This is a genomic window from Spirosoma humi, from assembly GCF_054776575.1.
In genome coordinates this window covers 1-57,671 of sequence record NZ_BAAHBR010000001.1, presented here as the reverse complement: position 1 = coordinate 57,671, position 57,671 = coordinate 1, and the positions used below count along the sequence as shown (strand labels likewise).

Annotated in this window: 37 protein-coding genes, 1 tRNA gene and 1 pseudogene (1 of these 39 running past the window's edge); 13 read left to right on the top strand and 26 right to left on the bottom strand. The window is 50.0% G+C overall.

From position 1 onward, the window contains the following. Nucleotides 1-708: the 3' portion of a bacillithiol biosynthesis deacetylase BshB1 gene (bshB1, locus tag ACYU8Y_RS00195; protein WP_460932975.1), read on the top strand. 12 nt of this gene lie to the left of the window's left edge; 708 of the gene's 720 nt are visible here — the last part of the coding sequence; the start codon falls outside the window, past its left edge; the stop codon is at nucleotides 706-708. 403 nt (nucleotides 709-1,111) lie between these two features. Here the strand turns inward: bshB1 and porG are convergent, their stop codons facing one another. The 6 genes from porG to ACYU8Y_RS00165 all read right to left on the bottom strand — a co-directional run bounded on the left by porG (nucleotide 1,112) and on the right by ACYU8Y_RS00165 (nucleotide 6,179). After that, nucleotides 1,112-1,783 carry a type IX secretion system protein PorG gene (porG, locus tag ACYU8Y_RS00190; RefSeq protein ID WP_460932973.1) on the bottom strand — a complete coding sequence of 224 codons (672 nt, stop codon included), beginning with the start codon at nucleotides 1,781-1,783 and terminating at the stop codon, nucleotides 1,112-1,114. 104 nt (nucleotides 1,784-1,887) lie between these two features. After that, complete coding sequence (locus ACYU8Y_RS00185) at nucleotides 1,888-2,901, bottom strand: DUF6089 family protein (protein WP_460932971.1); 1,014 nt, start codon at nucleotides 2,899-2,901, stop codon at nucleotides 1,888-1,890. Between the two features lie 147 nt (nucleotides 2,902-3,048). Further along, nucleotides 3,049-3,924: an NAD kinase gene (locus ACYU8Y_RS00180; RefSeq protein WP_460932969.1), complete on the bottom strand. Its 876-nt coding sequence runs from the start codon at nucleotides 3,922-3,924 to the stop codon at nucleotides 3,049-3,051. A gap of 76 nt (nucleotides 3,925-4,000) precedes the next feature. After that, nucleotides 4,001-4,669, bottom strand: coding sequence for a CBS domain-containing protein (locus ACYU8Y_RS00175; RefSeq protein ID WP_460932967.1), 669 nt, complete (start codon nucleotides 4,667-4,669; stop codon nucleotides 4,001-4,003). A 119-nt stretch (nucleotides 4,670-4,788) separates the two neighbouring features. Beyond that, a complete protein-coding gene (locus tag ACYU8Y_RS00170; RefSeq protein ID WP_460932965.1) occupies nucleotides 4,789-5,565 on the bottom strand; it encodes an alpha/beta fold hydrolase in 777 nt (258 codons plus the stop codon). Continuing rightward, nucleotides 5,562-6,179 carry an anthranilate synthase component II gene (locus ACYU8Y_RS00165; protein ID WP_460932963.1) on the bottom strand — a complete coding sequence of 206 codons (618 nt, stop codon included), beginning with the start codon at nucleotides 6,177-6,179 and terminating at the stop codon, nucleotides 5,562-5,564. Before ACYU8Y_RS00165 ends, ACYU8Y_RS00170 begins: the two co-directional genes overlap by 4 nt. A gap of 217 nt (nucleotides 6,180-6,396) precedes the next feature. Between ACYU8Y_RS00165 and ACYU8Y_RS00160 the strand changes: the two genes are divergently transcribed. Then, nucleotides 6,397-7,707 (top strand): NAD(P)/FAD-dependent oxidoreductase, encoded by a 1,311-nt coding sequence (locus tag ACYU8Y_RS00160; protein WP_460932961.1) that lies wholly within the window; start codon nucleotides 6,397-6,399, stop codon nucleotides 7,705-7,707. 61 nt (nucleotides 7,708-7,768) lie between these two features. Here ACYU8Y_RS00160 and ACYU8Y_RS00155 read toward each other — a convergent pair whose 3' ends face one another. After that, complete coding sequence (locus tag ACYU8Y_RS00155; RefSeq protein WP_460932959.1) at nucleotides 7,769-9,409, bottom strand: carboxylesterase/lipase family protein; 1,641 nt, start codon at nucleotides 9,407-9,409, stop codon at nucleotides 7,769-7,771. Between the two features lie 163 nt (nucleotides 9,410-9,572). Here ACYU8Y_RS00155 and ACYU8Y_RS00150 point away from each other — a divergent pair, with 163 nt between their 5' ends. Then, entirely contained in the window at nucleotides 9,573-10,328 is a 756-nt protein-coding gene (locus ACYU8Y_RS00150; RefSeq protein WP_460932957.1) for an NUDIX hydrolase, read from the top strand. A 36-nt stretch (nucleotides 10,329-10,364) separates the two neighbouring features. Continuing rightward, nucleotides 10,365-11,210: a hypothetical protein gene (locus ACYU8Y_RS00145; RefSeq protein ID WP_460932955.1), complete on the top strand. Its 846-nt coding sequence runs from the start codon at nucleotides 10,365-10,367 to the stop codon at nucleotides 11,208-11,210. 22 nt (nucleotides 11,211-11,232) lie between these two features. On the opposite strand, the gene ACYU8Y_RS00140 is transcribed toward ACYU8Y_RS00145, so the two are convergent. Continuing rightward, nucleotides 11,233-12,174, bottom strand: coding sequence for a LysR substrate-binding domain-containing protein (locus ACYU8Y_RS00140; protein WP_460932953.1), 942 nt, complete (start codon nucleotides 12,172-12,174; stop codon nucleotides 11,233-11,235). Between the two features lie 217 nt (nucleotides 12,175-12,391). Between ACYU8Y_RS00140 and hemH the strand changes: the two genes are divergently transcribed. Further along, nucleotides 12,392-13,453 carry a ferrochelatase gene (gene hemH / locus ACYU8Y_RS00135; RefSeq protein WP_460932951.1) on the top strand — a complete coding sequence of 354 codons (1,062 nt, stop codon included), beginning with the start codon at nucleotides 12,392-12,394 and terminating at the stop codon, nucleotides 13,451-13,453. 403 nt (nucleotides 13,454-13,856) lie between these two features. Here the strand turns inward: hemH and ACYU8Y_RS00130 are convergent, their stop codons facing one another. The 3 genes from ACYU8Y_RS00130 to ACYU8Y_RS00120 all read right to left on the bottom strand — a co-directional run bounded on the left by ACYU8Y_RS00130 (nucleotide 13,857) and on the right by ACYU8Y_RS00120 (nucleotide 16,457). After that, complete coding sequence (locus ACYU8Y_RS00130; RefSeq protein ID WP_460932949.1) at nucleotides 13,857-14,444, bottom strand: carboxymuconolactone decarboxylase family protein; 588 nt, start codon at nucleotides 14,442-14,444, stop codon at nucleotides 13,857-13,859. 69 nt (nucleotides 14,445-14,513) lie between these two features. Continuing rightward, the gene (locus tag ACYU8Y_RS00125) at nucleotides 14,514-15,068 is read right to left on the bottom strand and encodes a peroxiredoxin (RefSeq protein WP_460932947.1); all 555 of its coding nucleotides are present in this window, start codon (nucleotides 15,066-15,068) and stop codon (nucleotides 14,514-14,516) included. A gap of 306 nt (nucleotides 15,069-15,374) precedes the next feature. After that, nucleotides 15,375-16,457, bottom strand: a complete 1,083-nt coding sequence (locus ACYU8Y_RS00120; RefSeq protein WP_460932945.1) for a hypothetical protein — start codon at nucleotides 16,455-16,457, stop codon at nucleotides 15,375-15,377. 204 nt (nucleotides 16,458-16,661) lie between these two features. On the opposite strand from ACYU8Y_RS00120, the gene ACYU8Y_RS00115 reads away from it, so the two are divergent. Further along, nucleotides 16,662-17,588 (top strand): OmpA family protein, encoded by a 927-nt coding sequence (locus ACYU8Y_RS00115; RefSeq protein ID WP_460932943.1) that lies wholly within the window; start codon nucleotides 16,662-16,664, stop codon nucleotides 17,586-17,588. A 6-nt stretch (nucleotides 17,589-17,594) separates the two neighbouring features. Here ACYU8Y_RS00115 and ACYU8Y_RS00110 read toward each other — a convergent pair whose 3' ends face one another. The 9 genes from ACYU8Y_RS00110 to ACYU8Y_RS00070 all read right to left on the bottom strand — a co-directional run bounded on the left by ACYU8Y_RS00110 (nucleotide 17,595) and on the right by ACYU8Y_RS00070 (nucleotide 31,029). Then, the gene (locus tag ACYU8Y_RS00110; RefSeq protein WP_460932941.1) at nucleotides 17,595-18,464 is read right to left on the bottom strand and encodes a DMT family transporter; all 870 of its coding nucleotides are present in this window, start codon (nucleotides 18,462-18,464) and stop codon (nucleotides 17,595-17,597) included. 2 nt (nucleotides 18,465-18,466) lie between these two features. Further along, complete coding sequence (locus tag ACYU8Y_RS00105) at nucleotides 18,467-18,820, bottom strand: DUF5615 family PIN-like protein (protein WP_460932939.1); 354 nt, start codon at nucleotides 18,818-18,820, stop codon at nucleotides 18,467-18,469. Further along, nucleotides 18,817-19,113 (bottom strand): DUF433 domain-containing protein, encoded by a 297-nt coding sequence (locus ACYU8Y_RS00100; RefSeq protein WP_460932937.1) that lies wholly within the window; start codon nucleotides 19,111-19,113, stop codon nucleotides 18,817-18,819. Before ACYU8Y_RS00100 ends, ACYU8Y_RS00105 begins: the two co-directional genes overlap by 4 nt. Further along, nucleotides 19,085-21,169, bottom strand: coding sequence for an NAD(+) synthase (gene nadE, locus ACYU8Y_RS00095; RefSeq protein WP_460932935.1), 2,085 nt, complete (start codon nucleotides 21,167-21,169; stop codon nucleotides 19,085-19,087). Before nadE ends, ACYU8Y_RS00100 begins: the two co-directional genes overlap by 29 nt. 253 nt (nucleotides 21,170-21,422) lie before the next feature. Then, a complete protein-coding gene (locus ACYU8Y_RS00090; protein WP_460932933.1) occupies nucleotides 21,423-22,286 on the bottom strand; it encodes a glycerophosphodiester phosphodiesterase in 864 nt (287 codons plus the stop codon). A gap of 25 nt (nucleotides 22,287-22,311) precedes the next feature. Next, nucleotides 22,312-25,533, bottom strand: a complete 3,222-nt coding sequence (locus tag ACYU8Y_RS00085; RefSeq protein ID WP_460932931.1) for a TonB-dependent receptor — start codon at nucleotides 25,531-25,533, stop codon at nucleotides 22,312-22,314. A gap of 305 nt (nucleotides 25,534-25,838) precedes the next feature. Continuing rightward, a complete protein-coding gene (locus tag ACYU8Y_RS00080; RefSeq protein WP_460932929.1) occupies nucleotides 25,839-28,334 on the bottom strand; it encodes a S9 family peptidase in 2,496 nt (831 codons plus the stop codon). A 224-nt stretch (nucleotides 28,335-28,558) separates the two neighbouring features. Further along, complete coding sequence (locus ACYU8Y_RS00075) at nucleotides 28,559-29,515, bottom strand: phosphatase domain-containing protein (protein ID WP_460932927.1); 957 nt, start codon at nucleotides 29,513-29,515, stop codon at nucleotides 28,559-28,561. Nucleotides 29,516-29,517: 2 nt separating this feature from the next. Further along, nucleotides 29,518-31,029, bottom strand: coding sequence for a nicotinate phosphoribosyltransferase (locus ACYU8Y_RS00070; protein WP_460932925.1), 1,512 nt, complete (start codon nucleotides 31,027-31,029; stop codon nucleotides 29,518-29,520). A 151-nt stretch (nucleotides 31,030-31,180) separates the two neighbouring features. Here ACYU8Y_RS00070 and rpoN point away from each other — a divergent pair, with 151 nt between their 5' ends. From rpoN to ACYU8Y_RS00035, 7 genes are all read left to right on the top strand, one after another. Next, complete coding sequence (gene rpoN, locus ACYU8Y_RS00065) at nucleotides 31,181-32,626, top strand: RNA polymerase factor sigma-54 (protein ID WP_460932923.1); 1,446 nt, start codon at nucleotides 31,181-31,183, stop codon at nucleotides 32,624-32,626. Between the two features lie 110 nt (nucleotides 32,627-32,736). Next, nucleotides 32,737-33,375 (top strand): hypothetical protein, encoded by a 639-nt coding sequence (locus tag ACYU8Y_RS00060; RefSeq protein WP_460932921.1) that lies wholly within the window; start codon nucleotides 32,737-32,739, stop codon nucleotides 33,373-33,375. Between the two features lie 43 nt (nucleotides 33,376-33,418). Further along, nucleotides 33,419-34,216, top strand: coding sequence for an enoyl-CoA hydratase/isomerase family protein (locus tag ACYU8Y_RS00055; protein ID WP_460932919.1), 798 nt, complete (start codon nucleotides 33,419-33,421; stop codon nucleotides 34,214-34,216). Nucleotides 34,217-34,345: 129 nt separating this feature from the next. Further along, nucleotides 34,346-34,419 (top strand) — tRNA-Arg (locus ACYU8Y_RS00050). Between the two features lie 213 nt (nucleotides 34,420-34,632). Beyond that, entirely contained in the window at nucleotides 34,633-35,514 is an 882-nt protein-coding gene (locus ACYU8Y_RS00045) for an SDR family NAD(P)-dependent oxidoreductase (protein ID WP_460932917.1), read from the top strand. A gap of 91 nt (nucleotides 35,515-35,605) precedes the next feature. Further along, a complete protein-coding gene (locus ACYU8Y_RS00040; RefSeq protein ID WP_460932915.1) occupies nucleotides 35,606-36,526 on the top strand; it encodes a helix-turn-helix domain-containing protein in 921 nt (306 codons plus the stop codon). A 520-nt stretch (nucleotides 36,527-37,046) separates the two neighbouring features. After that, nucleotides 37,047-40,238, top strand: a complete 3,192-nt coding sequence (locus ACYU8Y_RS00035) for a ligand-binding sensor domain-containing protein (RefSeq protein WP_460932913.1) — start codon at nucleotides 37,047-37,049, stop codon at nucleotides 40,236-40,238. A 108-nt stretch (nucleotides 40,239-40,346) separates the two neighbouring features. On the opposite strand, the gene ACYU8Y_RS00030 is transcribed toward ACYU8Y_RS00035, so the two are convergent. From ACYU8Y_RS00030 to ACYU8Y_RS00005, 6 genes and pseudogenes are all read right to left on the bottom strand, one after another. Next, complete coding sequence (locus tag ACYU8Y_RS00030; RefSeq protein ID WP_460932911.1) at nucleotides 40,347-41,231, bottom strand: hypothetical protein; 885 nt, start codon at nucleotides 41,229-41,231, stop codon at nucleotides 40,347-40,349. Nucleotides 41,232-42,256: 1,025 nt separating this feature from the next. Further along, a complete protein-coding gene (locus tag ACYU8Y_RS00025; RefSeq protein ID WP_460932909.1) occupies nucleotides 42,257-42,766 on the bottom strand; it encodes a hypothetical protein in 510 nt (169 codons plus the stop codon). Nucleotides 42,767-42,799: 33 nt separating this feature from the next. Then, nucleotides 42,800-43,726: an OmpA family protein gene (locus ACYU8Y_RS00020; RefSeq protein WP_460932907.1), complete on the bottom strand. Its 927-nt coding sequence runs from the start codon at nucleotides 43,724-43,726 to the stop codon at nucleotides 42,800-42,802. 459 nt (nucleotides 43,727-44,185) lie between these two features. Continuing rightward, complete coding sequence (locus tag ACYU8Y_RS00015; protein WP_460932905.1) at nucleotides 44,186-45,166, bottom strand: PorP/SprF family type IX secretion system membrane protein; 981 nt, start codon at nucleotides 45,164-45,166, stop codon at nucleotides 44,186-44,188. 5 nt (nucleotides 45,167-45,171) lie between these two features. Beyond that, entirely contained in the window at nucleotides 45,172-53,880 is an 8,709-nt protein-coding gene (locus ACYU8Y_RS00010; protein WP_460932903.1) for a T9SS type B sorting domain-containing protein, read from the bottom strand. Nucleotides 53,881-53,954: 74 nt separating this feature from the next. Next, nucleotides 53,955-57,671 (bottom strand): annotated as a pseudogene (locus ACYU8Y_RS00005) (hypothetical protein); the annotation flags it as partial.

Sequence of the window (57,671 nt, the reverse complement as noted above, 5' to 3'; positions counted from 1 at the left end):
GTACTGGCCATTGCGGCCCATCCCGATGATATTGAAATGACCTGTGCCGGCACCATTCTTTCGTTGGTGGCACAGGGTAAAACTGTAGCTGGCGTCGACCTGACCCGAGGAGAACTGGGAACGCGCGGAACACCCGAAATCCGTCTGCAGGAAGCCGCAGAAGGTGCCCGAATAATGAACCTGGTTGCTAGAGAAAATATGGGCTTTCGGGATGCTTTTTTCCGAAATGATGAAGAACACCAACTGGCACTCATTCCGATTATCCGCCAGTTTCGGCCCGAAATTGTTTTAACAAATACCCCTGATGACCGCCATCCCGACCACGGCCGTGCGGCCGAGCTTGTGGCAGACGCCTGCTTCTACGCTGGCTTACGACAGATCAAAACTGTGGGAAAAGATGGTCAGCCACAGGAGGCCCACCGGCCGAAGTTTGTTTATAACTTCATTCAGGACCGCTCTCTGAAACCCGATTTTGTGGTTGATATAACGCCGTACTGGGCGGGTAAAATAGCTGCCATCAAAGCGTACAAAAGTCAGTTTTTCAATCCCGAAAGTCTGGAGCCCCAAAGTTATATTTCGGGCGAACCGTTCATGAAATTTCTGGAGTCGCGCACCCGCGAACACGGGCATATGATTGGGGCAGAATTTGGCGAGGGATTTATCAGTCGCCGGATGCTGGGCGTTCAGGATTTGTTCGCGCTGGTCTAGTTCTTTTATAGTTCACTAATCCAGAAGCTCAGCGAATACGCGAATGGCAAACGTGTATTCGCCGGGCTTTTGGATTAACCCGGAAAAGGTTTTTATACACACTGATGACTACTGAGTATGATGACTGGCAATCGGGTATAGTGAGTTCGTATATTTTTCAGAAGTTGCCATCCCAAGGTTAGGATCGGGTAAATAAAGATCCAGCAACACCAATTGAGGACAGTCATCCTGCTTGTCGAACGTTATTTTCAGGTGAGTAAATGCCTCGTTTACACTGGATGCAAAAATATTCTCCAAGTCTTATTGGCAACTATCTATGTGTGTTCTATAATTTTTAAGGCTAGCTTTAGTAAATACACTTCGTACTTCTACATAAAAGTTTCCGTATCAGAATTTTCTCACATTAAGGACAAACGATTTTGTAGAATGTATAACTCAATGTGAGAGCCGTATAGGTATAACTATCTTTGAGGGCTGGATTACTCTGCGTTACTTTTGTGACTGCCTTGCCAAAGGTATTTTCGCCTAAACCATCCAGATAATCATTATTTGTAAAGCGGGTGCCAAATTCTACACCAACGCTCCAGGGCCGCTTAATTTCATACTTGATACCCACTCCCAGCGGATACGTGACAACCCCACCCACTCGGACCACTGCATTGTTAAACCTACATAGACCAACTCCTCCGAACACATAGGGCGTCCAGTTTTTTACGCGGGGTGACGATACATAGTTCAGAAAATTATACTCAAAATCAATTTCTGCGGCTGTAATGTTTGTGCGGAATGAATAGTCACGAGCCTTCTGCAATGGGTCACTACTGACCTCATCTTCACCCCGAAGGCCACCGATCGATCCAGTGCCCCGAATAGAGAAGGAACGGGTCGCATTATACCGAAAGAAAAGGCTTCCCGCGGGTCTATAAAATCTGGGATTGAGCGAAGGCGATACATCACCTTTATAGAGCATACCGCCCAACCCGCCCCCGATTTCAATTTTTTGCGCCTGTACACTCAGGCTGATAAAAAGCCCGGCTACGATAAGCCGGGCCTTCCTGATTTCATTTTGATACATAAAGTAGATTACAGACCTCAACCAGAAGCACAGAGCCCGTTAACGCCCATTATTGACATACCGTGTAGTTTATGACGCCAAACAAATAGCCAGACAATAGCTCGTTATTTAATTGGCGGACATTTAATTTTGCTCGGAATAATGTAATGAATCGAGAAATTAGTCAATAAATAGCCATCATTTAATTTCCCGTCCGTTGAACGAACTGGCGTAGTCAGAGCATCAGTAATAGCTGCCTGCAATTCAGGACTCCCATTGTTGAATAGAGTTTGTAGTGGTGTATAGCGGTCAGGAGCGTTTTTATAACGAGCGGCAAATTGTTCAAAGCGCCGATTCGACATGACCGTGGCCACACCTTGCTGCGTAGCAGGATCAGCATAAGGACCGCTTCCTACGTCGTCGAGGTAGTCGGTAAAGGTATACCGGAAGCCAATTTCGGCCCCGATGTTAAAGCTTTCATTTAACTTGTAACGCACGCCAAAACCGACCGGAATGGCTAACGTTACCAGCGAATAAGGCTTGGCAAGCCCCGGCTGACCTTGCCCTTCTGTGTGCAAAGGCTGGAGTTTCACCCACTCCTGACCTGCATACACATCGGACCCGGTACCGCTTGCTACCGGTGTTCGGGCTTCAGGACTATGAGCGACCAATGCTAACCCCCCAAAGATGTAGGGTGTAATTTTCGCCCGTGATTCCGAATTTCGGCCGTCCTCGATAAAGTTGTAGATACCTGTTACGGCAAACTCTTTCAAGTCATTCCGAAAGTGAGCGTTTCGGGCATATTGAGGTAGGTATTCTTCTATATTACTCTTGGCAAATGTGTAATCATCGCCTGTAATCCGCGCCCAGGTAAACGTGGCACGAGCGGCAAAATGAGGAGTAAACTGACGAGTGTAACCCAGGCCAACATTCCAGCGGGGTAAGGTAAATAATGACTTAAATGGCTTGCGATAGCCGGCTAAATCGCCAAAGTACGTGGATGTACCTGCACCAAACGTAATTGACGAATACGGAGCGAAATGCGCATTCTGTCGGCGCTGTGCCGAACTTTCTGTAACTGAACCTGCCAGCAAACAGATTGTCGCAGCGCCTATTACTACCTGTCTATATTTATTCATATTCATTAAATACGTGAATCAACCACCGATGGCCCCAAAGCCAGCCATTTCCGAAACGGCAGGGGCCTTGTTTTTATTGGCAATGCGCCATAAAAATTATGCCAGGGCTAAAAAACAAGAAATGGCAACAGAATCATTTTAGCTTGCCTAATTGCGAATGTCCCAACCCCAGTTGAGTTTGCTACGAAGCGTATTCAGGAAATTATCGTCGCTGAGCTTCACCAGCCGTGCCTTGAACGCTTCCTTTTGCACAGTGATCCTGACCGATGTATCGACCGTGTAGGAACGGGAGTCCAGGGCGGCCAAAAAGTTGCCACTCCTGCTTTCGACCTCAAAGGCTAGCTGGCAAGTGTCCATAACGATCATTGGCCGAACATTGAGGTTGTGCGGGCTGATGGGCGTAATGATAAAACTTTCTGTTTGGGGTAGCAGGACCGGGCCGCCACAGCTAAGGGAATAGCCCGTTGATCCCGAAGGAGTCGAGATAATCAATCCATCGGCCCAGTACGAATTCAGGAATTCGCCATCGAGATACGAATGCACGGTAATCATGGATGAGGTCTGGGTGCGGGTAATTGTGAAATCGTTGAGCCCGAACGGCAGATCGCCAAAAATATCCTGAGTAGACCGCACACTCACTAGCGTACGCTCATCGATGGTGTACTGTCCATTGAAAATGGCATCAATCATAAGCCGTACCGATGCCGGCGCTACGGTAGCTAGAAACCCCAGGCGACCTATATTGATACCGATGATAGGAATTTGTCGGGAGCCAACATGGGTAACAGCGTCGAGTAACGTGCCATCGCCCCCCAGGCTGAAAATAAAGTCGGCATCAGCGACGCCTTCCTCAACGGTATACGTTGCCTGACTATAATGCGCTACGGCCGCGTTGTCCAGATACTCGCGGTATCCCAGCGAAATGATTACTTCCGTTTGCCGCCTGGCCAGTTCCTCAAACATTGACTGAATGTAGGGCCGTGCCGATTCGGGAAAGTTGCGCCCGTGAATGGCGATTTTCATAGATAAACGTTTACAGTCTGCGGTTTAAGGTTGATGGCGATCCGCCCCGATGAAACTTAATCCGAAAACGTCAAAACTAGGTATTGAGGTAACGCAGTAGTAAATCGAGCCGCTCCTGATCAATGCTTTCGACAGGCGCGTTGGCAAAAGCCGCTTCTATTCGATAACCAAACCGTTCGAGAGTCGAGATGACGGGCGTAATATCACGGCGGTTCAATTTGAGTGTCAGCCGCGAGCGATCCGGCATGCCATAGGCAGCACTGGAAAAATAGCTGCTGATAATTTTGACATTGTTGGATTCAATCAGCCGACTAACCTCCGCCATCGAGTAGTCCCGCTCATTCATATTCAGGATCAGAATGGCTCCTACTTCCTGAACACCCAGATCCTGGGCAAACTTCTTAAGCAATTCGTTCACGGAAATCGTACCGCTAAACTCACGGCCTTCTCCAATAACCGCAATGACCTGCATCTGATGTTGAATAGCCAGCCCCAATACTTCGAGCATATGCTGATTCTCATTGACAAAAATCTGCTCGAACAGGCACATCACATCCCGCAAAGGCCGCTCGTCATCAGCAACATCCATAAGCAATTCTTCGCTTACGATACCCCGATAATCGCCCTGATCAGTCAGTATAAGTTGACCAACGCGGTGCTCTTCCATCCATCCCAACGCCTGCCCAACCAGGTCGGTTGGCTTCAGGGCCGGAAGCATGGGATCTATTAGTTCGGCAGCCAGCATAGTTACTAGAGAGTCGTTTGATAAACAGTACCTGTTCGCCGAAAACTACGGAAATTCTCGCATAGTTTTCAATTTTAGTGTCGGAACAAAATTTTATGTTCCTGATGCACCCCTTAAACTTACACAACTAACTCGGTTACGGGATTTTTGGCCAGCCAATTATCCAATAATTCGTTGAATTGGTTGGGGCATTCCATCATGGGCGCATGGCAGCACTTATCAATAAAATGCAATTCCGAATGAGCAATCAATCGATTAAATTCATGGCCTACTTCGGCTGGTGTAATCGTATCGTTGAGCCCCCAGACGAGTAGCGTAGGAACCTGAATCTGGTACAGATCTTTGGCAACATTGTTACGCTGCGCCGATTTGGCAATGGCAACAATACTCATGCACTTGGGAATACTGCTGGTGATTTCGAAGACTTCGTCGATCAGTTCTTTCGATGCCACCGCCGGGTCATAAAAGGTATAAGCCACCCGCTCGGCAATGTAATCATAGCTACCACGCTTGGGAAACGAACCACCCATGCCATTCTCAAATAGCCCTGAGCTGCCCGTTAGTACCAGACGCCGAACCTGTTCCGGATTTTTGAACGTGTACAGAATAGACAGATGACCACCCAGCGAATTGCCCAATAAGGTCATTTCGTCCAGTGATTTCTGGCTGACAAATTTTTCGATATACGCCACCAGCCCTTCCAGGCTTGCCTGCCGGATAGGCATTTCGTAAATGGGCAGTAAGGGAATCACAACCCTGTAGCGATCCGAAAATGTTTTAATGACGCTGTCCCAGTTGCTAAGTGCCCCAAACAGGCCATGCAAGAGAAGCAACACTTCGCCCTGGCCTTCATCTACATAACGGAAACCGGCTTCCTCCCGAATCTGATAGTTCATGCGTATTGCGGAGTTAAGGTTGTGGTGGAGTTCGTGTTTGTAATAGTAAACAATATAAAATCAATCCAGTTTTCGATGAGTGCCAGTCCATGCTCCGTCAGGGCCGCTTCTGGATGAAACTGCACCCCCCACAAAGGCAATGTTCGGTGGCGCAGGGCCATTACCTCATTCTGCCCGGTAAAAGCAGTACGAACCAGTTGCGGAGGCAGGTCCGTCAGCACAAGTGAATGATAACGAGTTACAGCAAATGAAGTAGGCAATCCCCGCCATAACACATCGTCCCTTTGCGTCTGAATAACCGATACTTTACCGTGCATGGGTTGGTTGGCCTGGGTGAGTGTTGCCCCGAAAAATTCCCCGAGCGCCTGATGGCCCAGACAAATGCCTAACATCGGCACCCGTTGGTAATAGTGAGCGATCACGTCCAGCAAATGACCCGCCTGCTTCGGTATGCCGGGACCAGGCGACAGCACAACGGCGTCGACGGACTCATCGATCAGGGAACTCCAGGATTCATTGTTTCTGACTACCCGGCAGCAGGCCCCCGCCTGTTGTAGATAATCGACCAGCATGTACGTAAACGAATCGAAATTATCAACTACCAACACGTTCATGCCGCTATAACGCAAATCGTTTTGACAAAATTAATGCTTCTCAAAAAAAGCAACAACTTTTATTTTTTCCTCCCTGACTATCAGTACATTAAATTATTATTATCTAAAAATTATTCAATTTATATAAAAAAAGTACTACCCATATTCCGCTTTCTTCATTAATTGGCGTCCGTAGCGATTAAATTTGACCTTTATTCTTAGACCTAAGCCTTTTGGTATGCCTACAGATTCGTCTAGCCAGCGGAGCGGACCAGTTGATGCACCCGTCCTTATCATTGGTGCCGGCATGGCCGGGCTCACCTGCGCCGTTTACCTCAAACAAGCTGGTATACACGCGCTTGTGCTCGAAGCTGCCGATGGTGTTGGCGGTCGGGTACGCACGGACATGGTCGATGGCTTTCGGCTTGACCGGGGATTTCAAATTTTCCTGACAGCCTATCCCGAAGCGAAGCGCTTGTTAAATTATTCGGCACTCAACCTACGCTCGTTTCGCTCGGGGGCGCTTATTCACCAGCAAGCCGAGCCCGCGTGGATGAGCCTGCTAAACCCCATTCAGGAACCGCTTTCGGTTTTTCAAACGCTGGTATCGCCTGTTGGCACGTTCGGGGATAAGCTGCGTATTATAGAGCTTCTGCGCCGAACGCAGGAACTGCCTCTATACGAATTGTTCCGGCAATCCCCAACAACTACGCTGGCTTTCCTGCACGAACAGGGTTTCTCGGATCAGATGATCGAGCGGTTCTTCCGGCCGTTCTTTGGGGGGGTATTTCTGGAAGATGCGCTGACGACATCAAGCAATTTCTTTGAGTTTTGCTTCCGACTGTTTTTTTTGGGCGATGCCGCTATCCCCGCCAACGGTATCGAAGCCATTCCGACTCAACTGGCCAATCGGTTAGGAGCCGATCAGATTCGATTACGAACGTCCGTCAAACAGGTTTCCGATAATACCGTTTATTTGGATTCCGGCGAAACCCTGACCGCTCGTGCCATTGTGTTGGCTGTCGATGCAGCACAGGCTGCCCGATTAACAGGCCGCCCAGCCCCATCGGAACAGGCCTTCAATCATACAACCTGCACCTACTTCGCCGTTCGTTCGGATCAGTTTACCGACGAGCAGGCGCGGCAGAAACTCTTGCTACTGAACACGCATCGGAGTTCGGCCGTGCATAATGTGGCCATTCTCAGTGATGTAGCTCCTTCATACGCGCCAACTGGCCAAACGCTGGTGTCAGTCAGTACCCAGAGTTTGGTTATGTTCGACGAAGCCGAATTAACCCGAAAGATCAGATTCGAACTGAGTAACTGGTTTGGGGAGGGCGTCCAGCAATGGCGGCATCTGCGAACGTACCACATTCCCCAGGCGCTACCTGCTTACGATCCGGCCCAGGCCGGAAACGACATTATCCGGCAGCCACGTCAACTAGCGGATAACCTGTATCAATGTGGCGACCAGACTACTTACCCATCGCTCAATGCAGCCATGCAAACAGGCCGGGAGGTGGCGGAACTGATTATCGAGGGTATTTAAATAAAACGGGGACAGTCTAACAAACTGTCCCCGTTTTATTTAGGCAAACCTACACCTACCCCTACTGCTTGGCATAAAAAGGGTCCAGAAACAGGTAGCGCGCCCGATTCGTTTCCGTTTCGAGCTTTGGGTTTACGTCGATGTGCATAAACTGTACACTATTGCCTGCGTTGGCGGCTGACCATTTGGGCAGACCAGCACCGTTTGGATTCGCTGTTTTTATGAAGTTAGCAAAGTAGTTCTGCATCAACTCCGACACTTTATAATCTTCTGGTGCCCAGGCATATACTTTATTAGAGGCCAGATTGCCCATCGCGTACTCGATTTCAGCCGAGTGTACGGCACCACGTGAGGGAGCTATTTTAACCGCGTTTGCATCCGTCGATTTAACCACGCCACCCGCCAGACCCGGTGCAGCATTACCCATCTCGGGGGTCATGGCCGGACGCGGACGAGAATAGTAATAACGATATACGGGTTTTCCACCGCCCGTTTTGATTTGCATGTCCGCCCATTTCCAGGTGCTGTAGGCCAGAAAACGATCACTGGCCAGGGCCGTAGCCGATTGCAGAATCTCTTCTTCGGTAGTGCCCGGATAAAGTTTCAGTACTTCATCGGCTTTATCATTGTAGAGCCTTTTCAGGGCATTGGCGTAATTCTCCGGGGTTGGTTTCTCCTGTCCTAATACAGCCCGATAATTCATTTCTTCTGAATTCCAGCCAACCAGCAATGGCACATGTGCCTGCTCGCCAGCCGCGAACATATCCAGCGGGGCTTTCGGAAAGAAATACCCGTCGATCGTAGCCGTAAACCGGGGAGTGCTCGGTTTTGCCGTTGCTTCGAGCAGTTGTTCGGCGGGAATGGCCCGCAGTTGGGCCAGCGAACTCGCGTTAACAGCCGTCGCGAAGGTCGTACCCGATTCTTCCCCCTTAGCCTGCGGAACAGGGGGTAGACCACCCAGCAGTGAACCACTTTCGCCGATAGCCCCGTTTATCAAATTCTTCGATAAAGGCGATACCATCAACGCACTCACCGCAATAGACCCCGCCGACTCACCCGCGATCGTTACCCGGTTCGGGTCGCCACCAAAAGCGGCAATGTTCTGCTTCACCCAGCGCAGGGCGGCTGCCATATCCAAATAGGCATAGTTTCCGGATGAATGGTTGGGCGACTCTTTTGTCAGCTCAGGGTGCGCAAAAAAGCCAAACACGCCAAGACGGTAATTGACCGTTAGCGCCACAATGCCCTTCTTCGCCATGCTCTCGCCATCATAGCGAGCCTCGGAGCCGTCGCCAGCCATAAAACCACCTCCGTAAAAGTAAACTAGTACAGGTAGTTTCTCCTTGGCCGATTTAGCGGGTGTCCATACATTCAGATAAAGGCAGTCTTCACTCATTCCATTGGAGCGAAAACCCATATCGCCAAAAATAGCCCGCTGCATAGCCCGGGGACCAAATTTGTCCGTCTTGCGGACGTCCTGCCAGTTTTTAACGGGTTGGGGTTCCTTCCAGCGCAGTTCGCCTACGGGTGGCTGGGCAAACGGAATGCCCTTGAAGGCGCGAATACCACTCGGCTCAAGTACGCCTTCAACAAGGCCATTGGCCGTTTTGGCCTGTGGAGCCGGGCCTGTTTTGGCCGACTGGGCCATCGTCAGAGGAGCCAGCTGTGCCGTCAGTAACGACAAAATAATCAGGGTTTTCATGTAATTTGGTTTAGTATACGCAGGAGAATTTTCGAACCAATCAGCGAATCGGACGGAATCGTTTACCGACAGCCCACCTATTGTCTCATTCTGCGACAATAATAAAAAACTAAATTGAGACCACCCAATTTTTTGTTACTTGCGCATCCTAACTGTCACGCGTATGCCGCATCAACTAACGCCGGAAGAGCAAAGTCCGAATGGAAATGATTTCTTGCCGGGTCTGGCGCTGGATTTTGTTGTGTTCGGTTTTCATCAGAATCAGCTAAAAATTCTTCTGCTCGAATACCAGAATACCAACCTGTTCGCCTTACCGGGCGGCTTCATCCGGCGAGACGAAAATTTGAACGATGCCGCCCGCCGGGTCCTGGCCGAACGCACGAGTCTGACGGATATCTATCTGGAGCAATTTTATATTTTTGGCGATCTTGCCCGGCACGACAAAGCCCCTTTACGGGCTATCATGGAAGCGAAGGGGCTGGCGCCTACCGACGACCACTGGCTGCTGGCCCGCTTCGTTTCGGTAGGCTATTATGCCTTGATTGACTTTACAAAGGCCATACCCATTCCGGATTCGCTTTCCGATACGTGCGACTGGTATGAGCTGACCGCCCTGCCTACGCTCATGCTGGACCACGAAGCGATCGTGCAGAGAGCCCTGGATACCTTAAGGGCGGATCTCGACCGGAAACTGGTTGGTTCTAACCGATGGGCCGCTCCACTGTTGGCCGAGACGTTTACAATGGCCGATCTGCAACGCCTTTACGAGACAATCCTAGGCCAAAAATTACGCCGGTCGAGCTTCCAGCGCAAAATACTCAGCCTGGACATCGTCGAACGACTGGACAAAAAATACAGCGGGGGCGCTCACAAAGCGCCTTTCCTGTATCGGTTTATAGTAGAACACAAGCCGGAGTAGTTTACTCAATGGCCGACTTGTTTTATGGCTTTTTTCATGCGTGGAAACGTATTTATCCGTTACGGTTTACCCCTGCTGGTTGCACTACCGATCACCTTTCTGGTGCTCTATCCTTCGGTATTCTGGTGCCTGATGGTAGGGTCATCGGCCAACTTCCGGCTTTTCACCAGCGGTACTACCCGCTTGTATATCCATCGTACAGTTACGGTAAAACAGCAAGGGCAGTTCCGCCAGCATACACAGGCGGCCTTCGACCGAATCCGGCGATTCTGGGGCGACCGGCGCGGTCAGGCCATTCTCATCTACTGTCCGGTGCAGAGCGACTACGAACGGTATTGCACCGGGGGCGAAGGGGCCGGTTGCAGTGTGGGTACACCCTGGGGTACGTCCTATCTCATTCTGGGACCCGAAGGCAACAATACCAATGTCATTGCGCATGAGCTATGCCACGATGAACTGTTCAGCCGAATAGGCTGGTGGCGCGTCAAACGTCAGATTCCCCAATGGTTCAACGAAGGACTTGCGTTAATGGTCGACTATAGATTCAGCAATCCGGCCGTTTGGGAACAAGCCGGTAGCGCCGAACAAGCCTCCGCGTTTTCTGAAGAAAATACGACATTACCTTTTCCGCAACGCCCCTTACTGAAGCTTACCGAGCTGGAAACTACCCGCGATTTTTTCGGTGGCGACTACGTCCATACAATGCTGGCTTATCAAACAGCCGCCGATGAAGTTGCCCGTTGGCTGGCCATCGTTGGTCGGGCAGGTGTTCCCGCCCTAACCGACGCAATCGATACCGGCCACGAGTTTGGCGAAAGCTATCGGCAGTTGGAGCGGAACAAGCGGAAGCGCCTTAACCAAAACAAGAAAGGGGCTGACTGACCGGCTCTCCACTCTTTGCCGATCAGCGTACGTTCGTCACGACCCCACGCCGGGTTGAGTTCACTAGCTCGCTGGGCAGATGGGCCAGGATTTCCTGTTTGAAGGCGTTGATGAGCTGACGTTTTAAAAAGCTCCGGTGCATTACCAAACTTACCTCCCGCACCGGCGTGGGCGAGTCGAAAGGCCGAAGACGCGCCCGGCGCGCATCATCCATATCCACAGTAGCCAGATACGGGAGCAGGGTAAAGCCATCCTGTTTGTCGATCAGCTTGATCAGGGTTTCCAGCGAGCCCGTTTCATACCGCAGGGTCGTTTTCCCATTGGCATGCCGGTCGGCCCCGCATAAATTCATTACCTGCGTTCTGAAACAGTGGCCCTCCGTTAATAACCACAGCCCATCCGACAGTAAGTCGGCTGACGAAACGGTTGCTTTGGCTAGCATTGGATTCGACTCGGCGGCATAGGCCACAAAAGGCTCCTGAAACAACGGCATTTCAGTGATCCCGTTTTCTTCCAGTGGTGTTACAACCAGGCCCACATCAATAAGGCCATTGCGCAGTTTTTCAACCACTTGCTCCGTTACCAGTTCCTGAACATGTACCGATACGGCGGGGTACTTACCCACAAATTCACCAATAAAATAAGGCAACAGATACGGAGCCAGGGTGGGAATGATGCCAATTCTAAAATCGCCCCGAAAATCCTCTCTCGATTCGCTCACAATTTCGGGTATGCGCCGGGCCGCCCGAAGTACATCTCTAGCCTGCGCTAAAATTGCCTGTCCGGTTTCGGTAGGAACAACGGGCTGTTTCGAGCGGTCAAAAACCAGAACGCCCAGTTCATCTTCCAGTTTTTGAATCTGCATGCTCAGCGTTGGCTGGGTAACATGGCAAGCGTCAGCAGCCGTTGCGAAATGCCGATACGTATCAACAGCAACAATATAATCGAGTTGAGAAAGAGTCATACGTCCGTGACGAAAGAAAAAGTGAGTGGTACAAGAACGAAGCTTAACCTTACCACCTGCTCATCAACAAAATTGATGCAAATCTAGATCATATAGATCGAAACAAGTCTATCCTTATCGTATTTTTGTCGTCGGATAACTACCCAACTAGGCTTAAGGCAGACTGGCCATAAAGCCGGCCTGCAACTTACCGGTTATCATTACTGTTTCCCTTACCATGGACGTTTCTGTTTTTCAACCACCCGTTACCGCTCAAAAATCGTATGGCAAAACGGGCGTTTTGATTGTCAACCTGGGCACACCCGACAGCCCATCCGTACCGGATGTACGAAAATACTTACGCGAGTTTTTAATGGATGGGCGGGTAATCGACATACCCGTCGTTCCTCGTTCAGTGCTCGTAAACGGGATCATTGCCCCTTTTCGTGCGCCCAAGTCTGCCAAAATTTATAAGCAGCTCTGGACAGAAACAGGCTCGCCCCTGAAATATTACGGTATGGTTGTAGAACGGGAATTACAACTTGCGCTGGGCGATGACTACGTGGTCAGGTTAGCCATGCGCTACCAAAGTCCCAGTATCAACGCCGGTCTGGAGGAGTTTCAGAAACTGGGGCTGACCGACATTATTGTGGTGCCTTTTTTCCCGCAATATGCTTCAGCATCAACGGGTTCGGTTTATGAGAAGGTGATGGACATTGTAAAAACCTGGCAGGTGATTCCCGCCATCCGGTTCATCAACCGTTTTCTGGAGCACCCGAAGTTTATCGAGGGATTTGCCCAGATTGGCCGAAAATACATGGCAGCTTATGACTACGACCATTTTCTATTCAGCTATCATGGACTACCCGAACGGCAGATCCGGAAAGGGGATGTCACAAAAAACGTTTGTCAGTTTGGCGAGTGCTGCGGTACACTACAGCCCTTGAATCAGCACTGTTACCGGGCGCAATGTTTCGAAACAACACGCCTGCTGGTCAAAGCACTCAATATTCCCGAAGGCAAGTACACGACTTGTTTCCAGTCTCGTCTGGGCAGCGATCCCTGGATTAAGCCCTATACCGACGACATCATTAAAGAACTGCCGGGCAAAGGCATAAAGAGTGTGTTGGCGTTCTCACCGGCGTTCGTCGCCGATTGTCTCGAAACGACGATTGAAGTGGGCGTTGAATACAAGGAATTATTTGAGCAGGCAGGTGGACAACACTGGCAATTAGTGGAGAGTCTGAACGACAGTCCCATCTGGATCGAAGCGCTGGTCGATTTGGTCAAAACCGTGTAGAGCATGGGCTTCCTATAACGACGGAGTAGCAAAACAAAAGCCCGCTTCCTGGTAGGGAAGACGGGCTTTACATTACGGCAGATACAGCACTGAAGAATATAAGGCATAACTTATCGCGACATGCCTACATACGATACGGTATATACTCTATAGCAACACAGTAAATCCTTTCTTATTAATACCGCGCTGTATATCTGTTTCTACCTTTTAACGCTAGAGTAACAATATTTGTTTGACATCGAAGGCCGATTTGTTTCTAATCTGGCCTGAGGCAGGCTATCCAGCGACCCCTGTATAACCAGTCATTCAAGACGTAAAAAGCATCAAAAGGTCCACCATTTCCATCGATCAGAAGAAGCCAGTGAGCCTTTTGATTGCTTTTACGCACTCACGGCCGAAGGGATTACAGCAACGTAATCAGCCCTTTAATAACTGACGCTACGCGGATTGCATCGAAAATGCGTGGCTCGCTGGAACCATGTTTCAGAACGCTCTCTTCGTGCGACCGAACGCAAAGTTCACACCCATTAACCGCCGAGACGGCCAGGCTCATCAGTTCGAAAAACTCCTTGCCCAGCACCGGATTCATCATGATGCTCATGCGAATCCCCGGTTGTGTCTGTTGGTAATAATCCTTGCCCATGAAGTGCCGGAACCGGTAGAATACGTTATTCGTGCTCAGCAACGACGTACAGGCGATTGTTTCGGCCAACTCGGCATCGGTTGCTCCCTCCTGCCGGGCAGCAGCCGTCAGCGAATCAACCAGAGGCTGGTATTTTTCGTTGACGGCCACCGACATTGCCAGTAGAAGAGTCTCTTTTTTGGTCAATGTCTGGCTGCTGTTCAAGACGTTACCGACATTGATTTTAAGGTCACGCAGGTAGCGGCTGTCAGCCTGGGCCAGGGTGTCCAGCGCCGGATGCTCACCCGTTGTATCGAGTCCTACCAGGTTCAGTAGTGACAGGACTGTTTCGTTTTGTGTAGTTGTCATTTTTAAAGAGCGAAAGGGCGGGAGAGTGGCTGGCTTAGATGCTCACTCGCCTGCTCTCTCGCTATTGGATTAGGCCTTTAACGTTTCTTCACCTTTCACCCAGTTGCAGGGGCAAAGTTCGTCGGTTTGCAACGCGTCGAGCACACGGATTACTTCGTTTACATTCCGCCCGACAGACAGGTCATTGACCGCTACCCAACGAACAATACCTTGGGGATCAACGATGTAGGTTACCCGGTAAGCAACTTTTTCGTTTGCTTCCAGAATGCCCAGTTCTTCGGCCAACGATTTCGAGGTGTCTGCAAGCATCGGGAATTTCAGGCCACGCAGATCGTCGTGGTTCTTGCGCCAGGCCAGGTGAACGAATTCACTATCTGTCGAAGCACCGATGACCATTGTGTCGCGATCCTGGAAATCTTCGAATTTCTTGTTGAATTCGGCAATTTCAGTTGGGCAAACGAAGGTAAAATCTTTAGGCCACCAGAACATCACCAACCACTGCCCAGCGTTTTTATGATCGTCGGACGAGATTTCGTAAAATTCTTTGTCTTTATCGAGCGAAACAACAGCTAGTTTTTTGAAATCCGGGAAAGTCGAACCAACGGAGATAATGTGATTTTTCATGGAATTTATTTGGATTGTCTATCAGGTATACTCTTGATTAGGTGCAAATTACGGAAGCAATACGCAAACGCGTTATGACTTTTATCAATGACCTCATAGATAAAAACTATCAAAAATCAGCAACTACAGTGATTTTCAGGAGGCTAAAGAATTGACTAGTCAGCCATCGACTTTCATCTTCTTTAAAGAATAATCTTATTCATCAAATACGTCCAAATTATAATTTTACCAATATAAGATTCGGGCACAAAAAAGCCCGATAAACAAATATGTCTATCGGGCCTTCCAATCAACTCACCTGACTAATCAAGCCGCCATCGGCAGATAAGCCTCCTGATCGGCTTGAGGATTTTCCAACATTGGCGCAATAACGGTGTTCATGCGCTCCCGCACGAAGCTCTCCTGCAAATAGGAAGGCAACTTGGCGACCAATTGCCGATACGCCTGAATACCAAGTGCTTTGGCAATATAGGCCTCATGTACAGAGTTGACATGGGCAACAATAGTTACCAGGCTCTGATGGAACAGCTTAACGTCGATCTCCGAATCCACAAAACGCTCAATTTCCCGATTAGTGGATGAGATACGCAACCGGCTCAGCATGTCGAAGTACGTGGTGTAACCGATTTGTTTTGCCAGTTGCTTGTACTGCTCAACACTAAACTTTTGCAGAATCTCCCCCGTTTTGGGACTACGTAGGGCGGTTTTGGGATTCGTCTGAATGGCATTCCGTAAGGCTTTCACACGCTGATCGCGGGTTGTTTTCAAAAACTGCGCTAACTCAGCCTGCGCCGAAGCCGCTCTTGATGGCAACAACAAGTCTGTTTTGGAGGCAACGCTGAACCGTTTCGACATGGGCAGGCGCTGAATCCGGTAACTGTTAATGGGGCCAAGCGCATAATAGCCAATGGACGCCGGATAGTACCCACGCACCACCGCGTTGCCAATCCGTTTCCGAATCAGTTCTTCGTTACTAACATTGATGCCCTGTACGGCCAAAAAGGCCCGGGCGCTGAACAAGGCACTATAGTACGCTTGCGGAAATGTCCAGTGCAACGAGCTTTGCAGGTACTGCTCGTCGTTGACAACCGGGGTGATCCGTAGGGCATACTCAGCGCTCCAGCTATTCAGCAATAATTTTTCCAAAGCCTTGCGGCTCTCATCCGTTACCTGTCCGTAAAACTGTTGAAAGACAGGGAATTTAGCGATGTCAAAAAGGTCATTCTGGTGATGGATATGGTAGTCCATCGCAAAGAAATGGTTCAGAAACACCTGCGCCGGAATAGATTTCCGCCAGTTGTCGTCGAGCGGCAAATTGCCCGCCGAAGTCGGTGCAAGGGGTGCCTGAGCGTCCTGGGAATGCATCGTCACGTTGGTTATCTGTGTCATAATTTATTAACGAAAATGATGCGTCCAGCGTTCATTTTCGAGCAACTTTTCACCCTAATCAACTTACTGATTTTCAATTATTTACAATCTACTTTTACCCCTATTTTCTACCGTCAAAATCAACTGATTCTGCATGTAAGCAATTGGGCTAAGTTTGCGTATTTAGACGTACTTTTGGGCCACGTTTTATCGTTGTCTTAGAACATGAAGTGGACAAAATACATTGTGATTGCCGGCTGCTTAACGCTCAGCCATATCCCATCAGCTACCGTTTGGGGACAGTCTCAGAAACAGGTTACCCCAACGGATGGAACAGCCTCACTGGAAGGCGTTGTGCAGGACGCTCAGACGAAAAAGCCAGTGATCGGGGCAACCGTTATGGCAAAAAATCAGGAAGGCGTTGTTCGTACGCAACAGGTTACCAATGCGGATGGCACATTCCAGCTTAAGTTAGATCCTAAACAAGCCTATATCATTACAACCAAGGCGAATGGTTACACGACACTAGACGAGCAACTGGCCTTCACCTCCGGAAGTACCAATCGACTCTACGGAAAAGTTATCAGCTTATTCCGAAACACAGGCCAACCCGTTAGTTCAGCCAGTTCGTCTACATCGGCCACAAAGGCCACTCCCTCACCAGCTGCCACAACGGCATCGGTAGCCAGACAAGCTACCGCCGGAAATACGCCTGCCCCTGCTGCTTCTGACAATCAGCGGATCGTGCCTCCCAAAACACTTGATGCGAAAGTGGTGTACACGCCCCCGCTCGTCGTAGCGGCTGTTGGTAAAACAACGCAATTGCGGGCGCTTCAATTTGTACAGAGCAAAACAGAACTGCTACCCGATGCTCAGCCAGCCCTGGAGCAGCTTTTACAATTCATGCAGAACCAGCCCACGGCAGAAATTGAATTGTCGGGGCACACCGATAATCAGGGTGATTTTGATCAGAATCTGGCCTTGTCGAAACAGCGGGTAGATGTCATAAAAGCTTATCTGGTTAGCAATGGTATTGCGGCTACGCGCATCACAACGCGCGGCTATGGCCCTACACGCCCCATTGCCAGCAATAATTCGGAGGCAACCCGCCAATTGAATCGCCGGGTGGAGATGATTGTCCTGAAGCAGTAAACCGACTCATTTCCTACCGAGCCACAGTCCGCCAATTACCAATCCAGTACCAATAAGGGTGTACAGCGTGATGGGCTCACCCATAAGGAAATACGAGTAAGCAAAGCCGAAAATCGGGCAAAGAAACAGCCAGAGCGACGCCCGAATCGCATCTTGCCGAACCAGGTAAAACCATACTTGCAGAGCCGCCACCGACACGGGTACAATAAGCCAGAAGACCGACAGCCAAAACCGCTCGTCGTAGTGTGCGCTACTGAAACTGGCCGGGTCAACGACGGCACTCAGGAGTGTGAAGGGCAAAATCAGGATTCCACCCAGCAACACCTGCCAGCCATTAATAACCAGGTTAGGCAGCCGCCACGTGATGCGGGCGTAATAAACCGTTGCGGCCGAAACCGAAATCATGCCGCCTAACAGAATAAGCAGACCCTCTACGGTAGCATAACTGGTTTGCAGGAGCGGATAGGTGGCCACACCGACGCCCAGGAGGCCCAACAACAGGCCACCAATCTGATATAGGCTTGGCATCTTCCGTAGCCACAGCGCCGACAGGAGCGCGATAAACAGGGGATTTGTTGCCGTTGACAAACTACCAATCCCCGCCGATACCTGCTTCAGCGCCAACACAAACGCGCCGAGATAAATGGTTGTGTTCAGCAGGGCAAAGATGGCTAATTGGCCAAACTCCGTACGCGTTGGCCAGGCATTCTTCGTCCGTTGAATACCATAGGCAAACGCCAGCATACCGCCCCCCGCAATAAAAAATCGAACGGTTGCCAGAATAAGCGGATGCACTGACTGCACCCCGAACTTCGTCGCAACGGAAGCCGACGCCCACAGGGCAGCAAAGAGAAGGCCGGGAACGAGTTGACGCACAGTTATAGCTTCCGAACACGTATTTTTTTTGCAGTCACCACAGTAAACGAGTTGATAAGCTTGGTATCATACTCACGTATTACGTTCAGAATAATTTCCCCTTTTTCTTCGGTTGTCGTTCTGGGCAGTCGATAAAACAAAATCCCACTATGTGTCTGGCCATTCTGAAAGTGTAATTTCCCAAAATCACTATCTCCGGTCAACAAAACAGTGGCTAACAAAACAGCAGTTTTAAGCACTGTCTCATCAGCCACTCCACTTTGTGTTTCCTGAATTGATGTGACGGCATATCCTTCTGAACGCAATAGACGAACAACCCTCGCTTCTACATTTTCGTCAGCCAGTATATTGATCATGCTGCTAATCTGCGGCTGCGCTTACTGTGTACAGTGTGCGCAGCAAAACGCAAACAGGCATAGATCTGCTCACGCGTCAAGTTTGGGTAATCTTCCAGAATTTCCTCAACAGTTTCACCGTACCCTAGCTTTTCAACAATCAATTCTACGGTAATTCTAGTACCCTTAATGATGGGCTTTCCGACCATGATTGCCGGATCAGCGGTGATATAATCCTGCCATTTCACATCAATCATAACCTTATAGATTTCCTGCAAATATATATTAAAACCCAATTTTCCCCTTACGTCCATTGGGTTTCTGTTCGTTGGCCCAGTCGCGCATATCGGTAAGTTCTTTCTCGAAACCGCCCGACAGAATCGGAAAGCGGCACCACGAGCGGGGATCGAGGTTGTGGTCGTCCAGGTGAAACGAAGGCGCGTAACGTTCGCGTTTCCACTGGTTACGGCTCCAAAGTTTGAAGAATCGCTCTACCCAAACCAATAGCTTCTCGCGATCGTGGATGCCGGCATAGCGAACCTCCATCAACTTCAGCACCTCAACGGGCGATTGCTTGTCGCGGATGGCCGACTCTTCAATCGAGTTTAGGACATCATAGGGCATCAGGTCGTCTTCGTCGGTCTGTTTCTTGTCCTGGGGCCGGAGTTCGGCGGTCGGTTGCAGGTTATTGACGGCTTTCAGCCCTTTTACTTTAATTAACTCATCCGGCTCCGTTGGCGAACTGGCCGAAGCCGTACGGTCGGTTGGTTCGGGAGCGTTTTTCACGTTCAGACCAACGGTTTCCAGCCAACGCAGCCAGCCGCGAAGGAAGTGTTTGTCGATGCCCGTTATGGGGGAAATACTGCCCGACGTGTCGCCGTCCATGGTTGCGTACCCAACGGCTGCTTCAGACCGGTTCGACGTGGTTAGCAGCAAGGCATTGTTGATATTGGCCAGCATCCAGATACTCGGAGCCCGCACCCGCGCCTGAATATTTTGCAGCGCCAGATCGTCGGTATCCCACGCTAATTTACGGCCTAACTGTTCCTCAATCAGGCCGGTGTAGGTGTCAACCAATCCATTGATGTTGATATTGAGAAAGGTCGCGCCAATATCGTCGGCGAGTTCTTTGGCCGAGTTAAATGTATCGTCCGATGAGTTTTCTGTTCCCTGATACATCACGGTCAGTAGCTTACCAACGATTTCCTCCGGCGTTTTGCAGTCCTGAACCGCCTTAATATAGCTTAGTTTTTTCTTGACCCCATCCAGGCCAATGTTCTCAATGGCCATCCGAATCATCAGAAAAACCAGCGCGGCAATAGACGACGAATCGGCCCCGCCACTCAGCGAAAGCACGTAACCCTGCGAACGACTCTTGCGCAGGTAATCGAACAGGCCCAGCGCAACGGCCCGCGCAAATTCTTCTTCTTTCAGATAGCCGCCCCGCTCCCAGCCTTCCAGCTGTGCTTTCTGGATGACGGGTGCAATCTCGGGCCAGTCAAATCGGTCCGTTACGCGCAGATTCGGGTAAGCCAGTGCGACGTTGGCGCGGTTCTGCGTCTGGTTCAGGCGAGTCGCTTCAAGGTCGATAACCGCCGGAACGATAACAAAATCCTCGTAACTCAGCCGTGGCCCCGACACCAGTAGTTCGCCGTTGGAAGCGACCATCGAGTCGCCGTCGTAAATGATTCGGCCCGCTTCATTACCGAGCATGTTGGCGTACACGTAACTAACGCCAAACGACCGCGATGCATCGACAACGAACCGTTCCCGTACCTGCGATTTCAGAAAGGCAAAATGGCTGGCCGTCGGATTCAGAATGATGTCGATACCCCGTTCGTACAACAGCCGACCGGGCCGACTGGCCACCCAGGCATCTTCGCAAATCTCGAAGCCAATACGCACGCCCGACAGGTCATACACGACATCGCCAAAAGGATAGGTAAAATCGCCGATTTTGATTTCGTCCCGAACGAAGGGCGGCCAGGGCTGAAACCAGCGCGTTTCGTAATGAACCCCATTATTCGCCAGGTATTGTTTGGCCGTAAAGCCCAGAATACGCTTGTTGGCGATCAGGCAGGCCGTATCGAAGGTGCGGTTGTTATGCCGTAAGGGCAACCCGACAGCCACAACAATGTCGTTAGTATACTCAACAATCTCCAGCAACGAAGCAATGGACTGATCGATGGTGTTCTGGGCAAAAAACGCATCCTCGCAGCCATAGCCCGAGATGCAGAACTCAGGCAAACACAGCAGACTGACGTTCTGCCGTTGAGCCTCCTCAATGGCACTGATAATATTTTGCTTGTTATGCTCCCAGGCAAGCGGGATTTGATTCAGAACACCAGCGGCTACTTTAAGAAGTTTCATGTATGATGAAAAAAGAGCGAATGAATAAACGAGCGGGCTGCTTAAAGCAATAACTCACCTACGTCGTTCAATAAGTAAGATAACGTTGTAAGGATAACAAAGATGGGGCGAAAATAGATTTGATTGTGATGTCAGTTTCTTGATTGTCATGTCAGGCCACAAAAAAGCCGGGCGAGTTTTACCTCATCCCGGCTTCTGCTGGCGTCAAATCAACGAATGTAAGCGTAACCTATACCCTACCCGAAAGCAACGACTAGAACAGATTCGGATAATCGGTGATGATACCGTCTACGCCTAGCTGCTTCAGGCTGTCTATTTCAGCTTTTGTATTTACCGTCCAGGGGATAATTGACATTCCCTGTTCATGGCAGGCCTTCACGGTTTCGGCGGTTACCGATTTGTAATAAGGGCTGTAGGTATTGGGTTTAAACCCCAGTGCAGCCAGGTTTTCATCCAGCGTCTTCGCATTTGCGGTCAGGTACGATAGCGAAATATCGGGGTATTGTTTGTGAATCAGTTGCAGCGGCCGCACATCGAACGACTGTATGATCAACCGCTTGCCCAACTTCTGTTTCTGCAGAACTGCCATTACCAGATTGACAAATTCCGTTGGTTCGGGATGATACACGCCATCGGTTGCCGGATTCGACTTGATCTCGACATTGAACATCGGCATAGGCAGTCCCTTCGTTTTGGCGTACGCGTTGACCGAGTCGATCAACTCCGAAAGCAGTGGCTTGTAGGCCGGAAACTTCTCCTGCTGGGCAAACTGAGGATGTGGCTTGCTACCAACATCGTACTTCTTGATGTCCGCGTAGGTCAACTGGTAGAGATTGATCTTCTTTTGTTCCTCGGCCGTAACCGGTGTTCCGTCCGGCTTCAGGGAAATATCCGATGACATATAATTGTCATGCGATACGACAACCTGTTTATCTTTTGAGATCACGACATCCAGTTCCAGCGTCTGAACGCCCAGGTCCATCGCTTTTTTCATGGACCGAACCGTATTCTCCGGCATGAGCCCACGGGCGCCCCGGTGGCCCTCCCGATTGAAATTTGGTTGAGCCATCAGTAGATGAGAACCCAGCAACAGAGACAATAATCCTAAATTTTTCATTGTATTCATGCGATGTACTACTTCATTAGAAACTATACCGTGCCCCGAGCTGAATCTGGAACGGGTCGCCCGACGGGGTTACGGCTCCCGAATTATTGACCCGGTAATTATACCGCTGCGTCGACTGACTGAAAGCAGGTATAGCGGCAGCTCCGCTACTGGCTGGAACACCCAGAGCGTACAACGACTGCGCACCCAGCGATAAATTTGTACCCCGGCTCCGGTTCAACAGGTTAGCGAAGTTGAAAATGTCGGCAGACACCTCGATAGCGTGGCTCTTGTGAATGCGGAACCGCTTCAGCGCCCGAATGTCGAGTACGCCATAAAAACCGTTGATACCACCATTGCGCTCGGCAATCTTACCTGAATAAGCATTAATGTAGTTTTTCAGGCTCTGGCTGGCGTCAGGATTGTCGAGCAGCGTTTGCAGACCCGTCCGAATGTTGGTCGGCACTTCCGCACTGTTGCGGTCGAAGACAAAAGCCAGATCGTTCGTCGCTACAAAGTCGGCGTTGGTGTTGGCACCCGACAGCAGCGAGTACCGTGTACCACCGATACCTGTATAGCGGACACCCAGCGTGATACCGTAGAACGACGGCAGTGTACCGTAGAACACGACCTTGTTGCGGAACTGGTTGTCGGAATACGTCATTTTGCTCAGGTTACGCGGATCATCTTTCACCGGTAAAGACAGCGTTGCGGTATTGGCTACGTTACCATTGTACGAAACATTGTCGCGGGCATCATTCCAGGTGTAGCTGGCCGTGATTTCACCATCGCGGAAATACTGCCAGGTCGCATCGACAACGGCGGCAAACTGGTTTACACGGCCTTCGCTATTCAGTTCGAGCACCCGGCCCAGCTTCTGACTAAGACGCCCTAGCTGCCAGTCACCTACACCACTGGTTGGCATGCTCGCCAGCGGCACGTAGACACCCCGATTATCTTCGTTAGCGAGTCGGAAGAATGGGTCAGCCACCATGTTGCGGTCAACATACATATAATTGTTGCGGCCCAGCGACATATATCCCGAAATACCCACTTTGAGTTTATCGGTCAGGAAGCGCGAATACGAAATGTTGGCTTTATACAGCGTTGGCACTTTGGCGTTTGGACCAGTCATGTTGATGGTCGGCACCTGAAACTGCGCCAGCGTTGGAATGCTGGCATAGTTGCTCCGATAGGCCGCAAAATCAGGTGTCGGCACGTTGGCATCCCGTACATCGACCGTTGCGAAATGCTTGCCATCGAACGTCAGGTTATTGATCAGCATGTAGTTGTTGATATCTGATGCAAATACACCCGCCCCGAACCGGACAAAGTCGCGGTGTTGGTTGTTGATGTCCCAGTTGAACTGAATACGGGGCTGAAGAATAAAGCTCTTGATCTGGTTGTCGGTGCGTAGTTTCAGCTCGTCGAACACCAGTTGATTGAACTGTGCTTTGGGATAAATAGCATAATCGAAACGCAGACCAGCCGTCATTTCCAGCCCTGGTGTGAGTCGGGTGCTGAGTTGTCCGTAAGCGCCCGTGTTGAAAATACTGCTGTAAACGGTTGGGTCCGCCACGAGCGGTACCTCGCGGTAAAAACGGTAGGGCCGTAGATTATTGAAATTGTCGAGGGCCGACGTTACGGTTACGACGCCATTAACTGTAGTGCTGGTTTCGTTGTAATGAAACCGGCCATTTACCTCACTGCCATACAGCGATTTCGCGTGGGTATACATCAGATCGACCCCAAACGTGTACTGCACCTTGTCCGTATTGTAATAAAAGTTGTCGACGAGTTGTAACACATTGTTGGTGAATCCTTCCTGCGCGAATCGGTGTCCTCCCATCTGAATATTGGTCGACAGGGTCCCCCCTTCAATGGTCGACCGCACGGTTTCCACAATGTTGCGGGGAATGTTAGCCGCCGGTAGCTGATCGCCGGGGCTGCTTTTCTGGTACGTGTACAGATGTTGCAGCTTCAGTTCGTTCGTGATCTTGGGCGTAAACGTCGTGCGGAGCGTAGCCAGCAGGCTATTATCGACATTATAATCGTTGCCGTACGATTCAAAAGCATTGATCGATGTATTGTCGGCCAGCCCCAGCTTGTTCCGGTCATTGGTGTAGTTATCGCGGATCGTCAGCAGGTTATTGGCATTGATCTGCCAGTCGATACGAGCAAAGGCCGCATCAGTACCCCGTTTTTTGGGAAACGTGCCGAACTGCTGCGTATTGGCCATACCATACTTGTTGCGGGCAATCTCCACAAAGCGGTTGAGGGTCGCGTTCGTTACGTTGAATCGGCGCTCGTCGAGGGGCGTCTGAATGTCGGCGATGATCAGCGGGCGCGAATCCTGCTGATGATCCCAGACCACGAAGTAGTGCAGTTTGTCTTTGATGATCGGTCCACCCAGCGAAAACCCAAATTGATTGGTCGAGAACGGCACATTCCGCAGGTTGCCCCGAATATCATATTTGCTCGACAGCCAGTTGGCGCGGGTGTAGTTGAACACACTACCCGTCAGCTTGTTGGTACCGGCTTTCGTCACGGCACTCACCAGACCGCCCCCGGCCCGACCGTACACAACGTCGTATTGGTTGGTAATTACTTTAAATTCGCGAACCGCTTCAATCGAAATCGAATACGGCGCCCCACTGCGACTTGTGGTCGAACCAGCCGAGGTTGGGTTTTTCGCCGTCATGCCGTCGATGGTGTAGTTGGTCGATGAACCAAGCTGCCCCGATAGGCTACCGCTGCTGTTGGTCAGGGGCGACAGGTTGATGAGCTGCGTAAAGTTCCGGCCGTTGACGGGCAACGACACCAGCGTTTTGGCGTTAATAGCCGTAGCCGCACCCAGAATATCGGTTTTGTTTTTCAGTCCCGACGCCACGACCTGCACGACTTCCAGATCCTGCCCGGTTTCCTGCATGGTCAGGTCGACCTTAATATCATCGCCCTGATTGACCGTGTAACCCGTCCGGCGCTGTTCGCCCAGACCAACGGCTGTTGCGGTAACCGTATACGGGCCGCCGAGCGGAATTTCCTTGAAAAAGTATTCACCTTTTACGTTTGTAACGGTCCCGGTTGAGAAACCCGTCGACTCGTTGCGCACCCGGACGGTTGCGCCGGGCAGCGGTGATTTCTGGCCTTCGGTAATGACCCCCGAAATAGAGGCTTGTGTTGTTTGTGCTACGGTTTTGTTGATGGTAAAGAAAACGAAGAGTAGCAAAGTAAGAATTAAATAGAGCTGTTTTTTCATGCAGAGGATGAGCGTTTTTTCGAACTGCAAAGAGACTACCACTATGTGTCTTTAATATTATTTTAACATTACCAAATTATCATGCTTATCAATGCAATACCATAAAATTCAAAAATAACTTATTAAAATGCAAAATCCCTTTATTTAGCGGTAATCCTGTGCTGTTAGCTATACGCTTAGGCCACAGCCACGCTCTACTCACAAGGTCACTACACACTGGCGTAGGGGTTATAAAGAAAAAGCCGGACTGAATAAATCCAGCCCGGCTTTGTTGTATACCTTACTCCTAGGTAGTTGTCTATCCCCTACTTCTCGTTATTCCCCCCGCTTAGTTTTCCGGCTTTATTGGCCTGACCCGTAGCAGCGGGAGCGGGATTCTTTACGTATTTATCCAGCCAGCCGTTCATTTCCCACAACATATGCAGGAGCGACTCTTTGGCAGTATACCCGTGACTTTCATAGGGTAAGAACACCAGTCGTGTCGTCGCCCCGAATCCTTTGAGGGCATTGTAATACCGCTCCGACTGAATCGGGAACGTACCGGTGTTGTTGTCGGCTTCGCCATGAACCAGCAACAGGGGCGTTTTCATCTTGTCGGCGTTCATAAACGGCGACATTTTGTTGTATACATCCGGTGCCTGCCAGTAACTCCGCTGCTCGTTCTGGAATCCGAAAGGCGTCAGGGTACGGTTATAAGCCCCACTCCGGGCAATGCCTCCTTTGAAGAGCTTGCTGTTCGACAGCAGGTTGGCCGTCATGAAGGCACCATACGAGTGACCACCCACGCCTACTCGGCTCGAATCGACCACACCCAGGCGAACACCTTCGTCGATGGCCGCTTTAGCACTCGACACCAGTTGCTCCACGTATGTGTCGTTGGGTTCTTTATCGCCTTCGCCCACAATCGGGATGCTGGCGTTATCCAGAATGGCGTACCCCATCGTTACAAAGGCAGCCCCGCCCCAGTAGCTGATCCGGTTGAATTGGTAGGGCGATCCAGACACTTGGCTAGCCGCTTCTTTACTTTTGAATTCGGCCGGGTAAGCCCACAGAAAAGTTGGCAGCGGACCTTGCTCTTTTTTATAACCAACCGGTAAGTAGAGTGTAGCCGTCAGTTCAACGCCATCCGCACGCTTGTAACGTAGCTGCTGCTTCTGAACACCTTTTAACTGCGGATAAGGATGCGGAAAATAGGTTGCCTGAATGGGCGCGATTCTGGCTTTCAGATTGCGAACAAAATAATTCGGATTCTCATCGGGCGTTTCGCGGGTGGTTAAAATCACCTGTCTGGTAGCGTCCAGCACCGCAACAGGACGCTCGAAATAAGGAGCCGCCGACCGCCAGAGTTCGCGGGTCTGTTTGGTTTTAAGGTTCAGCAAGCTGACGAATGGACGGTCGCCCTGAGGTGATGAACCTATGGCGTTCAGCATCAGAATCTCGTCGTTGGGCAGCAGATTCAGCACATCACGACCATATTGATTCTGCTTGGTATCGGGCTGGCCGGGGTTGGTATACCGATCTTCATAGGAGCGATCAAAGAGAACGGCAGTCTGCCAGTTGCCAGGATTAACCGTTTTTGTAATCGTTTTGCGGTTCTGCCACCACCGTTCGGTAGCCAGCGCGGTTGATTCATTCCCCCATTCGAAGTTTTCGAACCGGAATTGAGCCGCGTAAATCTCTTTCGGCGCGGCCGAAAAAGGGGCCTCAATCAGAAAGACTTTGTCCCGAATATCGGCTTTCACTTTCGGATCACCTTTATCCTGAGCAACGGTATAATAGACCGAAGCCGGAGCATCGGCCCGCCAGGTAAAATCGCGGGGGCCGGTGGGAGCACCATCGCGGCTGTAGGGAACGCTTTCCTGCAAAGGGCCATCGTTCAGGGTTTTCACCAGCGAACCGGCCATCGCATAAATTTCGGTTTTGAGCGGGAACCGCCCAACCGGTACCAGATACGAGAACGGCGTGTGGACCGTCTCGATCATGACATATTTGCCATCTGGCGAGGGATCCGTTGACAGAATAATACCCGGCTGACCTATATTGGTCGTCGAGCCATCCAGTCCTACCCGGGCAACCTGCGCCGTGGTGTAAAATGCAAATTGCCGCTCATCGGACGGGCTTTTCAGCAAGTCCTGATACGTTGGAGCCTGGCCGCGTGTGCCAGCCACGTTTTCCTGTGTGGTAGGGCCTGCGGGAACCCGGCTTACCTCACTGGCAGGGCCACGAGTAGCAGGAACCGTTTTCACGATCAGACTTTTGCTATCAGACACCCAGTGATACGGAACGCCTAGCGTGGCATTGAGAACAACAGAACCCACTTTTTTGGCCGTTGCCGTTGCTACGTCGGCAATGTAAAGATCGATCTGGCTGTCGGTCGAATTGGCAAACGCCACCTTCGTGCCGTCCGGTGACCATTGCACGAAACTAATGAGGGGGGTGGCAGGTAGACCCGCAATGGCTTTTACCTCTTTATCAGTCAGCTTTTTAAGGGTTAAACCCGTTATGTACCGGGCGCGGCTAGGACCGGTGTTGGCCGGATTCAGCCGTAAACCAGCCAGTTTCAGCTCAGGCTGAGCCAGCTCGGCGATACTAGGGGCGGAAGCCTGCTCCAGAATAAGCATCATGTCTCCTTTCGATGACATGCTCACGTTTGGGGTAGGTGGCATCGTCACCAAATCGGCCAGAGGCTTTGGCGGAGTTTGGTAGCTTAAGGCATCCTGGGCATGTCCAGCGAGCGAGACGGCCAGCAGGGAAACAAGCAGCATCCAGCGACTTTGTTGAGTAATTTTGTTGTGAAGCATCGAGTAACAGGTTGGTTAAACTTAACTAGAGGACAAAAAATGGACAGGCTTGTCGGTTTACGGTATACCAGGTGATAGCTCATAACCAGGCTATCTCTTTAGTAAAAGCTATGAGATGATAAAATTAAAAAATAATTATAATATAATCTGGCTTAATGAAATTTAGCCAAACATGATTTTTCAATTTTAGTGATCTACCTACTATTTATAAGGGAAACCGCCTATTAAAAATCGCCATAATCCACTTGCAGGCAGGTCAGCTTAAGCGTCCGACGCCACATATCAACCACCTGCTGGCGGTCGTCTATAACAAGCTCGACCCGGTAGCGGCCGTGTATATGCTGATCGTAGAGTTCATGCTTCACGACAAAATCTTTCCGGTTGTCATGGCGGGGGCGCATAAACAGCTGATAGTCGGCCGATTTCCAGTTAAAATACTGTTCGAGCCAGGCCATCGTTTCGGCCCGGCAAACGGCATCGCGGCCCGAGAAAAATAGAATGGTATAACCCGACAACTTTAGCGACTGTATCAGCCGAATAATTGACCACTTTGGCGTATCGATCCCCACCCGATGCCAGTCAAAGGGCGAGCGGTCTCCGCGCTGGGCTACCGTACCATCAATGTCGACCAGCACACAATACGGCAGTGATGAATCGGCAGTCGGATCGCTCCCGATACGCTCAGATATAGTAGCTCGGCGCAGGATTTCCGACTCAAACCTGAAGTTTGCTTTCAGGGTCGCTAGCTGTTCAGCCTGCCGCCGAATACCGGCCTCCCCCACCGAATCGGGCCGGGCACTGTCGCGCCGGATACACTCTTCGAGGGGCGTATCGATCAGTTTATAGCTCACTTCGACTTCATCGAAATGATCGCGGAGCAGTTTCCGGAAAGTAGTAAAGTAGCTTTGCCGAAGGTTGGTGTTATCGATCAGCACCTGCCAGCCTCGCTTCAAGCCTTGCAAAATCGCCGTTTCCTGCAATTCGTTCACCAGCATTTCGATTCGGTCTCTCTCCTGATCTGGCCAGGTTTTCCAGTACTCACCCAGTGAAACGGGAAGTAGACTACGCCGTAGATCGTCACGGTTAACGCGCAGCCAGTTGGCATTGTCGAGGCAGAACCGCTGCGCGAATGTCGACTTCCCACTACCACTTAAGCCCGTCAGAATGATAACTTTTTTCATGTCTACACCTGCGTTTGGCCTTCGCGAAGTGTTAAAATCAGTTTTGTTTTCAGTTCATGCAGGCCTTTCTCCAGGCCTACGGGATACGTATGCGGATTCACAAATCGTTTTACGCCGGGATGTAAATTTGCCAGTTGGGTTTGTACCCGCTCCCGTACAGCATGAATATCGGGCAAGTCGTAAACACATTTCCCAGCTTGAAAGACCGAAACCAGTAAGTCCTCGCGGTCGTGCGCGGCCTCGAACCGCCTGCGTTTGGTGAAGTCCAGCGGATCAATCATCGTGGCCGTTTTACTGCTCTGGCTGTTCATGCTTCCCAGATCATAGATCATATCGGCCAGAAAACCACGTTCGTCGCGGAATCGGCGTACCTGCTGAATACCTGGCGTCGATGTTTTGATCGCCTGCTCGGATAGTTTCATTTTGTATTCCCAGGTCGCCCCGCCGGTATCGGATGGTTGTCCGACCGGCCCTTCACGGCGAAGGGCCGCCAGTTTATAAACACCACCGAGAGCGGGTTGGTCGAAGGCTGTAACGAGTTTTGTGCCCACGCCCCAGATATTGATTTTCGCCCCCTGTTGTCGCAGGCTGTTGATGATGGTTTCATCCAGGTCATTGCTGGCCACGATCGATGTATCCTGAAAACCAGCCTCATCCAGTAGTTTACGGGCTTCGATACTCAGGTAAGCCAGATCGCCCGAGTCGAGCCGTATCCCCGCTAGTTTGTGTCCGCGCTGCACCAGTTTTCGACCGGTTTCGATGGCATGACGAACGCCTTGCAAACTATCGTATGTATCCACCAGCAGCGTCACGTTGTTGGGCAACGCAGCGGCATACGCATCAAAGGCCTGCTGTTCATCATCAAAAGACATCACCCAACTGTGGGCGTGCGTTCCCCGAACCGGAATGTCGTACAGCTTGCCCGCCAGCACATTGGAGGTGGCATCGCAGCCGCCGATGTAAGCCGCCCGGCTGGCCGTCATGCCCCCATCGACACCCTGCGCCCGCCGTAAGCCAAATTCCAGCAAGGTATCCGTTTCGGCCACGAGCCGAAGCCGGGCCGCCTTGGTGGCAATCAGCGACTCGAAATTAATGAGATTCAGCAGGGGCGTTTCCAGTAACTGACACTGCAAAATTGGCCCTCGTACCCGCACCAGTGGTTCGTTGGGAAACACGACCGTCCCCTCGGGTATCGCGTCAATGTCGCAGGTCAGTTTCAGTTCGGCCAGATAGTCAATGAAAGCCTCTTCGAATAGTGGTTCGCCGTCGTTGCCCGTTAAGGTTCGGAGGTAGCGTAAGTCTTTCTTCGAGAAGCCAAACTTATCGATATAGCCGATTACGTTAGCCAGTCCGCAAGCAATGGTAAAGCCCCCATTGAATGGATTTTTCCTGAAATAGAGATTAAAAACAGCCTCTTTTTCCGACGTTTGGGTTTTCCAGTAACCATAGGCCATCGTTACCTGATACAAATCGGTCAGTAGGCTGAGTGACGTGTCATAAAGCTTATTTGTCATACGATACGAAGGTAATGCGTTGCCGCTTCAGAGAAAATTATGCAGACAAAAACATTTTTTGATTAATTTGGCCTAATAATTGTGAGGGGCACTTTTGCCGGGTTCTCACTCACTCAACGTAACAAGGTAATATCCAGCACATAGTACCACCATGCAAAAATTAAGTCTTTCACAATCTCTCCAGCAGAAGCTGTCTCCGCAGCAGATTCAGTTCATTAAGCTGTTACAAATACCAACAGTTGAACTGGACACCCGCATTGAGGAGGAGCTGGAAATAAATCCCGCTCTGGAAGAAGGCATGGACGACGAGTATGACCAGAAGGAAGATGATTCATACGATGAAACCGATGACTACAAAGACCGTGATAATGATCTTGATATAGATAGTTATATTCAGGATGAAGATTATGCCGGATATAAAATGCAGGGCGATGGTAATTATGGCGAGGAAGAGCGCGATATGCCACTGGCGACCAGCTCCAGCCTGACGGATTCGCTGCTTCAACAGTTCGGCTATTTGCAACTCACAGAGGAACAACGCATTGTTGGTTTACAACTCATCGGCAGTATTGAATCCGACGGCTACATTCGGCGCTCCATTCAGGCCATCGTCAACGATCTGGCCTTCTCCCAGAACGTATTTACCGATGCAGAGGAAGTAGAAGAAGTACTGCAAAAGATTCAGTCGTTCGATCCGGCAGGCATTGGTGCCCGGTCACTCCCCGAATGCCTGCTGCTGCAACTTCGACGCAAAGACCAGTCGGACCCTTATACGGTGCTGGCGATTCGAATCATCGATGAGTTTTTTGACGAGTTCTCCAAAAAGCACTACGATAAAATCCAGCGTCGGCTTAACATCAGCGACGAATCGCTCAAACGGGTAATCGACATTATTATCCGGCTAAATCCCAAGCCAGGCTCCATGGAAGGCGAATCGGGCAATATTCAATACCTGATTCCTGATTTCCTGCTCACCAATAACAACGGCAAACTGGAATTGACGCTGAACTCCAAGAACGCACCCGAGTTGCGGATCAGCCGCTCTTTTGCCGATATGCTCGACACCTACGACAAGAGCAAAAAACAAAATAAAAACCTGAAAGAAACGGTTTCGTTCGTGAAGCAGAAACTGGATGCGGCCAAATGGTTTATCGACGCCATCAAGCAACGCCAGCAAACACTGCTTAAGACCATGAACGCCATTGTGCGTTACCAGTATGATTTTTTTCTGACGGGTGATGAGTCCCGGCTGCGGCCCATGATTCTGAAAGACATTGCCACCCTGATCGACATGGACGTGTCGACGGTATCGCGGGTGGCCAACAGCAAAGCCGTTCAAACCGAATTTGGTATTTACCCGCTTAAATATTTCTTCTCCGAAGGCATTTCGACCGATACGGGCGAGGACGTCAGCAGCCGGGAAGTGAAGAATATTTTGAAAGACCTGATCGATGCGGAGCCCAAGCTTCACCCGCTCTCAGACGATAAACTGGAAAAAATACTGAACGACCGTGGTTACAACATTGCCCGCCGAACCGTTGCCAAATACCGCGAACAACTGAACATTCCGGTGGCAAGGCTCAGGAAGCAATTGTAAGACGAATGAATTATAAATGATGAATGCCCTGAGTTATTAACTTTGTGAAGTAGGTCAACACCGGTTTCATGAATTGTTGATCGTTCATCATTTATAATTCGTATTTTCCTTTGACCTCCCGTTTTGCCCACTTCCTGTCGGCGGTTCTTCATCCGTTGCTGATGCCGACATTTTTATTTGGCCTGTTGCTGTTTCGCGTACCCACGGTATTGGGACTGGATGTCTTTGCTCCCTCGCTGAGGCTGAGCATACTGGTTCTCATTTTTGTCGGTACCTTCATGGTCCCATCCCTGCTCATTTACTACCTCTACCGCAGCGGATACGTTAAAAGTCTGTATCTGAACACGCTGGCCGATCGTCGATTACCCTATTTCCTGACGGCGTTGGTTTACCTGATTACGGCCTACCTGTTCACCTTTCAGATGCAGATGCTATCGACGCTGGCGCCCGAAATCGGCACCATTATCGGCAGCATTGGCGTCTCAATTCTGCTTGTGGGCCTCATCAGCTTATCCTGGCAAATCAGCGCACATGGCGTGGGCCTTGGAGGAGTCGTGGGCATTATCAGTAGCCTTATGCTCAAGTTCGGGCTAACCGACCTATTCATCCCTTTGTTGTTGCTGGTAATGCTGTCGGGTTTTGTGGCGAGCGCCCGACTCAAGCTCAATGCCCACACACCCGCCCAGGTCAGTGCCGGACTGACGCTTGGCCTGCTGGTTAGCCTGCTCACGGTGTACTGGTTTATTTAACCTCCTACTCGACTGCCTGAAATTTCCTTTACGCCCTTTTGCTATGTACGATAACCTTCTTTACAACATCAGTGGTCCTGTTTGTCGGATTACCCTCAACCGACCTCAGGTATACAACGCCCTCAGCCCGGGCCTGATCCGCGACATTACGGCCGCCATCGAAGCCGCTGGTGCCGATGAGCAGGTCCGGGTCATTGTGCTTACCGGCGCGGGCGACAAAGCGTTCTCGTCGGGTGCAGATCTGAAAGAAGGCGTAACGAGTGCGGCTTCGTCAGGTGGTCAGCTTACGCTGGGCGACGCGCTCCGGACCACCTACCACCCCATGATTCAGGCGATCCGAAACATAGCTAAACCGGTTATCGGCCGCATCAACGGCGTAGCAGCCGGGGCCGGTTGTTCACTGGCGCTGGCCTGCGACGTGGTTATTTGCGCCGACGATGCCTATTTCAGCCAGATATTCGTCAACATCGGTCTAATGCCTGATGCGGGCTCGACGTTTTTTTTACCCCGACTCATTGGCCCGCAACGCGCATTTGAGCTATGTAGCACTGGCCGGCGTATATACGGTCCCGAAGCGGCTCAACTTGGCCTGGTAAGCCGCTCGGTAGCCATGACGGAATTGGATGCGGCTGTGGATGCAGTTGTAGCGTATTATGCCTCCGCGCCTACCCTCGCTATTGGTCTGATGAAAAAAGTATTGAATCAATCGCTGTACTCGGATCTGGCCTACCAGCTTGAACAAGAGGCTGACAGTCAGGATAAACTAGGTCGTTCAGCCGACGCAGCAGAAGGCATCAGCGCCTTCCTGATGAAGCGGAAAGCAAATTTTTCCGGAAAATGAGTTGACAAATGTCTTTTTCCTCCCTACTTTTGCACTCCCAATCAACGGGAAATGCTTCACAGCAATGCATTCGTACCGGGGTCGCGCTTGACATCAATTAGACAGAGCACTCCGCAAAAAATGTAAATCGCATTCGTAGCTCAATTGGATAGAGCACCTGACTACGGATCAGGAGGTTTGGGGTTCGAATCCCTACGAGTGCACTGAAAATCAGCCGTTTACGAGTTCAAACTTGTGAATGGCTATTTTTTTGCATACGCATTTGCAACCGTGTTTATCGATGTACTTCCGATAGGTTGCGCTTTTTGACTTGCGATCGCTTTCTCATTTCGACTACAAATCCCCTCAATTAGACTACAGAAACCGAATCGTACAACCTGACCTTTGTCGTATCATTAATTATTGATATATACATCATGGTACGTCAAAATGAAAAGGCAACCGCTCAACCGGTGTCAACTCCTGTAACGTCGGCTAAAGTCTGGTTTATCACGGGTGCTTCCCGCGGTTTTGGCCGTGTTTGGGCCGAGGCCGCCCTCAAACGTGGCGATAAGGTGGCGGCTACGGCACGCCAAGTAGAAAGCATTGCTGATCTGAACGAAACGTATGGCGACAATGTGCTCACATTAGAACTCGACGTGACACGCCCTGGGCAGGCAAAAATAGCCGTAGAGCAAGCATACGCTCATTTCGGCAGGCTTGACATTGTGTTTAATAATGCCGGCTATTCACTGGTTGGCACTATTGAAGAAGCCAGCGCGGAAAATATTCGTGCCCAGTACGAAACCAATGTTATTGGTCCAGTTTCCGTTATTCAGGCGGCCTTGCCCTTGTTAAGAAAGCAGGGGAGCGGTCATATCCTTGGCACATCGAGCAATCTGGGTCATGTAACCTTACCAGTGATTGGTTACTACTGTTCGTCAAAATGGGCATTCGAAGCCATCCACGAAAGTCTGGCAGTGGAGGTTAAACCGTTTGGCATCAACGTAACCATTATTGAACCAGGTGCCTATGCCACCGAATTTGGTTCTCAGGAATCTCTGAAGTTTGCCCAGGGTCTCGATATCTATGCAGCGTTTAAGCAGGCGTTCTTCGGTGGTTTGGCGGATATGGAACAAGGCGATCCTACTGCAACGCCCGAGGCCATCTTTCAGGTTGTTGATGCAGACCAACCACCATTGCGATTGTTCCTGGGTAGCCATTGTTTGCCCTGGGTACGTACGGCTTATGTCGAGCGGTTAGCCACCTGGGAAGCGTGGGAAAACGTTTCTAACTCCGCTCAGGGTAAAGTCAACTAAGGAACTCACAACCAGAGATATCGCTTACTATAGTAGTCATGATTACCGATAGCTGCTCAACTATCGGTAATCATTTTTTATGTACTCAGCGATGAACAAAGAAGAAAAAAGTCCCCAAAGAATTGAATCGCTATCTGATGCGCACCGGGCCTTTGGCCTACTCAAGCCGCAGCACCCGCTGGTGAGTTTGATCAACGGGGCTTATACACAACTTGACGGGTCAAACATTCCTCATTATCACGTGCTGGGCTTTTATAAGATAGCTTACAAACCAAAATTGAACGGCAAACTGAAGTACGGCCAGAGTTATTATGATTTTGATGAGGGTGGTTTGCTGTTCGCTTCTCCAGGCCAGCTCATTGGGAGCAATGACAACGATATCAGCGCGTGTTCTGAATTTACATTGTTGATTCATCCGGATTTCTTTTTGGGGTATCCACTCGCCAAAACGATTAAACAGTATGGCTTTTTCTCGTATTCGACCAATGAAACGTTGCATCTTTCGGAAGATGAAAAAACAACGATTTTTGAGATCTTTAAAATGATCGAAAAAGAACTGTCTAGTCGGATCGATGACTTTAGCCAGGATGTCGTTATTTCTCAATTAGAGTTGTTGTTGAATTATGCAAATCGTTTTTATAAACGTCAGTTCATTACCCGTAAAGCGCTAAATAACAATCTGTTACAGAAGCTTGAAGAGTTATTGGATGCTTATTTCAACCAGGCGGCCCCGCTAAACCGGGGATTGCCGACTGTCGGTTATCTTGCCGAACATGTAAACCTGTCGCCCAGTTATTTAAGTGATATGTTGCGGTCATTGATTGGACAAAATGCCCAGCATTTTATCCACGATAAACTGATTGAAAAGGCAAAAGAAAAATTGTCTACCACCAATTTGTCAGTAAGTGAAGTAGCTTATGCGCTGGGATTTGAACATTCGCAATCGTTTAGCAAACTCTTCAAAACGAAAACCAACCTTTCGCCCTTAGCTTTCAGGCGGTCGTTCCATTAAACCAATTTTTAGCCATTGTTCCTATTTATAGCGATAAGGCATCTGTCCACAAACCACTCTCTATCTATACTATACAAAAAGCCAGCTGACCTTTACTATAATGCCCTCTCCGTCAGCTTCAGTTCATTAAAGGCACTAAAATACTAGCTTTAAATAATACCGTTTAGTTATTAATGAGTATATATACTGTCGGTCAGTCAGTCAAAAGGAAAGCGTAGTGCTAATAAAGCATTACTGAAAGTGGTACATTTGGCGGGCCGAAATGAATTTAGGCTGATAGTAGTAGGAATTCCTGTTTAGCACTCTTACTAGATGGGCATATGACCTCAAGTCTGTACTGGGCTTTTCGCGATCCATAAGGCGACCCGACCATAGTCGCTAACATACTACTATTCAGCATCTTTATATTTTTTTACAACTAGGGCTTCACTATAAAGCAGACTTGATCAGCGTCAGAGTTTCAACTTTGACGCTGATCAAGTCTGCTTTATAGTGAAGCCCTATAACACACCAGACTATAATGAGCAAAAAAAAAGTTTTGTTAAGTATTTTCCTAGCCATTCTAATGGGCAACCTCGCGGCCCAGCCCCAGTATACCCTTGAGCACTACACCTCTGAAAACGGATTGCCACAGAATAGCATAAAAAGCATCTCCGTTGATTCATACGGTTTTGTGTGGCTAGCTACTGAAGACGGACTAGTACGATTTGATGGTCATCACTTTAAGGTTTTCAATCGCTCAAACTTACCAGTTACCAATAATAGAGTATTCCATATTACTCATTTGCTGCGGGATACATCACGAAGAGGAATGGGCCGTACTCAAATCAGCTACGCACACTTTCTGGGCAAAAAACTTGTGAAAATTGAAAATGGCACAGCGGTTCTGGACTCTAGTCATTCTGCAAGCAGGCAAGGCCGGTCTAAGCGATATGCCAAAATGTTTCCTACGTATTTTGAAGGCAAAGCTGTTCCGGATATCCTGGGAATAGGGGATGCAGACTTTCCATACTTACTTTTTGTGGGCAGCACGATCAACGATTTTTACGTATGCGAAAAAGATCAGATTAGATACTACACAGATTGGAAAAAGAAATCGCAACTGTCTTTCCCTGCAACGAATTTATGGAATTATTTTACCCTAGGAAAACGACTTTATTATTACCAGGGTAATGGAAACATAACCACCATCAGTCAAGATAAAATTAAGACGTCTTCCCTATCAGGAGACATACGGCAAGATGCCGCTTATTCAAAAATTTCTCAAAAAGGCCAGCTCTATTGGAGCAGCAATGCCGATCAAGCGTTTCTTACTTTAGATAAAAACTTGTACGGACTGGAACCCAGATCAGATGGAACATTATTTGCCAAATTGCTGATCGAGGGGTTCGACTTTGCAGCTCGGGGGATCATCCGGATCCATTTTGATCAGGTTAGCCAGAAAGTTTACCTGGGAACACTCACAGAAGGACTTTTTATCTTGACAAAACACCAGTTTCAGGCAATTACTATCCCAGGGGACCAACGACAAAATGCCTTTTACTCCCAACTCGTTTACAACGACCATTCTATTCTGACGCCTAATGGGAAGATAATTGGTAAAGACCCTGTAACTGGTCGGACTATTGACGAACACATACCCATTATCAGAAATGTAAATCCAGATTACTCGCGAGTCGGGATGAGAGACAGTAAAGGGACCCTCTGGTTTACGAGTAGTAGTCAGCTGTTTCACTTGAATAATACGGATGAAAAAGTAATCGGTCATTGGGTATTTGAAAATAGTAATGAAGCCACTCATGAAATAGAAGCCCTCTGCCAAATCCAGTCAGGCCCTATCTGGATCGGTGCAGCCAATCTGGGATTATTTAAAATTGACCCTACGGATAGTCGGGCACAACCCGAAATTTTTATAAAAGATGAGAGCTTACATATAACTTGTCTTGAGGCCTTAAGCCATGATGTGCTCCTAATGGGTACCCAAACAGGATTGTATCGAGTTTCTATTTCTACAAAAAAAGCTACACTAGTTGAAGGGACGAAAGACATTTATATCAAAAGTATTCACATTTCTAATGACAGTTCAATTTGGCTGACGGCCGTAGATAAAGGGCTAATGCTCATCAATAAGCAAGGCAATGTCATCACGTTTCCGCTGGATAAAGACGCCTATCTGGCCAGTCCGCATTGTATTGTCAACGATCAGCGTGGCTTTTTCTGGATTCCAACAAACCGGGGGCTCTTCCAGATGGCCATCAAGGACCTGTTGACTTATGCCAACCAGCAAGCAGCAGCAATACCCCATCAAACCCAGCCAGCGCAAGTCTCGGACCTGTTCTACTTTTACCATACGATGGATGAAGGGTTTAAGACAAATGAGTTTAATGGAAGTTGCCAACCCTGCGCTGCCCAACTCCCAAACGGGTATATTTCGTTGCCTTCACTGGTCGGATTAGTTTGGTTTAATCCGAAAGATATCAATCATTACACCCCCAAAGACCCCATCATTCTCGACCGGGCCGAGTTCAACCGCTCGACACTAAAACGGCCCGGAGATACACTCCGTCTTCCCCCCAGTCCAACGAATATTCGGTTGTTTTTTGCCACTGCCTATGCTGGTAAAAATTATAACCTGAATTTATCCTACGCATTGGTTAAGTCAATAGCAGACGTAAAACCCTCGGATTGGATTCCTCTGGACAATGAAGATTTTAGCATCCAGTATTCCAGTCTCAATTCCGGAGATTATACCCTACTGGTACGGAAACTAGACGGGTTTGGCGTCAGTCAATACACCATTAAGAAAGTCTATATCCTTGTCGAACCCTTATGGTACGAAACCATTTGGGCGACCACTTTATTCGTCATTCTACTTTTGGTAGCCATTTACGTCTACAGCAATCACCGAATCAGAAAAGTAAAACGCGAAAATGCCCGACTGGAAGAACTGGTCGCCAGTCGCACAGAGAAATTAAGCTCTACGCTGAAGGAATTAGAAGAGTCGGAGAATAAAATGGCGGAGCAGGTTCATATTATGTCCCGATTGTTAGCTTCGATTACCCACGATGTGCAGAGTCCCTTACGACATATTGCGTTCACCTCGGCGAACATTCCCGCACTGCTTCAAAAGGGAAAGCTAACCGATGTGTCAAATCTGGGAACCCTTATTTCTGACATTTCTGGCCAGATGAGTACGATGCTGAAAGATTTGCTTGACTACATAAAGATTCAGCTTTACGGGAAACGGATGAATTTTGAAGCAATTAACCTTAAAATGCTTATTGACAATAAGCTTACTTTATTCAGACCAGTTGTTGAACAAAACGGTAGCGAATTTATCAACGAGGTGTCTCCCCACGTGCAGGTTTTTTCCGATTATCAACTGTTGTCAATCGTGGTTCACAACTTATTAGACAACGCTGCGAAGTACACTCATCAAGGAGCAATCAGAATTTATAACCGGTATTGTGATGATGGGCAGGTTGAGCTCGTTTTATCTAATCCGGGCGTCGACATCGCACAGGAAGTTATTGAGATTCTTACGAGCACTGATAAACAGGAAAATGGGGATCCCATATTAAAAAATAATCGATCCATGGGCCTCGGCTTATTGATTGCCAAGGAAGTGGCCGACTTACTGATGATTAGACTGATAGTGGATCAAACGGATCAGATCAGTATTCACTTGCTATTTAAGCAACAAGTACCATGAAGCTTTCCAGGAGTGTATAACGTTTGGCAGTAATAATTTCTGGTGATATCTATTCTACGTGCCTTATCTTAATTAGATAGACCAACTTTGGTTCAGTATGCTATTTGATCAACTGTAGCAGTTCAGTGACGTCAATTTCCAGAACGAACCTTTAAATAGTCGATTAAAATTAAGCCAAACCTGTATGCCAGAAGCATCCAACCCTAATGTGCGCGTATCAAGCCAATAAAAATTTTCGTAACGGAAACATAAATCGTGAAAATCGTAATCTATAGCTTGGTATTTTGTTTCTATATAATAATGCTTCTGCAAATGATCCGCTAATTGATGTATCGTTTCAACCCGCCTATCAGAAAGTAAATCGTGAATAGCTTTTGTAACAAAAAATGGATAGTTAAAACCTGCATCAATAAATCCGGGTGAGTAATTTTGCGTGGCGGTGTAAAAATCAGGATTCGCTAGCCATAAAGATAATTGTAGACAAATCATCTCATTCAGCAGACGTTTGTTCCCGGCTAGAACTTGCTCCCATTCCAGCGATTTTTCCATTATTATAAACAAATCGACTTGGTTACCTTCCTTGTTCAAAAAACCAATAACGGGTGAAGTCAGTTGCCCCCAGCAATTTAGACAGTATCGAATGATCGTATGCCATTTTCTAGTATGAAGAGAAACATTGGTCAATAGGTCAATCTGGATACGTAAAACAGATTGATAGGCAGGATTGCTTAATTGATAAAAATGTAGCGCCCGATGCGTCTGGCTATTGCCATAGAGTTGCTGCCAGAAAAATAAATCAGAAGCCTGATCATTCGGCGAGCTACCAACACTGGTTTTTCGTATTTTTTTTTTAATTGAAGAACGGGCCCCGTTTCCGGACCCAACCCTTGTAGTAATCGAAAAAAGGTTTGTCAAAGAGATTGGCGCTGTATTTTTTGACGATACATTTTCAGTTCGACTATAGGCGTTAATCTCTTCCTGAACCTTTCTCATACTAGTTTACAACTCATTGGTGGTTAAGTAAAATCACTAATACACTATACTAAATTAGTTAACTCTTCCCCGTTTAGAGTAATTACTTTTACATCTATCTCAAAAATATTACTAATTAACTGTGTCTATAATTAATTAGTTGAACGGCAGTTTAACACTTATGTAGCTAGTGTAAATTCAAGTTTTCAATCAAACTGTCAATAAGTTACCTACAATTATCAGATTATTTAGTTGAAAGAGTAGCAATTATCCATCCAAATCAACACCCCTCATAAGAATACCACCCGAACTACATATTCAATTACATGAAACCTTTGTTTGGACTCACCAATTGACATATAAGCTAAACTTTGGCTTCAGAGAGTAGCAAATTGGTTAGTACTACAACTCATTACTAGATACGCAAACCTATTAATACACACCCTTGACCAAGGTATTAGCTTATTGATGCAGTTAAAGAAGATCTTATAATAAGTAAATGCGCTACCCAGTGGAAGTAAATTATGAAAAGTCTGTAGTCAAAGCTTTCTTACAGCGGCACACGTTCTATGAAAAATTAAATTCCCCAACAATAAGCCACTTATATCCAATAGATAACAAATTTTTCTAGTCAGTACACACTGACTAGAAAAATACATAATCGTACCAATACGTACTAAAAATGATTGGCTAACGTTCACCTTTGCAGCTAATTTCTGTATAAGAAAATACAGGCTATTTATTCATCAGGCCAATAGTTATTGTACCTATGGGTTAACAGATGGCTTATCTTTTCTGCCTACACTTCTCTAATTTCAATTGATTATCATCAATATCTGAACGAAGCGATCGAATGCGGCTACTAAGCATAAAACGCCCCACATATAAGCCAAGTATTGCTACGGCTACTAATAATAATAATATTTCAATAATGGCCACAGGCCGACTAAAGGGGTTAAAATCAAACATAATAATTAGGTTTTACCGGTTAATTATCTCCTGACTATCAGCACATTTACTCCGTAATGAATAGCTAAATATATAGTCTATCCAACCGACTTATTTTTTTTCTCTCTAGCCAAAACGGTCGCTTGCCCAACCCAATCATCTCGCTCAATACGACCAGGAAAAAATTCGATAATTTCATTTACCTGATCAATATCGGCGCGATCAAAATTTGCAATTTGCCTGTATGTATAGATACCAATTGCGTGTAATTTCTTTTCAATAAATGGCCCGACACCGACAATCACTTTGAGGTCATCGGCTTCCGCGAACGAAGCAGAACTAATTCGGTTAAAATTTAACTCACTAGCTCGGGAACGTATACGATTTAATACAATTTCCTCTTCGTGAGGGGCTTCAACGTAGACACTTGATTCATCAATACAGTCCGTTAAGCTACGTTTAATGCTTTCCAGCCGTTCCTCAAGCTGATAAACAAGTCGCTTCCGCCCTAAATAACCAATGATGATACCTAATACAAACGTTATTATTCCCATTACCCAATGCTGTATTAAAGCATCAGGCTGATTAAGTGGATTTAAATCAAACATGATAAACAGGATTTATGATTGTTTTAAAACGTTTTATTCGACTACTACAGTTACACGGCGATTTGCTTTACGGCCCAGTGCTGTATTGTTATCCGCCTTAGGCTGCGTTTCTCCCATTGCACTAACACTCAATTGAGTAGGACTAATACCTAATTTCTCAAGTTTAGCTTTTACTGCGTTCGCCCGCTTCCTGGACAGTGTCATATTTATTTCGTTTGATCCAGAACTATCACTATGACCTGTTAACAAAAGTTTTTTATCCTTATGATCTTTCAGATAGGTGAGCGCTCCAGTAAAAAATTTCTCAGTATCCGGCGTTTTAATATAGGTAGCCTCACCCAATGGAAAGTATAAATCGATCGGCTCGAACACAGATTTATATTTCTCAGATACAGCTAATTTATGTTCTTCTGCTGAAGAATTTAATGTGTCAGATGCAGGTTTACTTCCAAAAGAAAAATCAAGTCCACCATAAAGAGAATCTCCTTTAGCCGTAAAAATCAAATCACGTTCCAGGCCTTTGGTGGTTAATGATGTAGGCTTCACGCCTTGTTGTAGTAAGTACTGCCTGATAGATTCGGCGCGCGCTACTCCTAAGTCGGCATATTTGGCTGTGCCCTGTTCAGTTGGAGAATAATATCCGGTTATATCCAGAGTACGATCAGGGTGAGCAATTAGGTAACTAACTAATGAATCTAAAGAACCTCCAAGAGAGTTTGTATTAACCACGTAGCCTGATTTTGCAAAACTAAAATTACCTGGTAGGTCAAGTCGAAAGTTATTTCCATCAGCTATGGTATATCCTACATTTGTAGGGCTGGGCGATAATGTAGGGGTTGTTTCGTTAATGTGGGCTGGGTCGTCAGCGCATAGTTCCTTAATTTTACAAACGTGCCACCAGGTAGAAGCGAGTAGCCAACACACAAGAATGATAATCCAAAAATTTCTGATAGTGAACATATAATGAAAAGTTAAGTAATGTAATTTTTAAGGGCCTGTTGGCACCTTACAACTTGCATTGGAATTATTTTCGGAGAAGTATTGAGGGGCTAATGGCCCAAACAACAAATTGACCAACAACAATGACGTATACGACGTATACGCGTGGTGTTGGTCACTCAACGAAAGTACAGGATTGCCTATACGCTTAGCTTAGGCAATCCTGTACTTTCGTTGGTGAATCAGTTATACGACTTAACGTTTGGTAATTGAGGTAAAACGTTGATTCAATTTTCAGTAATCGTATTTCATCTTATCCCAATGCCTATCTGGCGGCAGGATTCAGTCAGCGTACCTTGTTTAAATAGATAGATATTGATCTTGTTAAACAATAGCTCATTATTTATTACTTCTACAGCGTTATATAACGGCTATGTATATACGACGCAGCTAACTAGAAGAACGCTATTGTATTTTTTGTTAAAAGTACCTTGGTGTAAGTATTCGATTCTTCCCGAAACCGATTTCATACCGAATCATAATCTCATGTGAACTGGGGGCAATGTCTTTGAGATTGTTCATTGTTCGGTCATAGGCGTAGCCAAAACGGAACTGATCTGTTAGCTGGACCTCTAATAACCCGATTACAGCGTCGGTTCCTACATTAGTCCAGTCAGAAAACTGGTTTCGACGGATTGAAGCGCCGATAGCAATACGATCTGCGAACCAAAAATTAATGTTCCCATCAAAACCTAGTGGCGCGCCGTCTACATATTTCACCAGCATAGAGGGTTTCATTTTTACTACCGGACTGATACCTACGACAAAACCGGCAGCTAGATAAGCATGACGACGCTGAGTCGAAAGCACGTTTCCAACATTGTATTCGGTCAGCTTATTTTTAATCAAACGAGGTACTGACAAGCTTATGTACGCCCGGTCATTACTCAGGTAAATACCCGTTCCAAAGTTTGGTAAAACCTTCGAAATATTATTGGCAAAAGCCGGATCAAGCTGCCCCGACCCGTCTGGATTTGTCCTGACATTGGCCAGATTTACGTTATAGCTGGCAGCACCGGCCTGCAAACCAAGTGCCAGTGTCGACCTGTTACCTACCTTAATCTTGAATGCATACGAGGCAAAGCCACCAGCTTCTGAAATGGCCCCGTATTTATCCCCGTACAGCTGTAAACCAACACCGACCCGCTCTCGATTCAAGGGCATATCCATTGTAAAAGTGGCCGTTTGCGGTGCCCCCTCTATACCCGTCCATTGATTGCGGTACAAAGCAGACATGCTTACGACATTTCGGCTACCAGCATAAGCCGGATTCAGTGCCATCATGTTAAACATATACTGCGAGAACATTTTGTCCTGCTGCGCCCGCACCTGACTGCTGCTGATCCCTAGGATCAGCAGCAGTCCGACGGCCCACTTTTTAGTTGAAAATTGATTCGACATTTTTATTAGCGGTTAATCGTCATGTAGCGTACAAACTTTCGACCATCGCTGGTACGGACCATATAGTAGTATGTACCGTCGGGTAGCCCATTGGCATCTGAGCCTACGGCAAGACCTCTGTTTGGCTTACTATCCCAATCATTGCGATAGTCTTCATTTTGATAAACCAAACTACCCCAACGGTTATACACCTCCAGGCTTACCGTCAGATTAGTCATCCCCTGAATGACAAACACATCATTAACACCGTCTCCATTTGGCGAGAAACCTTCAGGAATAAAGATTGCTTCAAACGATGGGGGAAGCGCCAATGGAGTGGCTTCGCGTTCGTTGTCATCCGTTGGATCGCCATTCCCGTTCAGGTCGGCGACAAGGCCGTTTGTGGAAACGTCAGATACTCTACCGGAAGGAGCAGAAGCCTCAGCCAATACGGAGTTGAGGAACAGAGTAGTACTGCCATTGCTACCTACATTGATCACAAACTGTAAGGTATCCGTTTTACCGGCGGCCAAACTACTGGTGCTGTCGCCTATGACAAGTCGTGGATCGGTGTAACCATCAAACTGACTATTCAGCTTCAGGGCACTACCGGATGAAGTCGTAATGGGTGCCTTCACCACGAAATATTTCGATCCGCTTGCCGTATTGAACACATTTACGAGTGAATCCCTCACCTCTACCCCTTTCAGGGTTGCCGTACCGAAGTTTTGAATGACGACCTGGTAGGTAACGTCAACGGTTCCGTCAGTCTGCCGAACCGTATCGGCAACAGCCATGGCCACGCCGATATGAGAGACATCCGAAATGTTGTTCAACGATATTGGGGTTGGAACATTACTCGCACGAGGATCAAGCGTTTTCTGCGGATCAGGATCGGTTCCCGAGGTAGAGGTATCAGCGACGACAACCTTATTGGGTGTCAAGGCCGTTGCAAAAGCCGTATTGTAGAACGTCAGAGAATCGGCATTTTTCACATTTACCCGTACCGTGAACGAAAGATCGCGTTTTGCACCGACTGGCAACGTGCTCAGCGAATCAACCAGCAAGTTGGTGATCGATCCCTGGCCTGTATACTGCGGATTCGCGGTTAGTCCGGCGTCAACAGTGATCGGAACAAGATTGCTGACGATTAATGCGCCATGGCCGAACGTTTTCGACAGGTTGTCAACCACCTGCACATTCGAGAGCGCTACCAGACCCATATTGCTCAGCTTAATGGTATAGGGAATATCGTACACCCCTTTTTCGACCAATGTAGGTGTTCCTACCGATTTGGCTACCCCTAGCAGCCCTACGGGTAAAGCAGCACTCGACGAGGTATCCCTCACCGTTACGCTAGCCGTGTTGTTGGCTAGGTTGGTATCTTTATTGTCGAGATACGTAATCTCTGCTTTATTGATCACCTCACCCTTCAGGGATAAGCTGGCCACATAAACGATAGACACGGACTGACCAACCTTCAGGCTATCAATGTGTTTGGTAATTACCCCATTCGCCAGTGTATAGGTTGAGGTTGGTGCACCCGACGGAGTCAAGCCCATCGGCAGTACGTTCCGGATATCAATATTATGCGCCGTATGAGGCCCGGAATTACTGACGGTGATGGTGTACGTTATCGTTTCACCATGCTTCACAATCGTTTTATCCGCCGTCTGGGTGATGCTTACATCGGCGTTCAGTGTATCGGCAGCACAGTCGAAGACTTTTACGATAACCTTTGACGGCTTGCTCGAACAACCTGACGCATCCTTCTCAATCACCCAATAGGTACCTTCACAAACCGAATCCGGACGGATCACAATGTTGGACGTATTGCATTCGCAAATACGATAAACATACGAGCTACCAACAGTGGTTACGGACAGTGCCTTCGTCAAGTCGACAATTTTAGATGGACAGGTATTCCGCAGATTGGTCACCAGCGGAGGCTGGATTGGATCGGCCACATGAACAACGACGCTGTCAGAGGCCACAGAAGCACATCCTTTTGAATCAAGCACCTGTACCGTATACACGCCACTCGTTTTCACGACAATAGACTGCGTTGTTGCCTTCGTGTTCCACAAATAACTGGCCGCACCGGCTGGTGCTTTCAGCGTTACGGAATCACCAAAGCATAGCTTCGTACCACCGACAACCGTTATGGTGGGTATCGACTTGCTACCCGTAAGGGTTAACACCATCTGATCGACAGCCACCGGACAGTCAGCATTGGTTGCGCTAACCGATAGCGTCAGGGTTACGGTACCCGACAGAATATCGGCCACACTAGCGGTGTAGATGGCATTGAGCGCATACGAATTGTTGAAAGACCCACTCCCGCTGGTTGTCCAGTGAGCTAGTTTGCCCGCACCGCCCATGGTTCCGCTCAATTGATAACGGGTTGTGGCACAAACACTGGCATCTACACCCGCATTAGCCGTCGCCGGATTTTGTCCGTCACACGGCGTTGGGTTATTACAGGTACTGATCTGTACATGAATCGTCGTGGGCAGGCTCAGACAGCCGCTGGTCGTTTTCTCAACCACATAATAGCTGCCAGTACCGACTGCCGCAGGGTTGGCAACTTTCGTTGCAGTGCTCAGCGATGCGTCCGTGTAGTACGCAAACACACCACCCATTGTTGCTGGGCTACTGGCCACTGCCGTTGCCAAATCCACCGTTAGCGATGGGCACGTGTTGGTTTTATCGACTACTGTCGGTTGCGGTACCTGCGGTATCACCGTGATGGCAATCGGGTTCGATACGACGCTTTTACACGTAGTCGAATTACTGCATTGCGCCGTGAAAGTCGCTGAACCAGTTGGCGTCACCACGATGGAGTTGCCCGTCTGATTATTCGACCAGATCACGTTACTTGTGGGCGAGCATCCCGTGGCTACCAGCGTCACGGGTGTGCCGAAGCAAACCGATGTACTGCCGGCAGCGGTTGTACCGCCGATCGCAATCGTCGGTGCACTGGGTACACCCACCGTTATTGTATTAGACGCCGACCAGTCACTGGTACACTGGTTGATAACGCATTTCACCCGATAGGCCGTCGTCGTCGTTGGCGTAACGGTCAATACATTACCGGTTGTACTGGTCGGATCCGACCAGACATAGGTACCTGTACTACAGCCGGTTGCCGTCAGCGAAATTGTTTCGCTCGTGCAAATAGCCGGTTTATCGACAGCAATAGCGGGAATAGCGGGTGCGCCAATTTTCAGGCTGATGAGCGACGATGGTGCGCTTACGCAGCCGTCCAGCGTGCAGGTAGCCGTCAAATTTTGATCGGTGGACACGGGTTTAGTATAGCTCGCGCCGAGTGTTCCATCCGACCAGGTTACGGTCCCCCCCGCACAACCGGTAGCCGTCAGGGATACCGTACCACCCGGACAAACGGTTAATGAGCCGCTGGCAGACAAGCTTGGCGCTGAGACTACGTTTACATTGACATTGGCACCGGCCACACTCAGATCAGCACATTTACTACCCATTAGCTGCCGTATGTCGGCAACGGTTGAGATTCCGTTTTTCACCGCTGCTACATCCAGGAAGTTGACATCTGTTGGATTTGCGTTGTAAACCAGCGTATGAATGGTATAGGCTGCCGCCGTCGACGATACGGTGAACTGGGCGGTCGGGCTTGTCTGCTGAACAACGCCGGTGCCCCCGTTGGCTAGTATGTATAGAACAGAATAACCGGCGGGTTGGACCAATCCTCCGTTCAGGGTAGCGCCTACACTGACGGTTGTACTTGATCCACCACAAACCGTTGGGTTCACCGCAACCAGTGTTCCGGCCATAGCCGAGCAATCGCCTGGATTGATAATAACGGTCGTGGACGTATTGCTCAGACAGGACCGGAATTGGCATTGGGCATAGTAGGTCTGTTTTCCTTCTGGCCGCACAACGATTGACGCCCCTTTGTTATTCCCGTTGATGTCGTTTGACGACCAGATAACCGTACCCGTACAACCCGTTGCCGTCAGGGTAACGGTACCACCCGGCGCAACAACGGTAGCCGAAGCGGTAATGGTTGGGGCAGCTACCGGAATGACCGTAATGGTATAGGCCTCTGTCGCGACACTTTTGCAGATACCATCCTGACAATACACCGTATACCCCGTCGTCACCGTTGGCGAAACAACGATACTCGTTGTGGTTTCACCCGTGCTCCAATGTGGCGTTCCCTGGCAATTTTTAACCGAGAATTTCACCTGCTCGCCGGGGCAGATTGTATCTGTACTGCACAGGCAGCGAACGATAGTGGGCGTTGGTGTCGCCGTAACCGTTATTGTCAGTACGTTCGACTGGACTGTTCCGCACTGGGTACCAGGCTGGCAGAGTGCGTAGAAGCTGTTGTTGGTCGGCGTGGGGGTAACCGAAACAACGGATCCCTCCTGGCCATCCGACCATTTTACGGTGCTGCCTTCACAGCCTGTTGCGGTCAGGGAGACGGGGCCACCACTACAGGTAGTCAGCGTCGAAGCGGTTACGACCGGCGGTGCTCCTGCTGACGTGTTCACGGTTATACGAACTTTATTGGATACGTCGCTTTCACAGGACCCTTGCTTGCAACTTGCCGAATACTCGGTTGTCGCCGTCGGATATATATCGATACTGGCACCGATCCGATCAATACCATACCACTGTACCGTGCCATCACAACCTCTGGCCGTTAAGGTTATCTTTTCTCCACTACAGATGAGCGTTTTGCTAGCCGAAATAATAGGCGCCGTTGGTGTTACAACCGTTACCGTTACGGTATTCGAGGCTGCACTCAGACAAGCCTGGTATTGACAACGGGCGGAATAACTCGTGGTTGCGGTCGGATTGACCGTGATGCTCGTACCCGTTTTTCCCTCGACACTCCAGACAACCGTTCCATTACAATCAGCTGCGGTCAACGTCACCGCTCCTTTTGCACAAATCGAATCAGTACTAGCCGTAATCGTAGGAATAACCGGCGCTACGATGTTGATGGAATAGACCGGCGATGATTTGCTTACACAGGCTCCATTTTTACAGGACACCGAATAGCTGTTATTACCCTGAGTCGGGGTAACGACGATGCTGCTGGTGGTGGCCGTCGTACTAGTCCAGATCGGGGTACCTACGCAGTTATTAACCGTCAACGTAACAGATCCACCCGGACAAACCGCCGTTGCACTGCTCACTATTGTGGGGGCAGGCATATCGGTGGCCATGTTAATAATTTTCTCGGCTGGTAAGCTGAGGCAGTTACCGATCCGACACTGTGCCGTATAGGTCGTTTTACCGTAAGGGGTTACCACAATGGATGCCCCCGTTTGGGCACCGTCCGACCATTCAATAGTGCCCCCTGAGCAACCTGATGCCGTTAGTGTTACCGACGCGCCGGGGCAAACATTGTCTGAGCTGGCTACAATTGTGGGCATTTTGGGATCAAGCACCGTTACGGTTATTGTATTGGAGCTTCCACTGGTGCAACTACCGATCACACAGCTAGCGGTGTAGGTCGTCGTCACGCTTGGGGTAGCCATAATCGTGGCTCCTGTTTTGCCATCCGACCACTTGATCGTCCCCCCCTCGCAACCTTTGGCACTCATCGTCGTTGTTCCGCCTTTGCAAATTTCAGTGATGGCGCAAACTACCGTTGGTGGCGGAACAGTACATGAACAATTGGCACTATTGACAGAAACCGTCTGGTCCTGCCAGCAGCCTCCTGCGTTTTTAATACGGACGGTGTACGTCATCCCCCCCACCAAGTTATTGGCAATCAATCCATTTTCTGGAACGATGAGTAGAACAGGATTGGTCGTGGTAAAGCTGTTGCCCTGTGTAATCGCATAGCTAAACGATGTTGGAGCACTCCCTAGACCATTGATTGTCAGTGAACCGTTAGCCAGCGGCTGGTTACCATTGCAGGTTGGCGTAGTTGGTACCAAGGCAAAACTTATGCTTTCCTCCTCCTGAATCACCATTGGGCAGCAGACGCCATTTGGACACTGACCCTGGTTTACTTTGACCGTAAATTCGCCTAGTTGAGAGGCTGTATAGGTCCGGCTTGTGGCCAGAGATATGGCTACGCCGTTGCGGTACCACTGGTAAGTTGTATAACCAGTTGGCGCAGACAACACCACATTCACGGGTGACCCTTTGCAAACCTTGATAGGCACTGTCGTGCAGACGGTAGCGGTATCACCTGGGACCACCGCTGTATTGTATACTACCCCAGTTTGAGTAATACTGGCAGAGAAACTAAGCGTCGCAACGGCACCAGCTGATAAGCTTGGAATTTTCCATATGCTAACTGGATTTTCCGCCGAATAGGTGCCTGTCGTAGTCGATATGGAACCTGGAACTAAGGTTAGTCCGCCACTCATCGCTTCCTGAACGTCAACATTCGTAGCTGGAACAGTTCCTTTATTGGTTATTGTTATCGTATACTTAACAACCTCACCGATCTGCGCGTTGGTCTTACTCACCTGCTTGGTTAAATCCAGAACAGGCTGAGGGTTTGGCGGACAGGTAATGCCCGGTAGTGTAAACACCTTGTCAGGGCAACCGGCCAAACTCACCGTTAAACTCAATGGCGTACCCGATGGAATACCGCTAATCAGGCCACTGCTGACAGTGCCTGTATTTACTTTTACGGTAGCACCAACTGGTAGTGTATAAGAAACTTCGTATGTGCCGCTAACCGCACCGCATACAGGAGTACCCAGGTTGATGGCTACATTCGTACATGGATCCGTACACGCGGGACTAGTAACCTGTCCCTGACCCACACACGTGCCATTGGTGGCTGTCACGACTAGATTCGTACCAACAGGAATACCAGATATCAAGTTACCAGCCACTGTACCAGCGTTTGCGCTTACAGTACCTGCAGTCGCCGTAAAGCTCACGGTGTAGGTATTTCCATTGCACACTGGGCTAGCTAGTGTTACAACAGGTTTTTGCTCAACTGTTAATGCCACACTAGCTGCCGGGGACGTACAGTTACCTACTGTTTGAGTAAGGGTATAGCCTACGACTCCCACATTTGTAGGAGTTGCGGTTACTGAGCTACCCGTTGCCTGCGACAAATTGGGACCTGTCCAGTTAAATACAGCATTGGGCACTCCACTGGCCGTGAGCTGAACCGTATTTCCAATACAAATCGTCTTGGATGAAGCAACTGAAATGGTCGGTAGCGGTAGTGCCCCTGGATCAACTAATGTTGCCGAAACCGGTGAACTTGAGCATCCGCCATTCGAGACTGTAAATGAATAAATTCCAGCCGATAATCCTGAAATAACTAGCTGACCGGAACCTGTCGCGGTTAGCGTTTGTGTTAAAAGGTTGGCTCCATTTTTTGTATAAGTAGTCAAATAGCTTTGATTAGCAACTAATCCTGTCAAGGTTAATTGACCATCTACTCCCGAACAGGAAGTAGGATTAGACGGAACAATACTTGCGACAGTCGTACCTGCTCCAATCGTAAAGGATGTCGTACTTGTTGCTGAACAAGATTGTCCGTTAGTAGCGATGACGGTGTAGGCATAGACCCCCGCCGAACTCAGCGTCGCCGTCACCGGGTTGCCACTGCTGGCAGTCAAGCCTGACCCCACCCAGCTGTAACTGCTGAAACCCGACGTCGCACTCAGGGTGAGACTGGCCGCACCCCCCGATATACAGTTCGGACCACTAGCCGCAATCGACACCGACCCTGAACCAGACCAGGAGATAACCACACACGCTCCATCACTACCCGTGTTACAGTTATCCCCCAGCGTGTTACAGATCGTCAACGAGCCCGGCTGGATCACCCCCCCCACCGTTGGATAGGTCAGCGTGTAAGCCCCCGTGCTGGCATTCAAACTCACATTGCCCTGCAGCGATGCGGGGCTCACCGTGAAGCTGCCCCACTGCTGGTTGGCCGCGGATACCACACTAGTGCCAGCGGGTAGGTTAGCGGGGTTCCAGTTGCGCAGCACCTGGGTGAAGTAGTTATTGGAATAGGTAGCGCTTGTGGCGCATAGGGTTTGGGTGTCGTCCTGGATGTCGGGCAACACCAGAGTCACCGTGTTGAGCGTCGCATTCTTACAGTACCGTTCCAGAGCCGGCTGACCTGCAGCCCGGGGTATCTGTAACGTTATTTCATTGTTGACGTTAGCGCCAAAGTTGGCGAGTATCGTACTCTGAATGGGCTCTCCATTGACCAGGATTCGGACCACCGAGGCACAACCCGTGCCCGGAAAGGAAAACAAGGGCACGGCAACACCCGCCGTAACGGGTGTTGCCGTGGTTTGGGGACCCGCCCCATCGGGGTCGATGTCCACCCCCGCCGGGGCCATGCCCACCTGGTGGACCGCTACCCCGCTTAACGCCGGTAGGGCCGCCAGTCTGGCATTAGCAATCTGTTCATTATCGATCACAAAGTCAGCCCAGGTCCCGTTGATGTTGGTGATCTGGAAGCTGGCATCCCGACCATCACTCCCCGGGGTGGTGAACCCGTTGGGAGTGATGATGGTGAACTGGCCGGTGACGGCCCGGTGCAGGCTGTTGTCTGTAGGGACGTACCAGGCCGTGTACCGATTGGCGGCCACGTCGTAGGTCAACTGGAAATCGACCAGGGGGGTGCGGCCCAAGGGGTCACAGCCGGGTACATTCTGGGCCTGGACAGAAGGTCTGGCCGCTCCGCCCAGCAGCAGCAGCAGCAGAATCCAGGGTCTAAACCACATTATTTTCTCTACAGATTTCATGGTAATCGGATTTAATTTCTACTTGTTGTGTTCATTTATACATTCTCATGACTCCATCTAAGTCCTGCCTATCCTTATGGCAATTGCTGCCTGATAATGAAGGACGGATTATTGAGGACATTGCTTGGGTGTTGAATCATGATGTTGTATATGATATGCGAGTCGTTCTCCTGGCCCTGGAAGATCGTCTTCCCATCCATGTTCACATCCCCGCTGTAGTACCCAGGCAGGATGTAAGAAGGTATGTTTAGACCGTTAGCTGGTGCCGCTGTTACTTGCGTGAATACTTCCTGAGGATCGTTGAGCTGACCCTGGTAGATCGTCTTGTCATCCCGGTTGGCATTCCCACCCCACAGGGCATAGTAACCTGCCGCCCACGAAATATCCCGACGCTCTTTGTCCCCGTATAGGTTCACTGCCAGCGGATCCGTTGTGTCATGCCAGATCTGAGCTGGTGTCAACTTGCGGAAGTCCACCGACACGTTCACCGATCCCGTGTTCAGGCTCACACTCGACTGAGTCATCGCCCCCAGGTGGTTGCGGTGACGAACCGCTACCTGATAAGTGCCACCCGCCACGTGGCTGATGTCCAGACACGAACGACCATCCATGTCCACGATCGCCCCGTTGCGCAGCACCAGACCCGAACGCGTGTACCTGACCACCGAGGGACTGGACGGATCCCGGAACTCCAAGAGCACCCAGTCCACCACCGAACTGTCCCCACGGGACGCCAAAGCCACCGCCGGGTTGAGAATCGTCTCGGCGAAGGGGTCCAGGGCGGCAATCGAGCCAGCCCCACCCGGATAGAAAGTGGTCAGGTAAGGCGCCGTCCGGTAGGGGTCGCTCAGGGGAATCAGGTTCTGGGCCCGCAGCTCATCCCGCATCAGGGGCTCGTTGTTGGCACCCGTTGGGGGGTTGGCAGGCCAGATGCCATCGGCATCGACCAGGGCTCCCTGGAGGTAGACGAAGGCGTTGAGGCAGGAGGCACAGGTGACGGGCAGGATGACGGCCGAGCCGGTGGCTACGCAGCCCCGGGCATCGGTAATGGTCACCGTGTAGGTACCCGAGGAGACACCCGACAGACTCGCCGTGGTGGCCCCGTTGCTCCACAGGTAGGTGTAGGGAGCCGTGCCCCCGCTGATGCTCAACTGTATAATGTTCGCTACCGTTGAGGGGCAGACAATCCGAGATGGACTATATACTGCCACAATCATTGCGGGCTGACCGATCGTCACCTGACCACTGGCCCGGCATCCGTTGCCATCCACCACCGTCACCGAGTACACCCCCGCAACCAGACCACTCACACTGCTGCCACTGGCACCGGTGCTCCAGAAGTAACTGTACGGACTACTGCCCCCGCTCACCACCACACTCGCACTGCCGCTGGCCGTCGCATTACAAGACGCATCCACGTGACTCAGCGTCAGCACCGGACCACTCACCGAGTTGACATTCACCACGGTCGTGCTCACACAGCCCCCCGCGTCACTCACCGTCACCGAATAAGCTCCCGATACCAGACCACTCACGCTGGCCGTGCTGGCCCCGGTGCTCCAGCTATAGCTATAAGGCGCCGTGCCTCCACTCACCACCACACTCGCACTGCCGCTAGCCTGACCGCAGGCCGCCGGGGCGCTGCTGGTCACCAGACTCAGGTTGCTGCTGCCCGGCACGCTCACACTCAAGGTGCTGGCACAGCCCCTGCCATCCGACACGCTCACCGTGTACACACCCGCTGACAGGCCGCTCACCGAGCTGCCACTCAGCCCGTTGCTCCACTGGTAAGCATACGGCGGCAGGCCCCCGCTGGCACTCACACTGATGGCCCCCGTCGCCTGACCGCAGGCCGCGGGCGAGACACTCACCAAACTTACCACCGGGGCTTGTGAACCCGGCAGGTTGATCGAGCCGCTCACCCCCGTGCAGCCGTTGGCGTCGGTGATGGTCACCGAGTACACCCCGGCGGCAAGGCCGCTGATGGTCTGACCGCTCTGGCCATTGCTCCACAGGTAGCTGTAGGGAGCCAGGCCGCTGGCTGGCGTGGCCGTGATCTGACCCGTGGCCGAGCCACACTGGGCCGCCGTCACCACCAGGTTGAAGCCGATCGGAGTCGGACACAGTACCGGGCAGCTTGGCGGACTCACGGCCACCACCTGCGTCAAGGAGCAACTGCTGCTCACTGCCGTCAGGGTCACCGAACTGCCCACACTGATGCCACTCACTACCCCATTGTTGACCACTCCGCTGCTGGCTGTTACACTCACCCCACCCGGAGCGGTAAAGTGGATCGAGTAGGTCGAGCTGTTCCCGTCACAGAAGGGGCCACTCAGGCTCATCAGCGGACTGGCTGGACAAGTCGGCGTACAGCTCAGTGGGCTACCGATCACCTGGGTCTGGGAGGCACAGCCCGCCAGGCTGGCCACCACCGTGATGTTGGTGCCGACCGTACCGGTGACTACCCCCAGGATGGGCAGCCACGTACCGCCCGCCACCGTCAAGGTGGCCCCTGCACTAGCCGTCACTGAGGCTACATAGGTCACCCCATTGAGACACACCGCGTTGCCCGTCGAGAGGTTGATGGCCACCGAACAGCTCGTACACAAGGCTGGGGTCACCACCGTGCGGCTGCTCACACAGCCCCCCGCCACGCTGGCACTCACCACCACCTGGCTACCCGCTGGAATATTCGTTATCGTATTTAAGAGCGCGTTCACCACGCCCACGTTGGCTGTCACACTGGCTCCCGCACTGGCCACAAAGCTCACCGAGCTGAGGCCCGTCACCGGATCACACACCGGACCCGTCACCGTCAGCACCGGATTCTGACACACCGGTGGACACACCGGACTGGTCAAGGCAAGGACCTGACTGAGCGAGCAGCTGTTGACCGCCGTCAAGGTCACCGAAGTGCCTAAACTAATGCCACTCAGCACATTGCCCGTGAGCACTCCCGCACTGGCCGTCACCGTGACACCCGACGGGATGCTCAGCACCACACTATACGTGCTGCCGTTGTTGTCACACGAAGTTACCCCGCTCACCAGCGGATTGACGGCCTGGCACGGATCTACAGTCGTACACGAGGCCGGACTGCCGATCACCTGGGTCTGGGAGGCGCAGCCCGCCAGGCTGGCCACCACCGTCACACTGCTGCCCACCGTGCCCGTCACCTGGTTGCCCACCAGTGTGCCGCCGAAGGCCACGACCGTCGCCCCCGGGCTGGCCGTCACCGAGGCCACAAAGCTCACCCCATCCACGCAGATGGCGTTGCCCGTCTGTAGAGCGATCGGCTGCGAGCAGGTCGTGCACAAGACCGGCGTCACCACCGTGCGGCTGCTCACACAGCCCCCCGCCACGCTGGCACTGATCACCACAGCCGTGTTGGCCGGGATACCCGTAATCGTATTTAATAAAGCGTTTACGGTGCCCACGTTGGCTGTCACACTGGCTCCCGCGCTGACCGCGTAGCTCAGCGTGCTGAGCCCCGTCACCGGATCACACACCGGACCCGTCACCGTCAGCACCGGATTCTGACACACCGGTGGACACACCGGACTGGTCAAGGCAAGGACCTGGGTCAGCGAGCAGCTGTTGACCGCCGTCAGCGTCACCGAAGCACCTAAACTAATGCCACTCAGCACATTGCCCGTGAGCACGCCCGCACTGGCCGTCACACTGACGCCCGACGGGATGCTCAGCACCACGCTATACGTGCTGCCGTTGTTGTCACAAGAAGTTACCCCGCTCACCAGCGGATTGACAGCCTGGCACGGATTCACATTCGT

Excerpts from the sequence above, each read along its gene's own strand:
- ACYU8Y_RS00085 (WP_460932931.1), bottom strand. The coding sequence starts at position 25,533 with ATGAAAAAACAGCTCTATTTAATTCTTACTTTGCTACTCTTCGTTTTC.
- ACYU8Y_RS00010 (WP_460932903.1), bottom strand. The coding sequence starts at position 53,880 with ATGAAATCTGTAGAGAAAATAATGTGGTTTAGACCCTGGATTCTGCTG.
- porG (WP_460932973.1), bottom strand. The coding sequence starts at position 1,783 with ATGTATCAAAATGAAATCAGGAAGGCCCGGCTTATCGTAGCCGGGCTT.
- ACYU8Y_RS00070 (WP_460932925.1), bottom strand. The coding sequence starts at position 31,029 with ATGACAAATAAGCTTTATGACACGTCACTCAGCCTACTGACCGATTTG.
- ACYU8Y_RS00075 (WP_460932927.1), bottom strand. The coding sequence starts at position 29,515 with ATGAAAAAAGTTATCATTCTGACGGGCTTAAGTGGTAGTGGGAAGTCG.
- ACYU8Y_RS00040 (WP_460932915.1), top strand. The coding sequence starts at position 35,606 with ATGAACAAAGAAGAAAAAAGTCCCCAAAGAATTGAATCGCTATCTGAT.
- rpoN (WP_460932923.1), top strand. The coding sequence starts at position 31,181 with ATGCAAAAATTAAGTCTTTCACAATCTCTCCAGCAGAAGCTGTCTCCG.
- ACYU8Y_RS00125 (WP_460932947.1), bottom strand. The coding sequence starts at position 15,068 with ATGAAAAATCACATTATCTCCGTTGGTTCGACTTTCCCGGATTTCAAA.
- ACYU8Y_RS00140 (WP_460932953.1), bottom strand. The coding sequence starts at position 12,174 with ATGACTCTTTCTCAACTCGATTATATTGTTGCTGTTGATACGTATCGG.
- ACYU8Y_RS00080 (WP_460932929.1), bottom strand. The coding sequence starts at position 28,334 with ATGCTTCACAACAAAATTACTCAACAAAGTCGCTGGATGCTGCTTGTT.
- ACYU8Y_RS00115 (WP_460932943.1), top strand. The coding sequence starts at position 16,662 with ATGAAGTGGACAAAATACATTGTGATTGCCGGCTGCTTAACGCTCAGC.
- ACYU8Y_RS00150 (WP_460932957.1), top strand. The coding sequence starts at position 9,573 with ATGCCGCATCAACTAACGCCGGAAGAGCAAAGTCCGAATGGAAATGAT.
- ACYU8Y_RS00025 (WP_460932909.1), bottom strand. The coding sequence starts at position 42,766 with ATGTTTGATTTAAATCCACTTAATCAGCCTGATGCTTTAATACAGCAT.
- ACYU8Y_RS00160 (WP_460932961.1), top strand. The coding sequence starts at position 6,397 with ATGCCTACAGATTCGTCTAGCCAGCGGAGCGGACCAGTTGATGCACCC.
- nadE (WP_460932935.1), bottom strand. The coding sequence starts at position 21,169 with ATGAAACTTCTTAAAGTAGCCGCTGGTGTTCTGAATCAAATCCCGCTT.
- ACYU8Y_RS00105 (WP_460932939.1), bottom strand. The coding sequence starts at position 18,820 with ATGATCAATATACTGGCTGACGAAAATGTAGAAGCGAGGGTTGTTCGT.
- ACYU8Y_RS00165 (WP_460932963.1), bottom strand. The coding sequence starts at position 6,179 with ATGAACGTGTTGGTAGTTGATAATTTCGATTCGTTTACGTACATGCTG.
- ACYU8Y_RS00180 (WP_460932969.1), bottom strand. The coding sequence starts at position 3,924 with ATGAAAATCGCCATTCACGGGCGCAACTTTCCCGAATCGGCACGGCCC.
- ACYU8Y_RS00145 (WP_460932955.1), top strand. The coding sequence starts at position 10,365 with ATGCGTGGAAACGTATTTATCCGTTACGGTTTACCCCTGCTGGTTGCA.
- ACYU8Y_RS00015 (WP_460932905.1), bottom strand. The coding sequence starts at position 45,166 with ATGTCGAATCAATTTTCAACTAAAAAGTGGGCCGTCGGACTGCTGCTG.
- ACYU8Y_RS00045 (WP_460932917.1), top strand. The coding sequence starts at position 34,633 with ATGGTACGTCAAAATGAAAAGGCAACCGCTCAACCGGTGTCAACTCCT.
- ACYU8Y_RS00185 (WP_460932971.1), bottom strand. The coding sequence starts at position 2,901 with ATGAATAAATATAGACAGGTAGTAATAGGCGCTGCGACAATCTGTTTG.
- ACYU8Y_RS00120 (WP_460932945.1), bottom strand. The coding sequence starts at position 16,457 with ATGACACAGATAACCAACGTGACGATGCATTCCCAGGACGCTCAGGCA.
- ACYU8Y_RS00130 (WP_460932949.1), bottom strand. The coding sequence starts at position 14,444 with ATGACAACTACACAAAACGAAACAGTCCTGTCACTACTGAACCTGGTA.
- hemH (WP_460932951.1), top strand. The coding sequence starts at position 12,392 with ATGGACGTTTCTGTTTTTCAACCACCCGTTACCGCTCAAAAATCGTAT.
- ACYU8Y_RS00100 (WP_460932937.1), bottom strand. The coding sequence starts at position 19,113 with ATGGACGTAAGGGGAAAATTGGGTTTTAATATATATTTGCAGGAAATC.
- ACYU8Y_RS00030 (WP_460932911.1), bottom strand. The coding sequence starts at position 41,231 with ATGAGAAAGGTTCAGGAAGAGATTAACGCCTATAGTCGAACTGAAAAT.
- ACYU8Y_RS00090 (WP_460932933.1), bottom strand. The coding sequence starts at position 22,286 with ATGAAAAATTTAGGATTATTGTCTCTGTTGCTGGGTTCTCATCTACTG.
- ACYU8Y_RS00035 (WP_460932913.1), top strand. The coding sequence starts at position 37,047 with ATGAGCAAAAAAAAAGTTTTGTTAAGTATTTTCCTAGCCATTCTAATG.
- ACYU8Y_RS00155 (WP_460932959.1), bottom strand. The coding sequence starts at position 9,409 with ATGAAAACCCTGATTATTTTGTCGTTACTGACGGCACAGCTGGCTCCT.
- ACYU8Y_RS00020 (WP_460932907.1), bottom strand. The coding sequence starts at position 43,726 with ATGTTCACTATCAGAAATTTTTGGATTATCATTCTTGTGTGTTGGCTA.
- ACYU8Y_RS00055 (WP_460932919.1), top strand. The coding sequence starts at position 33,419 with ATGTACGATAACCTTCTTTACAACATCAGTGGTCCTGTTTGTCGGATT.
- ACYU8Y_RS00170 (WP_460932965.1), bottom strand. The coding sequence starts at position 5,565 with ATGAACTATCAGATTCGGGAGGAAGCCGGTTTCCGTTATGTAGATGAA.
- ACYU8Y_RS00175 (WP_460932967.1), bottom strand. The coding sequence starts at position 4,669 with ATGCTGGCTGCCGAACTAATAGATCCCATGCTTCCGGCCCTGAAGCCA.